Genomic DNA, 40,945 nt, shown 5'->3' with positions numbered 1-40,945 from the left:
CAGGGCCAGGGCGGGCCGCGCCGCGACGACCGTGACCGGGGTCCCCGCCGTGATGACCGGGGCGACCGCCCTGCCTTCCGCCGTGACGACGACCGTGGTGGCGACCGCGGTGGCTTCCGCGGTCGCGACGACAACCGTGGTGGCTTCCGCCGGGATGACCGCGGTGACCGTCCGGACCGTGGTGACCGTGGTGGGTTCCGTCCGCAGGATCGCCGTGACGACCGCCGTGACGACCGCCGCAGTGACGACCGTCCCGCCTTCCGCCGTGACGACGACCGTGGTGACCGCGGTGGCTTCCGCGGTCGCGACGACCGTGGTGGCTTCCGTCGGGATGACCGCGGTGACCGTCCGGACCGTGGTGACCGTGGTGGGTTCCGTCCGCAGGATCGCCGTGACGACCGCCGTGACGACCGCCGCCGTGACGACCGCCGCAGTGACGACCGCCCTGCCTTCCGCCGTGACGACGACCGCGGCGGCGACCGTGGCGGCTTCCGTGGCCGTGACGACCGTGGTGGCTTCCGCCGGGATGACCGCGGTGACCGCGGTCCCCGTCGTGACGACCGGGGCGCGCGTCCCGGTGGGTTCCGCGGGCGTGATGACCGTGGTGGCCGGGATGACCGCCGTGGCGGTGGGTACGACCGCCGTGACGACGACCGTGGCGGCTACCGCGGTCGCGACGACCGGGACCGGGAGCCGATCAAGCGGCTGCCGATCCCCGAGGACGTCACGGGCGACGAGATCGACAAGGACGTACGGCAGGAGCTGCAGAGCCTGCCGAAGACGCTTGCCGAGGATGTCGCCAAGAACCTGGTGATGGTCGCGCGGCTCATCGACGAGGACCCCGAGGGCGCGTACGGCTACTCCAAGGTGGCGCTGCGGCTCGCGTCGCGTGTCGCCGCCGTACGGGAGGCTGCCGGGTTCGCGGCGTACGCGAGTCAGAAGTACTCCGAGGCGCTCGCCGAGTTCCGGGCCGCGCGGCGGATGACCGGGACCGTGGACCTGTGGCCGCTCATGGCCGACTGCGAGCGTGGGCTCGGGCGGCCGGAGAAGGCGCTCGAGATGGCCGGGGCGCCCGAGGTGCACAAGCTGGACAAGGCCGGGCAGGTGGAGATGCGGCTCGTCGCGGCCGGCGCCCGGCGTGACCTGGGGCAGGTGGACGCGGCCATCGTGACGCTGCAGAGCCCGGAGCTGGCCTCCAACTCCGTACAGCCGTGGACCGCGCGGCTGCGGTACGCCTATGCCGACGCGCTGCTGGCGGCCGGGCGGGAGAGCGAGGCGCGGGAGTGGTTCGCGAAGGCCGTGGAGGCCGACAAGGACGGCAGCACCGATGCCTCGGACCGGCTCGCGGAGCTGGACGGAGTCGAGTTCGTCGACGCCCTCGGTGACGAGGACGAGACGCCGGACGCTTCCGACGACGAGGAGTAGGACGGACTGAGAAGGGGCGGATCCCAGCTTTGGGATCCGCCCCTTTCGTTTTCGGAGATTCTGTTTTCGGAGATCCAGCGTTCACCGGTCCTGCGTTCACAGGTCCAGTGCGCGCAGGACCAGGCCCGAGGCCGGTTTCGGGCCGAAGGACGTCGACTTGCGGGGCATGGTGACGCCCTGGCGGGCGAGATCGCGGACGACCTCCTCGCGGACCGGGTGCATCAGTACGGCCGTACCGCCGTCGTGTTCCGCCTTGCGGACGGTGGCCGCCGCGTCGTGGATGTAGGCGATGCGGGTGGGGTCGTCCTCGGGGATGTGCCAGACCTGGTCGAGGAGCGTGGCGTGCAGGACCGTCGCGTCCAGGGTGCGCCAGGCCGGCGGGTGGTCGGCGGGGACCGTGCGGGCCATGAGGGCGGGGTCGGGGCGGTCCACGAGGTGAAAGGCGCCGTCGCCGGCGAGCAGGAAGGCGTTGCCGTCGCGGGCCGCGTCGGCGAGGGCCGCCAGGGCGTCGGAGAGAGCGACCTCCAGGCGCTGGACGCGGAACAGGCCCTCCAGGGCCGCCACGGCGGCCGTCACCGGCAGGCCGTGCAGCAGGCGGTGGATGGCGCGGACGCGCAGGGGGTAGCGGGCGGTGTCGACGAGGAGGACGAGGCCGTAGTCCCAGGGGCTGGGGGAGGGGTGCTCGGCGCGCAGGCGGCGATAGGTCGCCCAGCGGTGGTGGCCGTCGGCGATCAGGGCCTGGTGGCGGGCCAGGTCGGACTGGATGCGGGCCACGTCGGCGGGGGCGGTGAGGGCCCACAGGCGGTGGCGGAAGCCGTCCTCGGTGGTGGTGGCGAGCAGCGGGGGCTGCTCGATGACGCGCTCGAGTACGGCGGAGGCGTCGGTGGCCGAGCCGTTGCCCCGGTAGGTGAGGAGGAGGGGTTCCAGGTTCGCCGAGGTGGCGCGCATCAGGGCCGCGCGGTCGGCCACCACATGCGGCATGACGTCCTCATGGGGCAGGACCACCTGTTCCGACGGCTCGGACAGGCGCAGGGCGCCGATGACGCCGCGCTGCAGCAGGCCGCTCTCGTCGCGCTGCTCGTAGACGTAGAGGCCGGGTTCGTCGTCGGTGGTCAGGACGCCCTCGGAGAGCCAGCGGCGCAGGGTCCTGGCCGCCTGTTCGTTGCGGGCGTCCGCGGTGCCGGCCTGGGGGAGGATCAGGCGGACGATGTTGTACGGGTCGGCCGACTGAAGGTGGTGCAGGCCGTCGGGGCGGACGACGACGTCGTACGGCGGGGACGTCACGGCGGCCAGACTGCCGACCCGGTCGGGGTCGTATCGAAGGCCTCGGAACGGGGTGAGTTCCAGGCCCCGGCGCGTCTTCGCTTCCGAGTGACCTGCTGAGTTCATCCCGGCATCGTACGTGTGTCAGTGGCATGCGGGATGATCGGGGGAAAGCCGTCGAACGAGGAGCGATGCGGAATGAGCCGGAGCGTCAGGACGAGGCCCGAGGGCAGTGGCCGGGCCCTGAGCGAGGCGTACGACACGGCGCTGCTCGACCTGGACGGCGTGGTGTACGCGGGCGGGAACGCGATCGTGCACGCGGTCGAGTCGCTGGCCACGGCCCGGGCGGGCGGGATGCATCTGGCGTACGTCACCAACAACGCCCTGCGGACCCCGGACGCCGTCGCGGAGCACCTGAGCGAGCTGGGCATACCGACGGGCGCGGACGATGTCATCACCTCGGCGCAGGCGGTCGCGCGGCTCATCAGCGAGCAGGTGCCGGCCGGTTCCCGGATCCTCGTCATCGGTGGTGAGGGGCTGCGGGTGGCGTTGCGTGAGCGGGGGCTCGTACCCGTGGAGTCGGCGGAGGACGAGCCGGCGGCGGTCGTGCAGGGGTACGGCGGGCCGGAGTTGGCGTGGGGGCGGTTCGCCGAGGCGTCGTACGCCATCGCGGGCGGGGTGCCGTGGTTCGCGTCCAACACCGACCTGACGATTCCCAGTGCGCGGGGGATCGCGCCGGGCAACGGCGCGGCGGTGCAGGTCGTCCGGATCGCGACCGGGGCCGAGCCGCAGGTGGCCGGCAAGCCGCTGCCTCCCATGCACCGGGAGACGATTCTGCGCACCGGCGCCGAGCGGCCGCTGGTGGTCGGGGACCGCCTGGACACGGACATCGAGGGGGCGTTCAACGGCGAGGTCGACTCCCTGCTGGTGCTCACCGGCGTCGCCGACGGCGCGCAGGTGCTCGCGGCGCCGCCGCAGCACCGGCCGACGTATGTGGACGCCGATCTGCGGGGGTTGCTCACCGGCCAGCCGGAGGTCACGGAGGAGGGTGACGGGTTCCGGTGCGGGGGCTGGACGGCCACGGCCGCTTCGGACCGGCTGGAGCTGGACGGTGACGGCGAGGCGCTGGACGGGCTGCGCGCGCTGTGTGCGGCGGCCTGGACGGCGGCGGGCGAGGGCGCGTGCACGCTGGATCCGGGTAAGGCGTTGGCCCGGCTGGGCTGGTGAGGCCTCGTTGACTGCCGACTCGACGTCGAGGCGGATTGCGAGGGTAGGCTAACCTAACCGCGTGTTGGTCGACAGTCCTCCAGAACAGCGCGCGGAGACCGCCCCCGCGCCCCCAAGCCGCCGGGCGATACGTTCCTTTGGGCTTCTCGGCTCCGTCGTGCTCCTGGTGCTCGTCGCGCTGGCGAGCATCGCGATCGGGGCGAAGGACCTCTCGATGGCGCAGGTCTGGCACGGCCTCTTCCAGGACACGGGGACGTACGGCGACGTCGTGGTCGACGAGCGGATCTCCCGGACCGTGCTGGGGCTGCTGGCCGGTGCCGCGCTCGGTCTGGCGGGGGCCGTCCTGCAGGCGCTCACCCGTAATCCGCTGGCCGATCCCGGACTGCTCGGCATCAACGCCGGTGCCTCCGCCGCCGTCGTCACCGCCATCGCGTTCCTCGGCGTCACCTCGATGAGCGGCTACATCTGGTTCGCCTTCTTCGGCGCGGCCGCGGTCGGGGCGCTGGTCTGGTTCCTCGGCGGCAGCCGGGGGGCCACGCCGGTGCGGCTCGCGCTGGCCGGTACCGCGATCAGCGCGGCGCTCTACGGGTACCTCCAGGCCGTGATGATCGCGGACAACGCGGCGCTCGGCCGGATGCGGTTCTGGACGGTGGGTTCGCTGTCCTCGGCGACCGGGTCGACCATCACGCAGGTCCTGCCGTTCCTGGTGACCGGCATGGTTCTCGCGCTCGCGCTGGCCCGGCCGCTGAACGCCATGTCCATGGGCGACGACACCGCCAAGGCGCTCGGCGCCCATCTCGGCCGCACCCGGGCGCTGTCCATGCTCGCGGCCACCGTGCTGTGCGGGGCCGCGACCGCCGCCTGCGGGCCGATCGTGTTCGTCGGCCTGATGGTGCCGCACGTGGTGCGCTCCTTCACCGGACCCGACCTGCGCTGGATCCTGCCGTACGCGGGCATCCTGTCGCCCGTGCTGCTGCTCGGCGCCGATGTGATCGGCCGGGTCATCGCCCGGCCCTCGGAGGTCCAGGTCGGCATCATCACCGCGATCATCGGGGGTCCGGTGTTCATCCTGCTCGTACGACGGCGGAGGACGGCGCAGCTGTGAAGACCAACCGTGCCGTGCGCACCCCCGGCGGCTTCTCCGCCCGGCTCGACGTCCGGGCCCTGACCGTCGTACTCCTGCTGCTGCTCGCCGCGTTCGCCGCGAGCGTGGTGCTGATCGGGACCGGGGACTTTCCCATCTCCGCGGGTGACGTGGTCAAGACGCTGGTGGGCAACGGCGATCCGGGGCAGGAGTTCATCGTCAACGAGCTGCGGCTGCCGCGGGTCCTGGTGGCCCTGCTGGTCGGGGCCTCGCTCGGGCTCGGCGGCGCGCTGTTCCAGGCCGTCTCCCGCAATCCGCTGGGCAGTCCGGACATCCTCGGCCTCGGGCAGGGCGCGACGGCCGGGGCGCTCACGATGATCGTGCTGTTCTCGGGGAGCGCGAGCCACGTCACGCTCGGTGCCCTGGTGGGCGGCCTGGTGACCGGTCTGGCCATCTATCTGCTCGCCTGGAAGCAGGGCGTGCACGGCTACCGGCTGGTCCTGGTCGGGATCGGCATGTCGGCGATCCTCACCGCCGTGAACGGCTATCTGCTGACCGTCTCCGACATCGTCGACGCGGCCCGCTCGGTCGTGTGGATGACCGGCTCCCTCAGCGGCCGGGACTGGGCGCAGGTCTGGCCGCTGCTCGCGCTGTGCGCCGTCCTGGTGCCGCTGGTGCTCGCCAACGCGCGGGGGCTGCGGATGATGGAGATGGGCGACGACGTCTCCAACGCGCTCGGGGTGCGGGTCGAGCGGGTACGGGCGCTGCTGATGATCTCCGCCGTGCTGCTCACCGCGGCCGCCACGGCCGCCGCGGGCCCCGTCAGCTTCGTCGCGCTCACCGCCCCGCAGCTGGCCCGGCGGCTGACCCGTTCGCCGGGACCGAACCTGCTGCCGTCCCTGTGCATGGGCGCCGCCCTGCTGGTCGTCGCCGACTGGGCCTCGCAGCGCGTCTTCGGGGCCGACCAGATGCCCGTGGGCGTGGTCACCGGAGTGGTCGGCGGCGTCTATCTGCTGTGGCTGCTGGTCACCGAGCGCAGGGCGGGCCGGATATGAGCGGCGCCGCGCACCAGAACATCCGAAGGAGCACCGTGAACCGCCTGTCCGCCGAGAACGTCACCCTGGCCTACGACCAGCGGGTCATCGCCGAGCAGCTGTCGGTGGAGATCCCCGACAACTCCTTCACCGTGATCGTCGGCCCGAACGCCTGCGGCAAGTCGACGCTCCTGCGGGCGCTGTCGCGGATGCTCAAGCCGAACCAGGGCCGGGTGCTGCTGGACGGGCAGGCCATCCAGTCGTTGCCGGCCAAGAAGGTCGCGCGGACGCTGGGGCTGCTGCCGCAGTCCTCCATCGCGCCCGACGGGATCACCGTCGCCGACCTGGTGGGCCGCGGCCGGTACCCGCACCAGGGGATCCTGCGCCAGTGGTCGACCGAGGACGAGCGGGTCGTCCAGGAGTCGATGCGGCAGACCGGGGTCGCCGAGCTCGCCGACCGGTACGTCGACGAACTCTCCGGCGGCCAGCGCCAGCGCGTGTGGATCGCGATGGCGCTCGCCCAGCAGACACCGCTGCTGCTGCTCGACGAGCCGACCACCTACCTCGACATCCAGCACCAGATCGACGTCCTCGACCTGTGCGCGGAGCTGCACGAGGAGCAGGGCCGCACGCTCGTCGCCGTGCTGCACGACCTCAACCACGCGGCCCGGTACGCCACCCACCTCATCGCCCTGAAGGGCGGCGAGGTCATCGCGGAGGGGGCGCCGAAGGAGATCGTCACGGCCGAACTGGTCGAGGAGGTCTTCGGGCTGCGCTGCCAGATCATCGACGACCCGGAGACGGGGACCCCGCTGGTGGTGCCGGCCGCGCGCAAGGCGCGCGCGGTGAAGACCCCGGCTTGAGAAGAAGGGAGCTAGAGCAGCTTCCTGAGGACGAGCAGGTCGCGCACGCCCGCGTGCAGCTTCACCCGGCCCGAACCCCAGGCCTTGGCGAAGTGCAGGTCGCCGTCGACCAGCGCGACCAGGTCGTCGCCGGTCATGGCCAGTCTGATCTGAGCCTTGTCCGGCGGTGGCCCCTGGACGGTGTCGTGCACCTGGATCCGGCCGCCTTGGAGGCGCCCGACGAAGGTGACGTCCAGGTCGGTGATGTGGCAGCTGACCGAGCGGTCCAGGGCGGCGGCGGTACGGACGTCCCCGTCGGCGTGCTGCATGGAGTCCGAGAGCTTCTCGAGTGCGGCGCGGCACTCTGCGATCGTGGCCATCGCGATCGACGGTACCGCAGCGCTTCGGGGTAGCGTCGGGGCATGAGCGACGCAGTCACGGAAACGGACACCTCCCCCGAGGCGGTGGAGCCGGAGTACGACCCCGCCGCCCCCGCCCCGCTGGGCGTCCCCCGTACCCCTACCGGTCACGCCGAGGCCGACGCGCAGCTGGAGCGTCTCGCCGACGCCGACCACCTCGCCACGGACGGACACGTCGAGGTGTACGAGGATGTACACCGGGGGCTGCGCGACGCGCTCACCGCGCTCGACGCCCGCCCGGGACCTCCGGCGCCCCCATCGGCGTATGGCAGTAGGAGCTGAACCGAACGTGGCAGGAGTCGCACGTCGCCGTCTCGACGCGGAGCTGGTCCGGCGGAAGCTCGCGCGCTCGCGCGAGCACGCCAGCCAGCTGATCGCCGCGGGGCGGGTCTCCGTCGGCAAGAACGTCGCGACCAAACCGGCCACACAGGTGGAGACGGCGGCCGCGATCGTCGTCTCCTCCGACGACAGCGATCCCGAGTACGTGTCGCGGGGCGGCCACAAGCTGGCCGGCGCGCTGGAGGTGTTCGTACCCCAGGGGCTGCTCGTCCAGGGGCGGCGGGCACTGGACGCGGGGGCGTCCACCGGCGGCTTCACGGACGTGCTGCTGCGGGCGGGGGCCGCGCACGTCGTCGCCGTCGACGTCGGATACGGACAGCTCGCCTGGGCCCTGCGGAGTGATGAACGCGTCACCGTCAAGGACCGTACGAACGTACGCGAGTTGACCCTCGACGCGATCGATGGGGAGCCGGTGGATCTTGTCGTGGGGGACCTGTCCTTCATCCCGCTCGGTCTGGTGCTGCCCGCCCTCGTGCGGTGTGTGAAACCGGACGCCGACCTGGTGATGATGGTCAAGCCGCAGTTCGAGGTGGGCAAGGAGCGGCTGGGCAGCGGGGGTGTGGTGCGCAGCCCGGAGCTGCGCGCCGAGGCGGTACGGGGTGTGGCGGGGCGGGCCTGGGAGCTGGGGCTCGGAGTGCGGGGGGTCACGGCGAGTCCGCTGCCGGGGCCGTCCGGGAATGTTGAGTACTTTCTGTGGCTGCGGTCCGGGGCACCGGCACTGGACCCGGCCGACGTTGACCGTGCAGTGGCGGAGGGGCCGCGTTGACACAGAACCGAGCTCGAACTGTTTTCCTGCTGGCCCACACCGGACGGCCCGCGGCGATCCGCAGCGCCGAGCTGGTGGTGAAGGGGCTGCTGCGGTCCGGCATCGGCGTACGGGTGCTGGCGGCGGAGGCCGCCGATCTGCCGCTGCCGCAGAGCGTGGAGCTGGTCGAGGAGGCGACTCCGCAGTGCCTCGACGGGTGCGAGCTGCTGATCGTGCTCGGCGGGGACGGGACGCTGCTGCGCGGCGCGGAGTTCGCACGGGCGTCCGGGGTGCCGATGCTCGGGGTGAACCTGGGGCGGGTCGGCTTCCTCGCGGAGGCCGAGCGGGACGATCTCGACAAGGTCGTCGACCGGGTGGTCACCAAGGCGTACGAGGTCGAGGAGCGGATGACGGTCGATGTCGTCGTCCACCGGAACGGCGACATCGTGCACACGGACTGGGCGCTGAACGAGGCGGCCGTGCAGAAGGCCGGTGCGGAGAAGCTGCTGGAGGTCGTCCTGGAGATCGACGGGCGGCCGGTCACCGGGTTCGGGTGCGACGGCATCGTGCTGTCCACGCCGACCGGGTCCACGGCGTACGCGTTCTCCGCGGGCGGGCCGGTGGTGTGGCCCGAGGTGGAGGCGCTGCTGATGGTGCCGATCTCCGCGCACGCGCTGTTCGCGAAGCCGCTGGTCACTTCGCCGGATTCCGTGTTGGCGGTGGAGGTGCTGCCTCATATTCCGCCGGGGGTTCTGTGGTGTGACGGGCGGCGGACGGTGGAGTTGCCGCCTGGGGCCCGAGTGGAGGTGCGGCGAGGAGCGGTGCCGGTGCGACTGGCCCGGCTGCATCATGCTTCGTTCACGGACCGGCTGGTGGCGAAGTTCGCGCTGCCGGTTTCCGGGTGGCGGGGAGCGCCTCACTAGCCACCTGTGGGGGTGGTTGCTTCTGTGCCGGCCGGTGCGGGTTCGTCGTGGTTGCTCGCGCAGTTCCCCGCGCCCCTTCAGCCGGACCACTCCCCCGGGTGACAGGGCGCCTCGCATTGCGGCGCCCCTACCTCGTATGGTCGTGTCCGTGCTGGAAGAGATGCGGATACGGTCGCTCGGAGTCATCGACGACGCCGTCGTCGAGCTGTCGCCCGGGTTCACCGCGGTCACGGGTGAGACGGGTGCGGGCAAGACCATGGTGGTCACCAGCCTCGGGCTGTTGCTCGGCGGGCGGGCGGACGCGGCGCTGGTGCGCATAGGGGCCGAGAAGGCGGTCGTCGAGGGGCGGGTCACCGTGCCCGCGGCCTCCTCGGCGGCCGTACGGGCCGAGGAGGCCGGGGCCGAGCTCGACGACGGGGCGCTGCTGATCAGCCGTACGGTTTCCGCCGAGGGGCGCTCACGGGCCCATCTCGGGGGACGCAGTGTGCCGGTCGGGCTGCTCGCCGAGCTGGCCGACGACCTGGTGGCCGTGCACGGGCAGACCGACCAGCAGGGGCTGCTGAAGCTGACGCGGCAGCGGCAGGCGCTGGACCGGTACGCGGGGGACGCCGTCGCGGTGCCGCTCGCCAAGTACGCCGAGGCGTACCGGCGGCTGCGGGCCGTCGCCGTCGAGCTCGACGAGATCGTCACGCGCGCGCGTGAGCGGGCCCAGGAAGCCGACCTGCTGCGCTTTGGTCTGGAGGAGATCTCCGGCGTCGAACCGCGCCCGGGTGAGGACGTGGAGCTGGCCGAGGAGGCGGAGCGGCTCGGGCACGCCGAGGCGCTGTCGTCCGCCGCCACGGCCGCGCACGCCGCGCTCGCGGGCAACCCCGAGGACCCCGAGGGCATCGACGCGACGACGCTCGTGGCGGGCGCGCAGCGGGCGCTGGACGCCGTACGGTCGCACGATCCCGCGCTGTCGGCGCTCGCCGACCGGATCGGCGAGATCGGGATCCTGCTGGGCGATGTGGCGGGGGAGCTGGCCGGGTACGCCGACGACCTCGACGCGGATCCGCTGCGGCTGGCCGCCGTCGAGGAGCGGCGGGCGGCGCTGACGGGCCTGACACGCAAGTACGGCGAGGATGTCGCCGCCGTGCTCGTCTGGGCCGAGGAGGGCGCCGCGCGGCTGACCGAGCTGGACGGCGACGACGAGCGGATCGACGAGCTGACCGCGGAACGGGACGCGCTCCGCGCCGAACTGGGCGGGCTCGCGCAGGCGCTGACCGACGCCCGGACGGAGGCCGCCGAGCGGTTCGCGGCCGCCGTGACCGCCGAGCTGGCCTCGCTGGCCATGCCGCACGCGCGCGTGTCCTTCGACATCCGGCAGAGCGAGGACCCCGAGGGCGTGGAGGTCGGCGGGCGCGCGGTCGCGTACGGGCCGTCCGGCGCGGACGAGGTCGAGCTGCTGCTCGCCCCCCATCCCGGGGCGCCGCCCCGCCCGATCGCCAAGGGGGCGTCCGGCGGTGAGCTGTCGCGCGTGATGCTGGCCGTGGAGGTCGTGTTCGCGGGGACGGATCCGGTGCCGACGTATCTCTTCGACGAGGTCGACGCCGGTGTCGGCGGCAAGGCGGCGGTCGAGATCGGGCGGCGGCTCGCACGGCTCGCGAAGACCGCGCAGGTGGTGGTGGTGACGCATCTTCCGCAGGTCGCGGCGTTCGCCGACCGGCAGTTGCTGGTGGAGAAGACCAACGACGGGTCGGTGACCCGGTCCGGGGTGAAGGTGCTGGAGGGCGAGGAACGGATCCGGGAACTGTCGCGGATGCTGGCGGGCCAGGAGGACTCGCAGACGGCTCGGGCCCACGCGGAGGAGCTGCTGGCCACGGCTCGGGGGGACGGGTAGGGGCGTGACGGGGGCGCCGGTACCCCGGCGCCCGACGGCTGCGGCTCGCGGACGTTCGTGCTGTTGCTCACCCGTGTGGGTGACTCCGGGGCCGCTCCCGCCCGTGTCGTCCGGAGCTGTCGGTCAGCTCGGCGGTGCCGGAACACCCGTACGTCCTGGCATCCTTGGCGGTACATGTCGTACGCGCAGGGATCCTCGCGGTTCACCCCCTCCGCCCGATCCTTCTGTACTTTCTTCGTGACCGCCCGACCCCGAACCAGGAGCCCGGCCACGTGACCCCCGTGAGCAGCCACTCACCGCACGGCCAGTCGCCGCTGCGCACCGTGCAGGTGCTGGGCGGAGGCAACGCAGGCAGCAGCGTGCACGTGCGATCGCTGGCCTCGGGACTGGTCGCGAGGGGCGTGCGGGTCACCGTCTGCGCCCCCGTCGAGGCCGATCACCTCTACGGCTTCACCGGGGTCGGCGCCGAACACGTGCACGTGCCCCGCAGCAGCGACCCCGGTTCCGTGGCCGCGCTCCGGGCGGTCTGCGCGGACGCCGATCTGGTGCACGCGCACGGGCTGCACGCCTCCTTCCGTGCCGTGCTCGCGCTCAGCGGACGGCGTACCCCCCTCGTCGTCACCTGGCACGACCGGGCGCACGCCGAGGGCGCCCGCGCCCATCTCGTACGCCTGCTGGAGCGGCGGGTGGCCAAGGCCGCCGCCGTGGTCCTCGGCACCACCTCGGCGCTCGTGGACCGGGCCCGCCGCACCGGCGCCCGGGACGCGCGGCTGGCCGCCGTGTCGCTGCCCGGAGCGCGCAGTGCCCCCGAGAGCGAGCAGGAGGAGGCCGAACGGCTGCGGCCCAAGGTGCGGGCCGAACTCGGCGCCACCGGACGGCCCTTGCTCATCGCGGTCGGCACCCTCGAACGGCATCGCGGCTACGACGTCCTGCTGGACGCCGCGCGCGCGTGGCGCCGGATGGACCCCTTGCCGCTCGTCGTCATCGCGGGCGAGGGGCCGCTGCGGGCCGGGCTGCAGAGCCGTATCGAGGACGAAGGGCTGCCCGTCCGGCTCATCGGACGCCGTGACGATGTGCGCGAACTGCTCACCGCCGCCGACCTCGCGCTGCTGACCAGCCGGTGGGAGGCGCGGTCCGTGCTCGCCCAGGAAGCCCTCCATGCGCGCGTGCCGCTCGTCGCGACCGAGGTCGGCGGAGTGCCCGAACTCGTCGGCGACGCGGCCGAACTGGTCCCGTACGGCGATCCGGGGGCGCTCGCCGAGGCCGTCACGCGTCTGCTCGGCGACCCCGAGCGCTGCGAGCTGCTCCGGGAGCGGGGTGTGCGGCAGGTGGGCACCTGGCCGACCGAGGACGAGACGGTCGCTCAAGTGCTGAGTGTCTACGACGAGCTGACCCAGCCCCGGCCGCTGATCTGAGGTTGCCGGGTCACGTCACGTGCCGGCGGGCCCGCAGGGCCAGGCTCAACGCCAGTACCGAGTGCGGGTCGTCCAGGTCGGTGCCCAGCAACTCGCCGATCCGGGCCAGCCGGTTGTACAGGGTCTGCCGGTTCAGATGCAGTTCACGGGCCGTCTCCGCCTTGCGGCCGGCGTGTGCGAGATAGGTCTGCAGCGTCGGCAGCAGCGGTGGCTTGGAGCGGGCGTCGTGCGCGCGCAGCGGGCCGATCGCGCGGTCCACGAAGGCCGCGAGGTCGGGATGGTCGCGCAGCCGCCACAGCAGCAGGTCGATGTCCAGGCGGCGGGCGTCGTACCAGGCGCGGTCGGTCAGGCCCTGCGCCGCCGTCGCCGTCTCCGCCGCGTGCCGCAGGCTCGCCGAGGCCGCCGCCCAGCCGCCCGCGACCCCCACCACGACGACCGGCGGCTGGGCCCCCGGCCGCTGCATCCCGGCCCGCTCCACCCCGGCCCGCAGCGCCGCCGCGACCCGGTCCGCGACCGCCGACCGCTCCGACTCCGAGCGCAGGCCGAGCAGCAGGGGCACCCGGCCCTCGACCGGCCGTACGCCCAGCAGCACCGGAACCCCCACCGACGCCAGCTCCTCGGCGACCGCGCGGGCCAGCACCGCCCAGCCGCCGCCCGGGGACAGCCCGTCGCCGAGCCGCATCACCACCGGCAGCAGCGGGCCGTCACCCGGCTTGAAGCCCAGCACGCGCGCCTGCGCGGGCGCGTCCTCCGCGGCGACGCGGCCCTCGGCCAGGTCGGTCAGGAAGTCGCCGCGGCCCCGGGCCGCCAGCTCCTCCTCCTGCCGCGCCTGCATCAGGACGACGGCGAGGATGCCGGCCGCCCGTTCCGCCGCGATCCGGTGCACGGGGGCGAGCGGAGCCCGTACCGGCAGCAGGACCAGACGGGCGCGGACCGAGCCCGTGCCCGGTCCGCCGCCCGGCACGTCCACCAGGACCGACCCCTCCGGCGGCGGGGCGTCCTTGTGCTGGCCGCGCAGTCCCTCCCACACCTGGAGCGGGTCGGCGTTCTCCGGGCCCGCCCCCGCGGCGTACAGGAGCTGGCCGTCGGTCGTCTCCAGGAACACCGGGTTGCCGCTGAAGCCGGCGAGGATGCCCAGCACCTGGGGGATGCCGCCGCCGCCCAGCAGGGCCTCGGTGCAGCGGCGGTGGACCTCCTCGGCGCGCTGGAGGAGCGCGTAGTGGCCGTTGACGATCTCGGTGTGGATCTCCTCGGTGACCGTCACGAACGGCACCTCGCGGTGCAGCTGGACCAGCGGCAGCCCGGCCGCCCGCGCGGTGTCGACGAGGGCCGCGGGCAGCCGGGTGAAGCGCGGGCCGAGCTCCACCACCAGGGCGGCGATCCCGCGTTCGGCCAGCGTGCGGACGAAGGCGCGCTGTTCGGCCGGACGGGTGCCGAGGCCGTATCCGGTGGTCAGCAGCAGCTCGCCGCCCTTGAGCAGCGAGGCGATGTTGGGCACCTCGCCCGCGTGCACCCAGCGCACGGTGCGCCCCAGGCGGTCGGCGCCCGCCAGGATCTCCGGGAGCCCGCCGCGCAGGCCGGGCAGCTCCAGCGCCCGCCGCACGGTGATTCCGGCGCCCTGAGTGTCGTATCCGCTGTCCATGGGCCGGACGCTACCCGCGCCGGTGCTTCCGGGACATCTCCGGGTGGTTACGGAGACGATCTTCCGGCCCCTGGGCACGACAATGCGTCGCGCCACGGCCGGATTTGTATGACCGCGTGTCTGTTGTGGCGCGCGTCACTCCGCCGCCACACTGGCGCATCCGACGCAGAAGCCCGGCTTCACCTTCGGATTTCGTTGTGGCAGTGCATTGAAAATGCTGAGAGGGGCGGGGAATGTCAGAAACACCCACGCGAGAGGTCCATCGGCTCAAGGCGAATTCCGTAGGTCTGGTGGGCGTCGTGTTCATGGCGGTGGCGACCGCCGCACCGATCACCGCGATGACGGGGAACCTGCCCATCGCGGTCGGTTTCGGCAACGGCACGGGCGCGCCCGCGGGCTATCTCTTCGCGACCCTGGTGCTGACGGTGTTCTCCGTCGGCTACGTCGCCATGGCCCGGCGGATCACCGCGGCCGGCGCCTTCTACGGCTACATCTCGCACGGCCTCGGCCGGATCGCGGGCATGGCCTCCGGCATGCTCGCCGTCCTGGCCTACATCGTCTTCGAGGCGTCCATCGTCGGAGTCTTCTCCTACTTCGCGAAGACCACCGTCCACGACCAGCTCGGCGTCGATCTGCCCTGGATCCTCTACGCCCTCGCGATGCTCGCCGTCACGGCCGTGCTGGCCTTCTTCGACATCAACCTCACCGCCAAGGCACTCGGCGTGATGCTCATCGCGGAGATCGCCGTCCTCTTCGCGGTCGCCACCGCCGTCCTGCTGAACGGCGGCGGCCCCGACGGCATCCCCATGGAGCCGATCAACCCGGTCAACGCCTTCACCGGCACCTCCGCCGGGCTGGGACTGTTCTTCGCCTTCTGGTCGTGGGTCGGCTTCGAGTCGACCGCGATGTACGGCGAGGAGTCCAAGGACCCCAAGCGGGTCATCCCGCGCGCGACCCTCATCTCCGTGATCGGGGTCGGCGTCTTCTACATCTACGTCTCCTGGATGACCATCGCCGGCAACGGCCTCGACGGTTCCGTCGAGCGCTCCTCCGGCACCAGCCCGCTGGACCTGTTCTTCGACCCCGCCCACTCCTTCCTCGGCGCCTGGGCGGTGGACACCTTCCAGTGGCTGCTGATCACCGGGTCGTTCGCCTGCGGCATGGCCTTCCACCAGTGCGCGGCGCGTTATCTGTACGCCATCGGCCGCGAGGGCTTCCTGCACCCGGCCCTCGGCCGCACCCACGCCAAGCACGGCTCGCCGCACATCGCGTCCTTCGTGCAGTCGGTCATCGCGGTCGCTCTGGTGGGCGCCTTCTGGCTCACCGGCCAGGACCCCTACATCCACCTGTACACCCTGCTCGCGATCCTCGGCACGATGGCGATCCTCATCGTGCAGACCCTGTGCTCCTTCGCCGTGATCGGCTACTTCCGCAAGAACCACCCCGAGGACCGCCACTGGTTCCGCACCCTGACCGCCCCCCTGCTCGGCGGCCTCGGCATGATCGCGGTGGTGGGGCTGCTGGTGGTCAACCTGGACACCGCGGCCGGTACGGCGGCCGACTCGCTCTTCTTCGAGGCCATCCCGTGGATCGTCGGGCTGGTCTTCTTCGGCGGGCTCGGCCTCGGGTTCTACCTCAAGGCCAAGCGGCCGGAGCGCTACGAGATCATCGGCCGGATCGTCCTGGAGGACGCGGCCGAGCGAACGGACAACCACCCCGTCAACGTCTGAGGAGCGGCACCGTGTCACGCACCCACTCGATGCACGTCCTGCGCACCCTCTTCGCCGATCACGCGGCCGCCGAGCGGCTCGGACTGCCCGTCGCGGAAGCCCGCGTCCGCCGCCGTACCGTCCTGAAGGGCGCGGTCGCCGCCACGGCGATGACCGCCGCCGCGGCCCCGGCCGCCGCCGCGTCCGCGCCGCGGATCGCCGTGGTGGGCGCCGGCATCGCCGGCCTCACCGCCGCCCTCACCCTGCATGACGCCGGGTACGCCTGCACGCTCTACGAGGCGGACCCGGCCCGGGTCGGCGGCCGCATGTACACCCAGCGCGACCACTGGGCGTACGGCCAGATATCCGAGATCGGCGGGGAGCTGATCGACACCGGCCACAAGAAGATGCTTCAGCTGTGCCGCCGGTTCGGGCTGCCCGTGGAGGACTTCCTGGGCGGCGGGCCGGTCGGCGCGGAGGAAGTCCTGTGGTTCAACGGCGAGTACTACCCGCGCCACCAGGCCGACGAGGACTTCAAGGCCGTCTATCAGGCCCTCCACCGGGACCTGCTGGACTCCGGTGAGGTGCGCTGGAACCGCACCACGCCGACCGGCACCGCGCTGGACACCATGTCCCTGTACGACTGGATCGACGCGCGCGTCCCGGGCGGCCACGCCTCACCGCTCGGCCGCTTCTTCGACGTCGCCTACAACGTCGAGTACGGCGCCGACACCACCGAGCAGTCGGCGCTCGCCCTGGTGCTGCTCATGGGCTACCAGACCAATCCCGGCAACTTCAACATCTGGGGACTGTCCAACGAGCGTTACCACATCACCGGCGGCAACGACCAACTCCCGCGCGCCATCGCCGACTTCCTGCCCGACGGCACGGTCCGGCACGGCTGGGCCCTGCAGGCGCTCAGGGCCAACGGCGACGGCACCCAGACCCTCACCTTCACGGAGGCGGGGGCCACCCGCACCGTCACCGCCGACCACACCATCCTGTGCGTCCCGCTACCGGTCCTGAAACAACTCGACCTCACCCGGGCCGGGTTCGACCCCCGGATGACCAACCTCCTGCGGGACGCCCGCATGGGCCACTGCACCAAGCTCAACATGCAGTTCTCCCGCCGCCCCTGGCGCGGCACCGGACCGTGGCCCGGCGTCTCGGCGGGCGACTGCTTCACCGACGCCGAGGTCCAGCAGACCTGGGACACCACCAAGGTCCAGCCCGGCACGGGCGGCATCCTCATCCAGTACAACGGCGGCAGCCTGGCCCGCGCCCTGACCCCGGCGGGGCCCTTCTCCGACGAGAGGGATCCGTACGTCACCCGTCTCGCGGCGAGGTACCTGAAGGGCATCGACGCCTTCTTCCCCGGCACCTCGACCGCCTGGACCGGCCGGGCCCAGCTCTCCGCCTGGCACCTCAACCCTTATACGCAGGGCGCCTATTCGTACTGGCCGGTGGGCTATGTCCACCGGTACGCGGGCTACGAGGGTGTGGCCCAGGGCAACGTCCACATCGGCGGCGAGCACTGCTCGTACGACTTCCAGGGCTTCATGGAGGGCGGGGCGACCGAGGGCGAGCGGGCGGCCGAGGAGGTGATCGCCGCCGTGCGGTAGGCCGGCGAGGGGCCGGGGCGCCCAGGACGCTCACCGGGGCCGGATGTTGTGGTTGAAGCGGAACACGTTGTCGGGGTCGTACGTCCGCTTGATCTCCTCCAGATGCCGGTAGTTCGTCGCACCCACGCCGGCGATCACGCGTTCCGGCCCCTCCGAGCCGATGAAGTTCAGGTAGACCGCCCCGGTGCTCCACGGCCGCGCGCCGTCGCGGGCGTCGTGGACCCACTCGATGCCCCGCTCGTCGTCCGCCGGGTCCTCCCACATGCCGAACGGGTGGGTGACCCAGGCGGCGTCCCGGTAGGGCACCGGGTACCGGCTCGGCCCGTCGGCGATGGCCCCGCCCTGCGGCATCAGCGCGTGGATGGTCCCGGTCGGCACGGGCATCGCCTCGGCGCCGGCGCAGAACACCTCCACGTAGTCGTCGGGCAGCCCCGAGAGGTACTCCGCCGACCAGTAGTTCCGGAACCCCGGCGGGTCGTCGATCATGCACTGCGCGTCGACGTACGGAATCGCCCCGACCAGCGCCGCCTCGTGCGGCAGCGCCAGCAGCGGCTCCGCCGCCTCGCGCAGGTCCGCCTCGCCGCCGGCCCAGGTCAGCAGCGCCGCGCACAGCAGGGTGCCCTGAAGGTGCGGCGGGCAGAACTCGCCGGGCGGGCCGGTGAGATACAGGACGCCGCCGCCCGCCTCGTTCGGGGCCACGGCAAACAGGTCGCGGAAGGCGCGGACGACTTCGCGGCCGTGCTCGGGGAGGTACAGCAGGAAGGCCATGGCGAACTCGGGCAGCTCGTGCAGCTTCAGGGTGAGGGAGGTCGCCACGCCGAAGTTGCCGCCGCCGCCGTGCAGCGCCCAGAACAGCTCGGGGTTCTCGTCGGCGCTGGCCCGGATCCGGCGGGCGTCGGCGGTGACCAGCTCGACGGCGAGCAGATTGTCGACGGCCAGTCCGCTCCAGCGGTCCAGCCAGCCGGTGCCGCCGCCGAGGACGAAGCCGCCGACGCCGGTGGTGGAGACCCGGCCGCCGGTGGTGGCCAGCCCGTACGCCTGGGTCGCGTGGTCCAGGTCGCTCATCGTGGCGCCGCCAGCGACCCGTACCGCCTCGGACGCGGGATCGACGCCGACCGCGCGCAGATGGCGCAGGTCGATGACCAGGCCCCCGTCGTTCAGCGCCATGCCCGCCACGCTGTGGCCGCCGCCGCGCACCGCGATGTTGAGGTCCAGATCCCGGGCGAAGCGCACCGAACGTACGACGTCGTCCTCGTTCACGCACTGCGCGATCACCGCGGGACGGCGGTCGATCATCGCGTTGAAGACGACGCGGGCCTCGTCGTAGCCCACGTCCTGCGGGGCGAACACATCGCCGCTGAGATCCTCGCGCAGCGCGGCGAGGGCCGCGCCCGCTTTCGAGAGGGGAGCCATGGCCGCCCCCGTTCCGCGTGGGGGATTCGTTCGCTTCCAGCCTAGGCGGGCCCTGCCCCGGCTGCCCGTCGGCCTACCAGGCACGCATCGGTTCCCCCGCCACCAGTCGTGAGACGAACCCGCTCGGCCCCTGCGCCGGCTCTCCGAGGACGGTGACCCGGTGCATGACACGCTCGACGTCGAGGTGCGCGAAGTCGGTGGGCGCGAGGTGGCAGGTGCTGCGGTTGTCCCACAGGGCGAGGGAGCCGGGCTCCCAGCGGAAGCGGACGGTGTACTCGGCGCTGGTCAGATGCTGGAAGAGCAGCTCCAGCAGATGGCGGCTCTCCAGCTCGGACAGCCCGGTGACGCGGGTGGTCGAGCCCGGGCTGACGAACAGCGCCTTCTCGCCGGTCTCGGGGTGGACCCGCACCACCGGGTGGACGGCGGCCTGCGGGTCCGCGCAGTACATCCGCAGGATCTCGCGGTCCCGTTCGTCGGAGTGGCGCAGGTGGACGGCGGTGAAGAAGGCGTGCTCGGCCGTCAGCCCGTCCACGAACTCCCGCAGTGGCGCCGACAGGCCCTCGTAGGCGGCGACGGTGTTCATCCACTGGGTGTCGCCGCCGAAGGCCGGGGTCTTCTCGGCGCGCAGGACGGACAGGCTCGGCGGGTTGACGGCCTGGGTGAGATCGCTGTGCCAGCCGGCCAGCGGGGAGGTCCACTTGCGGCGGTAGTGCTCCTCGAAGTCGGCGCCGTAACGCTCGGTGTCGCGCCGGGGGTCGACGGTGAGGATCTCCGGGTGTCCCTCGGGGTGGACGCCGTGCTGCTTGCCGGGGCGCCGGGTCAGCGGGCCGAAGCGGCGGCCGAAGGCGATGTGCTGGGCGTGGGTGATGTCCTGGTCGCGGAAGAACACGACGCGGTGCGTCAGCACGGCCCGGCGGATCTCCGCCACCGTGGCCTCGTCGAGCTCGGCACGGAGGTCCACGCCCGATATCTCGGCGCCGATGCGGCCGGCGACCTGCTGGACGGTGATCCGGGTGAGCTGGGCGGCCCGGGTCACGGAACTGCCTTCCTCGAACGGTTCGACGGGAGGTGCGCTCAGGTCACCCGCGCCGCCCACTGCGTCCACAGCGGGAGCAGCAGCAGGGCGACGAGGGAGCTCTTGACGACGAGGGCGGCGGACAGGTCGACCCCGACGTCGTAGCGCTGGGCGAAGATGAACAGGTTCTGCGGCGCGGGCATGGCCGCGATCAGGACGAGATAGCCGAGCCACTCGCCCTCGACACCGAAGAGGTGGCGGCACACCCCGTAGGTGATCAGCGGAAGGGCGACGCACTTGAAGGCGATGAGCCACATCTCCTCCCGGGTGGTGCCGCGCACCGACAGACCGCTGCCGCCGAGGTACAGCCCGAGGGCGAACAACGCCACGGGAGAGGCGCTGTCGCCGACGAACGCGAAGCTGTCGAGCACCACCCCCGGCACCGTCACGGGCAGCAGGTTGAGCAGGATGCCGGCGTTGCAGGCGATGACCACCGGGGTCATCAGCGAGGCGGTGACGGCCGAGCCGAGCCGCCGGGCCGGGCTGCCCACCCGGTCCGGGCGCCCCAGCTCCATGATCGAGAGGATCACCAGCGACAGCACGCAGACCTGGAACAGCAGCACCGGGAAGATCGGTGCCGCGTTCCCGAACAGCATGATGAACACCGGCACGGCGAAGTAGGCGGTGTTCACCTGGACGGCCGCCATGATGCGCAGCGCCACACCCCGCGGATCGCGCACCCCGGTGGCCCGGGCCAATACCCCGGTGAGCACGGCCGCGACGCCCGCCGCGGTCGCGTACCCGGTCAGGGCTCGCCAGTCGAACAGCGCGCCCAGATCGCTGCGGTAGATGTTCCCGAACAGGAAGCAGGGCACCGCGAAGAGGAAGGCGTAGTCCGCGAAGGCCTTCGAGCTCTCGGCCGGCACCACCTTCCGCCGCGCGAGGACGACCCCGCATCCGAAGGCCAGCACCACCGGTACCAGCTTCTCCAGCGCCTCTATCGCACCCATGCACGCGCCCTTGCTCGTCCAGCAGGCCCACTCGGGGACACGCACCTCGGCGCGTGCCTCAGCGCGCAGGCCCTGGTGAGGAACAGGGGCGCCCCGGTCGCCTCGACGAAGTGGGAGCTCCCCGGCGGCCACCGTCCAGCTCGTCGGCGCCGTACGAGAGGGTGATTCCCCCATGGATGCGAGGCCGGGACGGTCGGCCTCGCGGGATCTGTCGCAACGGGGTTTCAGCCGCCGTAAGCCCCCGAAGCCGTCAGACGCAGAGCGGTGTCGATCAGCGGGACGTGGCTGAATGCCTGCGGGAAGTTGCCCACCTGGCGCTGGAGGCGCGGGTCCCACTCCTCGGCCAGCAGGCCCAGGTCGTTGCGGAGCGACAGCAGCTTCTCGAAGAGCCTGCGGGCCTCGTCCACGCGGCCGATCATCGCCAGGTCGTCCGCCATCCAGAACGAGCAGGCGAGGAAGGCGCCCTCGTCGCCCGGCAGCCCGTCGACGCCCTCGGCCTCGCCCTGCGTCGGATAGCGCAGGATGAAGCCGTCCGGCGTGGACAGCTCGCGCTGGATCGCCTCGATGGTCCCGATGACCCGCTTGTCGTCCGGCGGCAGGAAGCCCATCTGCGGGATCAGCAGCAGCGAGGCGTCCAGCTCCTTGGAACCGTACGACTGCGTGAAGGTGTTGCGCTCCTTGTCGTAACCCTTCTCGCACACGTCCCGGTGGATGTCGTCGCGCAGTTCGCGCCAGCGCTCCAGCGGGCCGTCCGCGTCACCGGACTCGATGAGCTTGATGGTGCGGTCGACGGCGACCCAGGCCATCACCTTGGAGTGCACGAAGTGGCGGCGCGGGCCGCGCACCTCCCAGATGCCCTCGTCCGGCTCGTCCCAGTGGTCCTCCAGGTAGCGGATCAGCTTGAGCTGGAGGAGGGAGGCGTAGTCGTTGCGGGCGAGCCCCGTCATATGGCCCAGGTGCAGGGCCTCGGTGACCTCGCCGTACACATCCAGCTGCAGCTGGTGGGCGGCGCCGTTGCCGACCCGGACCGGCGCGGAGTTCTCGTAGCCGGGCAGCCAGTCCAGCTCCGCCTCGCCGAGCTCGCGCTCGCCGGCGATGCCGTACATGATCTGCAGGTTCTCCGGGTCGCCCGCGACCGCGCGCAGGAGCCACTCGCGCCAGGCGCGGGCCTCCTCGCGGTAGCCGGTGCGCAGCAGCGAGGACAGGGTGATCGCCGCGTCCCGCAGCCAGGTGTAGCGGTAGTCCCAGTTGCGGACGCCGCCGATCTCCTCGGGCAGCGAGGTGGTGGGCGCGGCGACGATGCCGCCGGTCGGGGCGTACGTCAGCGCCTTCAGCGTGATCAGCGAGCGGATCACGGCCTCGCGGTAGGGGCCGTGGTACGTGCAGTGCTCGACCCAGTCGCGCCAGAAGTCCTCGGTGGCCGCCAGGGACTGCTCCGGCTCCGGCAGCGGCGGCGGCTGGTGGTGCGAGGGCTGCCAGGAGATGGTGAAGGCGATCCGGTCGCCCGGGGCGACGGTGAAGTCGGAGTACGTCGTCAGCGCCTTGCCGTAGGTCTCGCACTCGGTGTCGAACCACACCGAGTCCGGGCCCGCGACGGCCACCGTACGGCCCTCGTGCTTGTGGACCCAGGGCACGACCCGGCCGTAGGAGAACCGCATCCGCAGGGCCGAGCGCATCCGGACCCGGCCGGAGACGCCCTCCACGATCCGGATCAGCTGCGGGGCGCCGTCGCGCGGGGGCATGAAATCGGTCACCCGGACCGTGCCGCGCGGGGTGTCCCACTCGGATTCCAGGACCAGCGAGTCCCCGCGGTAGCTGCGCCGGGCCGCGGTCGGCGGCTCGGCGTCCGCCGCGTGGGCCGGCCCGAGCCGCCAGAAACCGTGCTCCTCGGTGCCCAGCAGACCGGCGAAGATGGCGTGCGAGTCGAAGCGGGGCAGGCACAGCCAGTCCACTGTGCCGTCCCGGCAGACCAGTGCCGCGGTCTGCATGTCTCCGATGAGTGCGTAGTCTTCGATGCGCCCGGCCACGTGCAACTCCAGTCGAACGGCCACGTCACCCCCTGGGAAAAAGGGGGCGGTCGCTGATGCGGTCAAGGGGTCGTTGTAATGCGTCGTTGAGCGGTGAAGCAAAGCAGCCGCTCCGCCGTGAGGCAAAACGCCATCTGTTGCTCAACGAACTGACGAGTCCGTGATGTTCCGGTGGTACGGGCGGGGGTGGTGCCGTCTGGTCCGGTCCGGCTCGGCAGTGAGTGTCCGAGCAGGATACGACGCACGTAGATGATCTGCGTGCCGCTCCGGACAACGCGGGTGGGCCGAACGGGTGAGCAACGGGTGAGAAACCGGTGCACCCGCATGGCCCCGTGTCGGTACGTGCGCGGAGCGTGGCCGGAAGCCATCGCCCCGAGGCGCTGATACCCTGGTAGCCCGTGGACCGGTGGGAGAAAAACCCCCGAACCGCAGCGACGGCGACTCCGGAATCCCCGGTGGGAACGCCGGACCGCACCCCAGACCGCGACCACGGGAGCCCCGCCTTGGCCATGACGCCCAATTCCACGACGACCAAGCACATCTTCGTCACCGGGGGTGTCGCCTCCTCGCTCGGCAAGGGCCTCACCGCCTCCAGCCTGGGCATGCTGCTCAAGGCGCGGGGCCTGCGCGTCGTCATGCAGAAGCTCGACCCGTATCTGAACGTCGACCCCGGGACGATGAACCCCTTCCAGCACGGTGAGGTTTTCGTCACCAACGACGGCGCCGAGACGGACCTGGACATTGGACACTACGAGCGCTTCCTCGACCGTGACTTGGACGGCTCCGCCAATGTCACTACAGGACAGATCTACTCGACGGTGATCGCCAAGGAGCGGCGTGGCGAGTACCTGGGCGACACCGTGCAGGTCATCCCGCACATCACCAACGAGATCAAGCACCGCATCCGCCGCATGGCGACCGACGAGGTGGACGTCGTCATCACGGAGGTCGGCGGCACGGTCGGTGACATCGAGTCGCTGCCGTTCCTGGAGACCGTCCGCCAGGTCCGGCACGAGGTCGGCCGCGACAACGTCTTCGTCGTCCACATCTCGCTCCTGCCGTACATCGGCCCGTCGGGCGAGCTGAAGACGAAGCCGACCCAGCACTCGGTCGCGGCCCTTCGGAACATCGGTATCCAGCCGGACGCCATCGTGCTGCGCTGCGACCGCGAGGTGCCGACCGCGATCAAGCGCAAGATCTCGCTGATGTGCGACGTCGACGAGGCCGCCGTGGTCGCCTGCCCCGACGCCCGCTCGATCTACGACATCCCCAAGACCGTGCACGGCGAGGGCCTGGACGCCTACGTCGTCCGCAAGCTGGACCTGCCGTTCCGCGACGTGGACTGGACGACCTGGGACGACCTGCTGGACCGCGTCCACAACCCCGACCACGAGATCACCCTCGCCCTGGTCGGCAAGTACATCGACCTGCCCGACGCCTACCTCTCGGTCACCGAGGCGCTGCGCGCGGGCGGCTTCGCGAACAAGGCCCGCGTGAAGATCAAGTGGGTCACCTCCGACGACTGCAAGACCCCGGCCGGCGCCAAGGCGCAGCTCGGCGACGTCGACGCCATCTGCATCCCCGGCGGCTTCGGCGACCGCGGTGTGCTCGGCAAGGTCGGCGCGATCAAGTTCGCCCGCGAGAACAAGATCCCGCTGCTCGGCCTCTGCCTGGGCCTGCAGTGCATCGTGATCGAGGCGGCCCGCAACCTCGCCGACATCTCCGACGCCAATTCCACCGAGTTCGACCCCGCCACCGGCCACCCGGTCATCTCCACGATGGCCGAGCAGCTGGACATCGTGGCCGGCGAGGGCGACATGGGCGGAACGATGCGCCTGGGCATGTACCCGGCGAAGCTGGCCGAGGGCTCCATCGTGCGCGAGGTCTACGACGGCAAGGAGTACGTCGAGGAGCGGCACCGCCACCGCTACGAGGTGAACAACGCCTACCGCGCGGAGCTGGAGAAGAGGGCGGGCATCCTGTTCTCCGGCACGTCCCCCGACGGCAAGCTCGTGGAGTACGTCGAGTACCCGCGGGACGTCCACCCCTACCTGGTGGCGACGCAGGCGCACCCCGAGCTGCGCTCGCGCCCGACCCGCCCGCACCCGCTCTTCGCGGGCCTGGTGAAGGCGGCTGTCGAGCGGAAGATCTCCCAGTAGCCGAGAGTTGTACGGTGGCCGGGGTGCACACCTTTCCCAGGTGGGCACCCCGGTTTTTCTTCGGGCACGTGGAAGGGCAGGCATGACGATCAAGGACACCCCGCAGGAGTGGGAGATCCGGGCCACGGACACCCCCTTCGTGGGCAACAAGACCTCCGTCCGCACCGACGACGTGGTCATGCCCGACGGCAGTGTGGTCCGCCGCGACTACCAGGTGCACCCGGGCTCGGTCGCCGTCCTCGCCGTCGACGACGAGGACCGGGTGCTGCTCATCAAGCAGTACCGGCACCCCGTACGGCACAAGCTGTGGGAGATCCCGGCCGGGCTGCTCGACGTCCCCGGCGAGAACCCGCTGCACGCCGCCCAGCGCGAGCTGTACGAGGAGGCGCACGTCAAGGCCGAGGACTGGCGGGTGCTGACCGACGTCTACACCACGGCGGGCGGCTGCGACGAGGCCGTACGGATCTTCCTGGCCCGCGATCTGTCGGAGGCCGACGGGGAGCGCTTCGAGGTCGAGGACGAGGAGGCCGACCTGGAGCACGCGCGCGTACCGCTCGCGGAGCTGGTCCGGGGGGTGCTCGCGGGGGAGCTGCACAACAACTGTCTCGTGGTCGGCGTGCTGTCCCTGGTCGCCGCGCGGGCCTCCGGCGGCCTGGACGCGTTGCGGCCGGCGGACGCGGAGTGGCCGGCGCGGCCGTTCGTGGCGTAGGCGGAGGGCATCGCGCGCCCCTGCCGAGCCCTTGGTCCTACGATCTGTTGATCCGATCGGGGGAGTCTTGGCTCCCACCCGCCGCGCTCCACACAGCCCGTAGCAGAGCGTGAACTAGGCTCTGAAACACGCCCGTACCGGAATCCCGGCGGGCTTGCGCGTGCGGTGTGGGACGGGAGTGTGGCCCGTGACGGATCAGGCGGTGGACACCGGCGGCGTCGAGCTGTCGACCGGTCAATTCCTGGGCCGGACGCGGGAGTTGAAGGAACTCCTCGTCGACATCGAGCGGGCGGGCCTGGACACCCTCTCCGGGAAGAAGGCCCCCCGCGCGCGCGTGCTGCTGATCGCCGGTCGCCCCGGCTCCGGCCGCACCGCGCTCGCCGAGGAGCTGGTGCGGCAGGTCGCCGACCGGTACGGCGACGGCGTGCTGCGCGCCCGGCTCAGCGAGCCCGACGGCACCCCCGTCCCGGTCGACGCCGTCGCCCGCGATCTGCTCACCGCCCTGGATCTGCCGAGCCCGGCCGGTGCCGCCGAGGACGACCTCACCGCGGCGCTGCGGGAAGCCCTCGCCGATCGCAAGGTCCTGCTACTGCTCGATGACGCGGCCACCGCCGAACAGGTCGACGCCCTGCTCCCGGACACCCCGGACTGCCTGGCCGTCGCCGTCTCCGCGGGGCCGCTGACCGGGATCGCCGACGTCCGCCCCTGCACCCTCGGCGGGCTCGACACCAAGTCGGCCGTGGAACTGCTGTCCCGGCACGCGGGATCGGTGCGGATCACCGTCGACCCCCGGGCCGCCGAGGGACTGGTCGAGGAGTGCCAGGCGCACCCGGCCGCGCTGATGCTGGCCGGCGGCTGGCTCGCCGCCCGCCCCAAGTCCGCCGTCGCCGACCTCGCCAAGCAGTTGCACGCCGAGCCCGACGAGGACACCGCCGGCAGCCCCCTCGCCCGTATCTTCCGGCTCTCCTACGCCACCCTGCCCGCCACCGCCGCCCGGATACTGCGACTGCTCAGCCTCGCCCCGGCCGGACTGGTCGACCCGCACACCGCCTCCGCGCTGGCCGGCTGCTCGGTCAGCGGCGCCCGCACCACCCTGGACGACTTCGTCGCCCTCGGCCTGCTGCGCGCCGTCGACTCCCCGCTGCCGCAGTACGAGGTCCCCGGCTGTCTGCACCCCCTGCTCAGGGCGCTCACCGAGACCCAGGACCGGGGCGCCGAGCTGCAGCTGGCCCGCGCCCGCATGCTGGAGCGGACCGTGCGGCTGCTCCAGTCGTGCCGGGCGATCACCGAGACCGACAGCCCGCAGGCGCGGGAGAAGCTGCTCGGCATGCCGCGCTCCCTGCGCTTTCCCAGCCCCCGGGCGGCGGCCGACTGGCTGCGCATCCGCCGGCCCGCCCTGCTGGCCGCGGCCCGGCTCGCCGTCGCCGACGGGGAGCTGGACACCCTGGCCCGGCGGCTGATGTCCCAGCTGGTGCGCGCCATGGTCGCCCACTTCGGCACCCAGGCCGCGGCCGGTGACCTCTACGGCATCCACGGATTGGTGCTGGACGTGGCCGAACGCCGGAACCTGCCCCGTGAGCGGGCCGCCGCCCTGCTGAACCTCGGAGACCTGGACGCGCGGACCGGACGGACCCGGGAGGCGCTGGTGCGGTACCGGGCCGCGCTGGACGCCGGACGCGAGGCGAACGATCCGTATGCGACCGCCCGCGCGATGGAATCCGTAGGCGGCGCTCATCTGGAGCTCGGGGACTACGACCGGGCCGCCGACTGGTTCGGCCGCGCGCTCGCCCAGCGGCTGGCCCGGGACGAGCGCGCGGAGGCGGCCCGGGTGTACGGCCGGATCGGCGCCGCGCACACCTTCGCGGGGCGTTACGGCGAGGCGCAGCGCAGCTGGCGGGCCGCGGTCGCCGGGTACCGCAAGAGCGGCGATGTCGCCGCCCAGGCGCGGGCGTTGAGCGAGCTGGCCCGGGTCCAGGAGTACGCGGGCCGGCCCGCGGAGTCGCTGCGCACCTGCCAGGAGGCGGTGGACTGGGCGCGCCGTGCCGAGGACGTACGGCTCCAGGCGGCGCTGCATGTGCGGCTCGCCGACACCTTGGACCGCCTCGGGGACTCCGCCGCCGCTCGACTGCACCGCGGGGCGGCCGAGCGCATGCTGGGTGAAGAGCTCCCGGAGGGGGAGCCAGAGCCGGAAAGAGGCGCTACAAGCAGCTAACGCCTGCGAAATCCGTAGTACACCCGCTGAAGATTAATGCAATGAAAGGCTAGACAGCGGGAACACCTTCATTAGACTGGCTCTGCCGCACCTTCTCCTGCGGTGTCTCCCGGTGTGCCCTTGCATGCCTGGGTATGTCTTGCAATGCCCCACACCCCCTGAGCCAAGGACCGTGATCGACGTGAAGGTCGGCATCCCCCGCGAGGTCAAGAACAACGAGTTCCGGGTGGCCATCACCCCCGCCGGTGTGCACGAGCTGGTGCGCAACGGCCACCAGGTCGTCATCGAGCGTGGCGCCGGCGTCGGCTCCTCGATCCCCGACGCCGAGTACGTGGCCGCGGGTGCCCGGATCCTGGACACCGCCGACGAGGTGTGGGCCACCGCTGACCTGCTGCTGAAGGTCAAGGAGCCCATTGCCGAGGAGTACCACCGCCTCCGCAAGGACCAGACGCTCTTCACCTACCTGCACCTGGCCGCCTCCAAGGAGTGCACGGACGCCCTGATCGAGTCCGGTACCACCGCCATCGCCTACGAGACGGTCGAGCTGCCCTCCCGCGCGCTGCCGCTGCTCGCCCCGATGTCCGAGGTCGCGGGCCGGCTCGCCCCGCAGGTCGGCGCCTACCACCTGATGCGCTCGGCCGGCGGCCGCGGTGTGCTGCCCGGTGGCGTCCCCGGCACCCAGCCCGCCAAGGCCGTGGTCATCGGCGGCGGCGTCTCCGGCTGGAACGCCACCCAGATCGCCGTCGGCATGGGCTTCCACGTCACGCTGCTCGACCGTGACATCAACAAGCTGCGCGAGGCCGACAAGGTCTTCGGCACCAAGGTGCGGGCGATCATGTCCAACTCCTTCGAGCTGGAGAAGGCCGTCCTCGACGCCGACCTCGTCATCGGCGCCGTGCTGATCCCGGGTGCCAAGGCCCCGAAGCTGGTCACCAACGAGCTCGTCTCGCGCATGAAGCCGGGAAGTGTCCTTGTCGACATCGCGATCGACCAGGGCGGCTGCTTCGAGGACTCGCACCCGACCACGCACGCCGAGCCGACCTTCCAGGTCCACGACTCGGTCTTCTACTGCGTCGCCAACATGCCCGGCGCGGTGCCCAACACCTCCACCTACGCGCTGACCAACGCCACGCTGCCGTACATCGTGGAGCTGGCCAACCGGGGCTGGGTGGAGGCGCTGCGCCGTGACCCGGCGCTCGCCAAGGGCCTCAACACCCATGACGGCAAGGTCGTTTACCGCGAGGTCGCCGAGGCGCACGACCTGGAGCACGTGGAGCTGGCGACGCTGCTCGGCTGAGCCCGCCGACGCCGGTGAACTGCTAAGTCACCTTTTCGTAAAGGCGATACGTCAACACGCGTCGTCAACGTCGCACACCCGGCCGGACCTTGCCGACAAGGTCCGGCCGGATGTGTGTATGGTCACTTTGCGAGGCTCGGTCAACTCGCCTCGAACGTAACCCTTCGACCGATTCGCACACCGGTGAAACCTACCGTGCGACGGCCGTACGCCCTTGACAGAGGGATGTTTCATTGCCGACACATCCTGCCGGGTCCGGCGGATTGTGTTGCTGCGGACCGCCGACACGCCATAGAGTCGCCAACCGTCGGCATGGTGCCACGCTGACCTTGTCTAGAAGTTTCCTGGTCCCCAAGGAGGTAAGACGACTTGTGAATGAGTCGACATTTTCTCCCGGGGGTGGTCAACCAGGAAGCCCTGCGCGGGGCCAGGCTCCTGCGGAGTACGAGGCTGTCGGCTCCGTGGCGGTGCGCACCTTCGCAGCCCACCAGAGTCACCAGATGACAGGGACGACTCTGTCAGCACACCAGAGCATGGATGGCCATCACGTGAACGCCATGGCCGGCGACGGAAGTGGCGCGCCCCACAACCACTTCGCCGACTACGACGAACTGCCCGAGGGGCACTTCTACGATCCCGACGCGGAGTACGAGCCCGACCCCGAGTACGCGGCCACGCTCGCGCCCGACGCTGCCCGTCAGCGTCGCGAGCGCATCGGCCCGACGGGCCGGCCGCTGCCGTACTTCCCGATCCCGGGGCCGCTGACCGATCACGGCCCGGCGAAGATCATCGCGATGTGCAACCAGAAGGGCGGCGTCGGCAAGACGACGTCGACCATCAACCTGGGTGCCGCGCTCGCGGAGTACGGACGCCGGGTCCTGCTCGTGGACTTCGACCCGCAGGGCGCGCTGTCGGTCGGACTCGGTGTCAACCCGATGGAGCTCGACCTCACCGTCTACAACCTGCTCATGGAGCGGGGCATGGCGGCCGACGAGGTCCTGCTGAAGACCGCGGTCCCCAACATGGACCTGCTGCCGAGCAATATCGACTTGTCGGCGGCGGAGGTCCAGCTGGTCTCCGAGGTCGCGCGCGAGTCGACGCTCCAGCGCGCGCTGAAGCCGCTCATGGCCGACTACGACTACATCGTGATCGACTGTCAGCCCTCGCTCGGCCTGCTCACGGTCAACGCCCTGACGGCCGCGCACAAGGTGATCGTCCCGCTGGAGTGCGAGTTCTTCGCCCTCCGTGGTGTGGCGCTGCTGACGGAGACCATCGAGAAGGTCCAGGAGCGGCTCAACCCGGAGCTGGAGCTCGACGGGATCCTCGCCACGATGTACGACTCGCGCACCGTGCACAGCCGTGAGGTGCTCGCGCGCGTCGTCGAGGCGTTCGACGACCACGTCTACCACACGGTCATCGGGCGCACGGTCCGCTTCCCGGAGACCACGGTCGCCGGTGAGCCGATCACCACCTACGCCTCCAACTCCGTCGGCGCCGCCGCCTACCGCCAGCTCGCCAGGGAGGTGCTCGCCCGGTGTCACGCCGAGTGAGTCTGCCGGGGGCCGACGAACTGTTCCGTACGACAGGGGGGATGGCGCTCCAGGCGTCCACTCCCCGCCGGGGGGCCAACGGCGAGGCCCGGGTGCCCGCTCCCGCGGGGGAGAGCGACAGCGCCGCCGCGGAGGACGCCCCGCAGTCGGTTCCCGCACAGGGCGGCGAGGGCGCGGAGCATGTCGCGGCGGACGCGGAGCCGGCGGAGTCCGGCGAGTCCCGGAGCCGGGGCGCCGCCGCGGAGCGGTCCGGACGGCGGCCGGCGGTGCAGGAAGGTTCTGGCGACGCCTCGGCGCCGCGCACCAAGCGCGGACGGGCCGCCTCGCGGCGGCCGAGCGGGCGTGAACGGCACGACGAGAAGATCACCGTGTACGTCTCGGCCGAGGAGCTGATGGATCTGGAGCACGCGCGTCTGGTGCTCCGGGGCGAGCACGGCCTCGCCGTGGACCGCGGGCGGATCGTCCGCGAGGCGGTGGCCGTGGTGCTCGCGGATCTGGAGAGCCGCGGGGACGCCAGCATCCTCGTACGACGGCTTCGCGGGCGGTAGCGGTAGCCTGCGAGGGCTATGACCTCGAACGACGTCCCCGTCCCCGGCACCGGTGCCTCCGGCGGCCGGCGGCGTGCGCTCGGCCGGGGGCCGGGAGCCGTCCGGCCGGCCGAGCCGGAGCCGGAGGCGCTGCCGGGCGAAGGTGAGCGAGAGGCCGAGGCGGATGCCGCCGAGCCGGAGCCCGAGGTGCCGCTGGTCGAGCCTGAGCCGGTGCCCGAGGCCGTTGCCGCTGAGTCCGCGGTCGCCGGGCCCGAGTCCGAGCCGGCGGCGGCCGATGACGGTGTCTTCAAGGTCCGGCTCGCCAACTTCGAGGGCCCCTTCGACCTGCTCCTCCAGCTGATCTCCAAGCACAAGCTGGACGTCACCGAGGTCGCCCTGTCCAAGGTGACCGACGAGTTCATGGCGTACATCCGGGCCCTCGGGCCGGACTGGGACCTGGACGAGACGACCGAGTTCCTCGTGGTCGCCGCCACCCTGCTGGACCTCAAGGCGGCCCGGCTGCTGCCCGCCGCCGAGGTCGAGGACGAGGCCGATCTCGCCCTCCTCGAAGCGCGGGACCTGCTCTTCGCGCGGCTGCTGCAGTACCGCGCGTACAAGCAGATCGCCGACATCTTCAACCGCCGGCTCGACGAGGAGGCCCGGCGCTACCCCCGTACCGTCGGCCTCGAACCGCACCACGCCGAGCTGCTGCCCGAGGTGGTCATCAGCATCGGCCCGGAAGGGTTCGCGAAGCTCGCCGTGAAGGCGATGCAGCCCAAGCCCAAGCCGCAGGTGTACGTCGACCACATCCACGCCCCGCTGGTCAGCGTCCAGGAGCAGGCCGGGATCGTCGTCGCGCGGCTGAAGGAGCTCGGCGAGGCCAGCTTCCGCGCGCTCGTCGCGGACACCGACGACACCCTGACCGTCGTGGCGCGGTTCCTGGCGCTGCTGGAGCTGTACCGGGAGAAGGCCGTCGCCCTCGACCAGGAGACCGCCCTCGGCGACCTGATCGTGCGGTGGACCGGCGCGGAGGGCGACGGCCGCCCGATGGTGACCGACGAGTTCGACCGGCCGCCCGAGCCGCCCAAGGAGGAGAAGACGTGAGCGAGGAGATCAGCGAGCCGCCCGCCGGGCAGCGGGCCACGGCCGACCTCGAGCTCAAGCCGGCCCTGGAGGCCGTCCTCATGGTCGTCGACGAGCCCGCGACCGAGGAGCACCTCGCCAAGATCCTCCAGCGGCCCCGGCGGCAGATCGCGGACGCGTTGCGCGAGCTGGCCGACGAGTACACCGTCCAGGGCCGCGGGTTCGAGCTCCGGCTGATCGCCGGCGGCTGGCGCTTCTACTCGCGTCCCGAGTACGCGGCGGCCGTCGAGGGCTTCGTCCTGGACGGCCAGCAGGCCCGGCTCACCCAGGCCGCGCTGGAGACACTGGCGGTGGTGGCGTACCGGCAGCCGGTCAGCCGCAGCCGGGTCTCGGCGGTGCGCGGAGTCAACTGCGACGGCGTCATGCGCACCCTCCTGCAGCGGGGTCTCGTCGAGGAGGCGGGCACGGAACCCGAAACAGGTGCGATCCTGTACAGGACGACGAACTACTTCCTGGAGCGGATGGGCCTGCGCGGCCTGGACGAGCTTCCGGAGCTCGCGCCCTTCCTCCCCGAGGCGGAGGCGATCGAGGCCGAGACCCTGGAAGGGGTTCCGTCGTTCGATCCGGACGCACCCGATGTGCCGGGTTCCGACGACGCAGACGACCAGACGGAATTTTGATGCGAAGCAGCAGCGGCAGGAACAGCAGCGGAAACAACGGCGGGAGCCGTGGTGGCAACAGCGGCGGCCGCGGCGGGAGTGGCGGTGGCCGCGGTAACTTCCGCGGTGCCGGCAACAACCGCGACGACAAGCAGGGCAGCGGCCGTCCGAACAAGCCGCGCCCGGAGGAGCGGCGCTACGACGTCGGCCCCAGCGCCACGCACGACGGCCCGAAGTCGGGCCGCGGCCCCTCGGCCCGCGGTGGCGCCAAGGGCGGCCCCAAGCAGGGCCAGCGCTCCGGCGGCCGGACGGCTCCGGCGCGCTCCCGCGAGTACGAGACGCGCGCGGAGGAGCGCAACCGCGACCGGTACGCCGGCAAGCCGGAGATCAAGCTCCCCAAGACCTTCCCCGGCGCCGAGCAGGAGGGCGAGCGGCTGCAGAAGGTCCTCGCGCGCGCGGGCTACGGCTCCCGCCGGGCCTGCGAGGAGCTGATCGAGCAGGCACGGGTCGAGGTCAACGGCGAGATCGTGCTGGAGCAGGGCAAGCGGGTCGACCCGGAGAAGGACGAGGTCAAGGTCGACGGCCTGACCGTGGCGACGCAGTCGTACCAGTTCTTCTCGCTGAACAAGCCCGCCGGTGTCGTCTCCACCATGGAGGACCCCGACGGGCGCCAGTGCCTCGGCGACTACGTCACCAACCGGGAGACGCGGCTCTTCCACGTCGGGCGGCTCGACACCGAGACCGAGGGCGTCATCCTGCTCACCAACCACGGCGAGCTGGCGCACCGGCTGACCCACCCCAAGTACGGCGTGAAGAAGACCTACCTCGCCGCCATCGTCGGCCCCATCCCGCGCGACCTGGGCAAGCGGCTCAAGGACGGCATCCAGCTGGAGGACGGGTACGCCAAGGCGGACCACTTCCGCGTCGTGGAGCAGACCGGCAAGAACTACCTCGTCGAGGTCACCCTGCACGAGGGCCGCAAGCACATCGTGCGCCGGATGCTGGCCGAGGCCGGCTTCCCCGTCGAGAAGCTGGTGCGCACCTCCTTCGGGCCGATCACGCTGGGCGACCAGAAGTCGGGCTGGCTGCGCCGCCTGTCGAACACCGAGGTCGGCATGCTGCTGAAGGAAGTCGACCTCTAGGCGATGCCTTTTCGCCCTCTCGCCGGTCTGTACCCCTGACCGGGTTCATGACCGGCGAGAGGGAGGGCCATCGTGGCGACGACGGACCGCGAGGAATTCGTACGGCTGACGGACCCCTACCGGCGGGAGCTGCTCGCGCACTGCTACCGGATGCTGGGCTCGGTCGACGAGGCCGAGGACCTGGTGCAGGAGACCTATCTGCGGGCCTGGCGGTCCTACGACGGCTACGCGGGCCGTGCGTCCCTGCGGACCTGGCTGCACCGGATCGCCACCAACACGTGTCTGACGGCGCTGGAGGGCCGTGCGCGGCGTCCGCTGCCCACCGGGCTCGGTGAGCCCTCCCAGGCGCCCGAGGAGCCGCTGAGCGGCCCTGTGACGGACGTTCCCTGGCTCCAGCCGCTGCCCGACGCGCTCGTCGACCCCGCCTCGGTGGTGGCCGCCCGGGGCAGTCTGCGGCTCGCCCTGGTCGCCGCGCTCCAGCATCTGCCCGCGCGTCAGCGCGCGGTGCTCATCCTGCGGGACGTGCTGGCCTGGCGGGCGCCGGAGGTCGCCTCCCTGCTCGGGACGTCGACGGGGGCCGTCAAGAGCACCCTGCAGCGCGCGCGTGCCCGGCTGGAGGAGGTGGCGCCCGAGGAGGACCTTGTGACGGAGCCGTCCGGCGCCGCCGACCGCGAGGTGCTCGACCGGTACGTGGCCGCCTTCGAGAACGCCGACATGGACGCCCTGCTCGCCCTGTTGCGGGACGGCGTGGAGCTGGAGATGCCGCCCTTCCGGGAGTGGTTCCGCGGCGCCAAGGAGGTGCACCGCTTCCTGGTGGCCCGGCTGCACGACAAGGGCACCCTGCGAATGCTGCCCACACGCGCGAACGGGCAGCCGGCGGCGGCCATGTACGTGCGCGGGGCGGACGGCGTCCTGCGCCCGCACTCCTTGCAGGTGCTCACCGTCGAGGAGGGCGCGGTCGGCCGGGTCACCGCCTTCCTGGACGGCGACGTCTTCGGCCGGTTCGGGCTGCCCGGGGAACTGCGATGAACCCCGGGGAGCTGCTGGAGCGTTCGCTCGCCTACGCCCTCGGGAGCGTGGCCGAGGTCCGGGCCGGGAGCCTCGCGCGGGGCACGCCGTGCGCGCGGTGGGACCTGGCGGAACTGCTCGGGCATCTGGACGACTCCATGGACGCGCTGTACGAGGGGCTGACCGGCGGACGGATCGGACCGGTCCCGCGGGACGACCGGGCGTGCCGCTTCCGCACGCGCGCGTGCGCGGTGCTTGGTGCCTGGGCCGCGGGGCCGCCGGACCGGGTACGGATCGGCGAACGGCCGCTGGAGGCGGGGGTGCTGGCCGCGGTGGGCGCCGTGGAGATCGCCGTGCACGGCTGGGACGTGGCGCAGGCCGGTGGGCGGCCCCGGCCCCTGCCGGTCGCCCTCGCGGCCGATCTGCTGCCCGTGGCGCGGTGCGTGGTGGCGGGGGAGGACCGGGGGGTGCGGTTCGCCGCGCCGCTCGTCGTGCCGAAGGACGCGCGGCCGGATATCCGGCTGCTGGCCTTCCTGGGGCGGCGCGATTCCTTTCCGGGGTGAGGCGGGTCTGCCTTCCGTGAGTGACCTCAAGACCTCACGGAAGGCACAGACATGACCGAGACGGCCAAGGCTCCCCTCAGTACCTCGCGCCCCGACCGGGCGTCACCACCACGCGGCTGGACGGTGATCCTCGCCGGGGTCGGCGCGCTGCTGTGCTCGCTCGACGTGGTGGTCGTCGCCACCGCGCTGCCCGCCCTGCGCGCCGACTTCGGGGCGAGCCTGTCCGAGCTGGAATGGACGATCAGCGCCTACAACCTGGCCTTCGCCTGTCTCACCCTGACCGGCGCCGCGCTCGGCGACCGGTTCGGACGGCGGCGCATGTACGTCGTCGGCCTCGCCGTGTTCACCCTAGCCTCCGCCGCCGCGGCCCTCGCGGGCAGCTCGGACCAGCTCATCGGGGCGCGTCTGCTGCAGGGCGCCGGGGCCGCCGTACTGCTGCCGCTCACGCTGACCCTCATCAGCGAGGCGTTCCCGGCGGAGAAGCGGGGCGTGGCGATCGGGGTGTGGGGTGGGGTGACCGGCCTCGGAGTGGCGGCCGGGCCGGTGCTGGGCGGGGCCGTGACCGAGGGCCTGTCCTGGCAGTGGATCTTCTGGCTGAACGTGCCGGTCGGGCTCGCGATGCTGCCCCTGGCCGCCCGCAAGCTCCAGGAGAGCTACGGGACGCGGCCCCAACTGGACATCATCGGCCTGGTCCTGGTGGCCGTCGGGCTGACCGGACTGGCCTGGGCGCCGGTGCGGGCGCCGGAGGCGGGCTGGGGGAGCGCCGAGGTGCTGACCGCGCTGGCCGTCGGAATCGTGTTCACGGCCGCCTTCCTGGACTGGGAGAGGCGGGGCGCCCGGCATCCGATGCTCCCGCTCGGCCACTTCCGCAGGCGCGGCTTCTCCACCGCCAACGCGGCGGGGTTCCTGCTCTTCGCCTCGCTGCTGGGCTCGCTGTTCACGATCACCCAGCTGTTCCAGTTCGGGCTCGGCTACTCGCCGCTGGAGGCGGGGGTGCGGATCCTCGTCTGGAACGCCATGCCGCTGCTGGTCGCGCCGGTCGCGGGCGCGCTCGCTGACCGGTACGGCACCCGGCCGTTCATGCTCGGCGGCCTCGCCCTCCAGGGCCTCGGCCTCGGCCTGCTGGCCTGGCAGGTGGAGCCGGGCGTGGGCTACGGCAGCCTCGTCGTCCCGCTGATCATCGCGGGCGTCGGCATCTCCCTGGTGTTCCCGAGCGTCGCCAACGCCGTGACCTCCTCGGTGCCGCTGACCGAGGCGGGCATCGCGGCCGGCGTCCACAACGCGCTGCGTCAACTCGGCGGTGTCTTCGGCGTGGCGGCCGCCGCGGCGGTCTTCACGGTCTACGGCGGCTATGCCTCCCCGGCCGACTTCCTGGACGGGGCCGCGCCCGCGCTGTGGGTGTCGGCGGGCGTCGCCGCGGCGGGGGCGGCGGTATCGGTGTTCGCGCCCGCACGCCGGTCCTAGCCGGGGGGTTGTCACCTCACGCCCGCCTCTTTATAGTCGTACTGACCATTAAGGAGGCGGTCGTGGAGTACGACAAGCACGCCTATGAACCGTTCGCCGTCACCGTCGACCTGGCCGTCCTCACGCTCCGGGCCGGTGCCCTGCATGTGCTGCTCGTCGAGCGCGGCCAGGAGCCGTACGCCGGACGATGGGCGCTGCCCGGCGGCTTCGTGCAGCCGGACGAGTCCGCGGAGACGGCGGCCCGGCGGGAACTCGCCGAGGAGACCGGCCTGTCCGACGTCTCCGGACTGCACCTGGAACAGCTGCGGACCTACAGCGAGCCGGACCGCGACCCCCGGATGCGGGTCGTCTCGGTCGCCTTCGCCGCCCTGCTGCCCCACGCGCCCGAGGTGCAGGGCGGCAGCGACGCGGCGCAGGCCCGCTGGATGCCGTACGACGAGGCCGGGGCGCTCGCCTTCGACCACGACCGGATCCTGGCCGACGCCCATGACCGCGTCGGCGCCAAGCTGGAGTACACCTGCCTGGCCACCGCCTTCTGCCCGCCCGAATTCACCCTCGGCGAGCTCCAGCAGGTCTACGAGGCCGTGTGGGGCACGGGCCTGGACCGGCCGAACTTCCGGCGCAAGGTGCTGGCCACACCCGGCTTCGTCGAGCCGGTTCCCGGCGCCTCCCGCCTCACCGGCGGCCGCGGCAAGCCGGCCGCGTTGTACCGCGCGGGTGCTGCCACCGCACTCCACCCACCGCTGCTGCGGCCGACCCCGGAAGGACCTTCCGCATGACGAAGCGTGCCGCCACTGGATCCCTGCTGGGCCTCGCCCTCGGGGACGCGATGGGCTTCCCGACCGAGTTCAACGACGTGCCGTCGATCCTGGCCAAGTGCGGGCCGTGGCGGGAGATGGAGCTGCCAACCCCGGCGATCGTCACCGACGACACCCAGATGACGCTGGCGCTGGGCAAGGGGCTGCGGGTGGCCATGGACCGGGGTGTGCTCGCGCCCAAGCGGCTGGAGCGGCCGGTGCGGGAGGAGTTCGTCGACTGGTACCAGTCGCCCGAGAACAACCGCGCGCCGGGCCGGACCTGCCTCGTCGCCTGCGATCTCCTGAAGGCCGAGGGACGCCTCTGGCAGGACGCCAGCCAGATCCACTCCAAGGGCTGCGGCGCCAACATGCGCGTCGCGCCGATCGGCCTCGCCCCCGGGCTGAGCGACGAACAGCGCGCGGGCGCGGCCCAGTTGCAGTCCGCGCTCACCCACGGCCACCCCACGGCGCTCGCCGCCTCCGACCTCACCGCGCACGCCGTACGGCTGCTCGCCCAGGGCGCCGAGCCGACCGGACTGGTCGGCCTGCTGCGGTCGTACGCCTACGAGAACCGCTCCCGCTACCACCACACCTGGCTCGGTGACCTGTGGACCCGCAGCCAGGACCCGACGCCCGAGCACTTCATCGCGCGCGGGTGGGACGAGTGCCTGGGCGTGCTGGAGCGGCTCCAGGGGGCCGTGCGCGCGGGGTCGGCCGAGACCGACCCGTGCCTCGCCACCGGCGCCGGATGGATCGCCGAGGAGGCGCTGGCGACCGGGCTGCTGTGCTTCCTGCTCTTCGTCGACGAACCGGTGACCGCCCTCCGGCGCGCCGCCTGTTCCTCCGGGGACTCGGACTCCATCGCCTGCCTGACGGGCGCCTTCGCGGGGGCCTACCTCGGGGCCGACGCATGGCCCCGCGCGTGGGCGGACCGGATCGAGTACCGGGGCGACCTGCTCGCCCTCGGCGCGCTCTGGGACGCTTAGCGGATGATCGACGCCCTGGACATCGACCTCGCGCCCGTCGTCGCGGAGCAGCCCGACCCGGTGCTCTTCGCGACCGTCTCCGGCGCCCATCTGTACGGCTTCCCGTCCCGCGACTCGGACGTGGACCTGCGCGGGGTGCACCTGCTGTCCGCCGCCGAGCTGCTCGGGCTGCGTGAACCGCACGAGACCCGGTCCAGGATGTGGGACCGGGACGGCGTGGAGATGGACCTGGTCACCCATGACCTGCGCAAGTTCGTCCGGCTGATGCTCCGCCGCAACGGCTATGTCCTGGAACAGCTGCTCTCCCCGCTCGTCGTGCACACCACCGACGCGCACCGCGAGCTGGTCGCGCTCGCCCCCGGAACCGTCACCCGCCACCACGCCCACCACTACCGGGGCTTCGCGAACACCCAGTGGCGGCTCCACTCCAAGACCGGGGAGCTCAAGCCGCTGCTCTACACCTTCCGGGTCCTGCTCACCGGCATCCATCTGATGCGTACCGGTGAGGTGCAGGCCCATCTGCCGACCCTGCTCGGCGAGGTGAGCGAGGCGCCCGGGTATCTGCCCGAGCTGATCGCGGCCAAGGCGGAGCGGGAACACGGGCCGGCCGAGGTGGACCACGCGCGCGTGGCGGCCGACGTGGAGCGGCTGCACCTCCTGCTGGACGAGGCGCAGGCCGCCTCAGCCCTGCCCGAGGCGGCGACCGTCCACGACGCCCTGCACGACCTCGTCGTACGGATCCGGCTGGAGCGCTGAGGCACGGCGGACGCGCACCAGGAAGTCCTCCACGCGCCGCCGGTCCGGCTCGGCCGGCAGCGGACTGCGCCGGGAAGCGGCCTCCGCCTCCTGCGCAAGCCGGGTCATCCACGCCTCCACCTCCGGCCAGGAAAGCTCGCCGCGCTTGACCGCGAGCAGCGGTTCGCGCTGATCACCGACGTCGATCCGCAGTTCGCCGGTGCGCAGCAGATCGCGGGCGCTCATCAGCAGCCGCAGCAGGTGCATCGCGTGCTTCCAGCGCGGGGCGCCGTGGTTGCGGACGTCCGCCTCCAGCTTCTTGCGCTGGCCGACGGCGTACCGCGCGAAGGTGGTGTGGGCCTGGCGGGACAGGAACGCCGCGCGCAGGCCGAGCAGTTCGCGGCCGGTGTCGCCGGCGTGCTCCACGAGCGGGGAGTGCAGACACTCCAGGATGTTGGGGTTCGCGCGCAGCGCCAGCTCGCAGAAGCGCTCCAGCTCCCAGCTGAACCGCTCCTCGCCGGGACCCTCGACGTGCGTCGGCGGCTTGTCGAAGCGCCAGAACAGGGGAGTGGGGGCGAGGAAGACGCCCCGCCGGTCGGTGTCGCTGCCGTCCGTCGCCAGACCGAAGGCGCGCGAACCCATCACGCAGGCGTAGATCGTGTGGTCGCGTACCAGGGCCTCGGGGTGCATGGCCCGGAGCGTACGCGGCGCCTCACGCCAGGCGGATCGAATTTCCCTCCACCGTGATCTTCTTCTCCGGCAGCGGCCGCGTCGCCGGCGGGTTGGCCACCGCGCCGTCGGTGATGCTGAACCGGCTGCCGTGGCAGGAGCAGTTGATCGTGCCGTCCGAGACGCCGGCGACCGTGCACCGCTGGTGGGTGCAGATGGCGGAGAAGGCCTTGAACTCGCCGTCCTCCGGCTGGACCACCACGACCTCCTGGTCCTTGAAGACCTTGCCGCCGCCGACCGGGATGGCGTCCGTCGTGGTCAGCTCCTCGCCCCCGGCCTCGGGCGCGCCCGA

Annotated in this window: 35 protein-coding genes and 1 pseudogene (1 of these 36 only partly in view); 27 read left to right on the top strand and 9 right to left on the bottom strand. The window is 72.1% G+C overall.

The window, feature by feature from the left end:
• Positions 1-705 precede the first annotated feature (705 nt).
• Entirely contained in the window at positions 706-1,425 is a 720-nt protein-coding gene (locus ACWD11_RS14100; RefSeq protein ID WP_451283138.1) for a hypothetical protein, read from the top strand.
• Positions 1,426-1,521: 96 nt separating this feature from the next.
• On the opposite strand, the gene ACWD11_RS14095 is transcribed toward ACWD11_RS14100, so the two are convergent.
• Complete coding sequence (locus ACWD11_RS14095) at positions 1,522-2,814, bottom strand: DUF1015 domain-containing protein (protein ID WP_451283123.1); 1,293 nt, start codon at positions 2,812-2,814, stop codon at positions 1,522-1,524.
• 72 nt (positions 2,815-2,886) lie between these two features.
• On the opposite strand from ACWD11_RS14095, the gene ACWD11_RS14090 reads away from it, so the two are divergent.
• From ACWD11_RS14090 to ACWD11_RS14075, 4 genes are all read left to right on the top strand, one after another.
• The gene (locus ACWD11_RS14090; protein ID WP_389419520.1) at positions 2,887-3,915 is read left to right on the top strand and encodes an HAD hydrolase-like protein; all 1,029 of its coding nucleotides are present in this window, start codon (positions 2,887-2,889) and stop codon (positions 3,913-3,915) included.
• A 61-nt stretch (positions 3,916-3,976) separates the two neighbouring features.
• A complete protein-coding gene (locus ACWD11_RS14085) occupies positions 3,977-5,020 on the top strand; it encodes a FecCD family ABC transporter permease (RefSeq protein WP_451283121.1) in 1,044 nt (347 codons plus the stop codon).
• Positions 5,017-6,054: a FecCD family ABC transporter permease gene (locus ACWD11_RS14080; protein WP_451283119.1), complete on the top strand. Its 1,038-nt coding sequence runs from the start codon at positions 5,017-5,019 to the stop codon at positions 6,052-6,054. The genes ACWD11_RS14085 and ACWD11_RS14080 overlap by 4 nt, the downstream gene beginning before the upstream one ends.
• A complete protein-coding gene (locus ACWD11_RS14075; RefSeq protein WP_389419517.1) occupies positions 6,051-6,896 on the top strand; it encodes an ABC transporter ATP-binding protein in 846 nt (281 codons plus the stop codon). Before ACWD11_RS14080 ends, ACWD11_RS14075 begins: the two co-directional genes overlap by 4 nt.
• An 11-nt stretch (positions 6,897-6,907) precedes the next feature.
• Here ACWD11_RS14075 and ACWD11_RS14070 read toward each other — a convergent pair whose 3' ends face one another.
• Positions 6,908-7,255 (bottom strand): SCP2 sterol-binding domain-containing protein, encoded by a 348-nt coding sequence (locus ACWD11_RS14070; RefSeq protein ID WP_389419516.1) that lies wholly within the window; start codon positions 7,253-7,255, stop codon positions 6,908-6,910.
• 42 nt (positions 7,256-7,297) lie between these two features.
• On the opposite strand from ACWD11_RS14070, the gene ACWD11_RS14065 reads away from it, so the two are divergent.
• The 5 genes from ACWD11_RS14065 (at position 7,298) to ACWD11_RS14045 (ending at position 12,595) form a co-directional block, all read left to right on the top strand.
• Positions 7,298-7,576 carry a hypothetical protein gene (locus ACWD11_RS14065; RefSeq protein ID WP_451283116.1) on the top strand — a complete coding sequence of 93 codons (279 nt, stop codon included), beginning with the start codon at positions 7,298-7,300 and terminating at the stop codon, positions 7,574-7,576.
• 7 nt (positions 7,577-7,583) lie between these two features.
• The gene (locus ACWD11_RS14060) at positions 7,584-8,399 is read left to right on the top strand and encodes a TlyA family RNA methyltransferase (RefSeq protein ID WP_451283114.1); all 816 of its coding nucleotides are present in this window, start codon (positions 7,584-7,586) and stop codon (positions 8,397-8,399) included.
• On the top strand, positions 8,396-9,301 hold the full coding sequence (locus ACWD11_RS14055) for an NAD kinase (RefSeq protein WP_389419513.1): 906 nt from the start codon (positions 8,396-8,398) through the stop codon (positions 9,299-9,301). The genes ACWD11_RS14060 and ACWD11_RS14055 overlap by 4 nt, the downstream gene beginning before the upstream one ends.
• A 136-nt stretch (positions 9,302-9,437) precedes the next feature.
• Positions 9,438-11,180: a DNA repair protein RecN gene (gene recN, locus ACWD11_RS14050; protein WP_451283113.1), complete on the top strand. Its 1,743-nt coding sequence runs from the start codon at positions 9,438-9,440 to the stop codon at positions 11,178-11,180.
• A gap of 272 nt (positions 11,181-11,452) precedes the next feature.
• The gene (locus ACWD11_RS14045; RefSeq protein WP_389419511.1) at positions 11,453-12,595 is read left to right on the top strand and encodes a glycosyltransferase family 4 protein; all 1,143 of its coding nucleotides are present in this window, start codon (positions 11,453-11,455) and stop codon (positions 12,593-12,595) included.
• A gap of 10 nt (positions 12,596-12,605) precedes the next feature.
• On the opposite strand, the gene ACWD11_RS14040 is transcribed toward ACWD11_RS14045, so the two are convergent.
• Positions 12,606-14,237, bottom strand: coding sequence for a PucR family transcriptional regulator (locus ACWD11_RS14040; protein ID WP_389419510.1), 1,632 nt, complete (start codon positions 14,235-14,237; stop codon positions 12,606-12,608).
• Between the two features lie 233 nt (positions 14,238-14,470).
• Here ACWD11_RS14040 and ACWD11_RS14035 point away from each other — a divergent pair, with 233 nt between their 5' ends.
• Both ACWD11_RS14035 and ACWD11_RS14030 read left to right on the top strand, forming a co-directional pair.
• Positions 14,471-15,967, top strand: a complete 1,497-nt coding sequence (locus ACWD11_RS14035; protein WP_389419509.1) for an APC family permease — start codon at positions 14,471-14,473, stop codon at positions 15,965-15,967.
• An 11-nt stretch (positions 15,968-15,978) separates the two neighbouring features.
• Complete coding sequence (locus ACWD11_RS14030) at positions 15,979-17,568, top strand: flavin monoamine oxidase family protein (protein WP_389419508.1); 1,590 nt, start codon at positions 15,979-15,981, stop codon at positions 17,566-17,568.
• A 30-nt stretch (positions 17,569-17,598) separates the two neighbouring features.
• Here ACWD11_RS14030 and ACWD11_RS14025 read toward each other — a convergent pair whose 3' ends face one another.
• From ACWD11_RS14025 to ACWD11_RS14010, 4 genes are all read right to left on the bottom strand, one after another.
• Positions 17,599-18,981, bottom strand: coding sequence for an FAD-binding oxidoreductase (locus ACWD11_RS14025; protein WP_451283110.1), 1,383 nt, complete (start codon positions 18,979-18,981; stop codon positions 17,599-17,601).
• A 73-nt stretch (positions 18,982-19,054) separates the two neighbouring features.
• Entirely contained in the window at positions 19,055-20,017 is a 963-nt protein-coding gene (locus ACWD11_RS14020; RefSeq protein ID WP_451283108.1) for a TauD/TfdA dioxygenase family protein, read from the bottom strand.
• 38 nt (positions 20,018-20,055) lie between these two features.
• Positions 20,056-21,006 carry an AEC family transporter gene (locus ACWD11_RS14015; protein ID WP_389419505.1) on the bottom strand — a complete coding sequence of 317 codons (951 nt, stop codon included), beginning with the start codon at positions 21,004-21,006 and terminating at the stop codon, positions 20,056-20,058.
• 224 nt (positions 21,007-21,230) lie between these two features.
• Positions 21,231-23,033: a glycoside hydrolase family 15 protein gene (locus ACWD11_RS14010; protein ID WP_389419534.1), complete on the bottom strand. Its 1,803-nt coding sequence runs from the start codon at positions 23,031-23,033 to the stop codon at positions 21,231-21,233.
• A gap of 509 nt (positions 23,034-23,542) precedes the next feature.
• Between ACWD11_RS14010 and ACWD11_RS14005 the strand changes: the two genes are divergently transcribed.
• From ACWD11_RS14005 to ACWD11_RS13935, 15 genes and pseudogenes are all read left to right on the top strand, one after another.
• Positions 23,543-25,192, top strand: a complete 1,650-nt coding sequence (locus ACWD11_RS14005) for a CTP synthase (protein WP_389419504.1) — start codon at positions 23,543-23,545, stop codon at positions 25,190-25,192.
• 82 nt (positions 25,193-25,274) lie between these two features.
• The gene (locus tag ACWD11_RS14000) at positions 25,275-25,901 is read left to right on the top strand and encodes an NUDIX domain-containing protein (RefSeq protein WP_451283105.1); all 627 of its coding nucleotides are present in this window, start codon (positions 25,275-25,277) and stop codon (positions 25,899-25,901) included.
• A 187-nt stretch (positions 25,902-26,088) separates the two neighbouring features.
• Positions 26,089-28,150, top strand: a pseudogene (locus tag ACWD11_RS13995) (tetratricopeptide repeat protein).
• Between the two features lie 135 nt (positions 28,151-28,285).
• Positions 28,286-29,410 carry an alanine dehydrogenase gene (gene ald, locus ACWD11_RS13990; protein WP_389419502.1) on the top strand — a complete coding sequence of 375 codons (1,125 nt, stop codon included), beginning with the start codon at positions 28,286-28,288 and terminating at the stop codon, positions 29,408-29,410.
• Positions 29,411-29,781: 371 nt separating this feature from the next.
• Positions 29,782-30,960 (top strand): ParA family protein, encoded by a 1,179-nt coding sequence (locus ACWD11_RS13985; protein WP_250076661.1) that lies wholly within the window; start codon positions 29,782-29,784, stop codon positions 30,958-30,960.
• Complete coding sequence (locus ACWD11_RS13980) at positions 30,945-31,508, top strand: hypothetical protein (RefSeq protein WP_389419501.1); 564 nt, start codon at positions 30,945-30,947, stop codon at positions 31,506-31,508. Before ACWD11_RS13985 ends, ACWD11_RS13980 begins: the two co-directional genes overlap by 16 nt.
• A gap of 18 nt (positions 31,509-31,526) precedes the next feature.
• The gene (locus ACWD11_RS13975) at positions 31,527-32,591 is read left to right on the top strand and encodes a segregation and condensation protein A (RefSeq protein ID WP_389419500.1); all 1,065 of its coding nucleotides are present in this window, start codon (positions 31,527-31,529) and stop codon (positions 32,589-32,591) included.
• A complete protein-coding gene (scpB, locus tag ACWD11_RS13970; RefSeq protein ID WP_389419499.1) occupies positions 32,588-33,250 on the top strand; it encodes an SMC-Scp complex subunit ScpB in 663 nt (220 codons plus the stop codon). The genes ACWD11_RS13975 and scpB overlap by 4 nt, the downstream gene beginning before the upstream one ends.
• Positions 33,250-34,371, top strand: coding sequence for a pseudouridine synthase (locus ACWD11_RS13965; RefSeq protein ID WP_389419498.1), 1,122 nt, complete (start codon positions 33,250-33,252; stop codon positions 34,369-34,371). Before scpB ends, ACWD11_RS13965 begins: the two co-directional genes overlap by 1 nt.
• Positions 34,372-34,440: 69 nt before the next feature.
• Positions 34,441-35,400 carry a sigma-70 family RNA polymerase sigma factor gene (locus ACWD11_RS13960; RefSeq protein WP_389419533.1) on the top strand — a complete coding sequence of 320 codons (960 nt, stop codon included), beginning with the start codon at positions 34,441-34,443 and terminating at the stop codon, positions 35,398-35,400.
• Complete coding sequence (locus ACWD11_RS13955; RefSeq protein WP_451283102.1) at positions 35,397-35,942, top strand: TIGR03086 family metal-binding protein; 546 nt, start codon at positions 35,397-35,399, stop codon at positions 35,940-35,942. Before ACWD11_RS13960 ends, ACWD11_RS13955 begins: the two co-directional genes overlap by 4 nt.
• A 51-nt stretch (positions 35,943-35,993) precedes the next feature.
• Positions 35,994-37,406, top strand: a complete 1,413-nt coding sequence (locus tag ACWD11_RS13950; RefSeq protein WP_451283100.1) for a DHA2 family efflux MFS transporter permease subunit — start codon at positions 35,994-35,996, stop codon at positions 37,404-37,406.
• A 62-nt stretch (positions 37,407-37,468) separates the two neighbouring features.
• Positions 37,469-38,185, top strand: a complete 717-nt coding sequence (locus ACWD11_RS13945; RefSeq protein ID WP_389419495.1) for an NUDIX hydrolase — start codon at positions 37,469-37,471, stop codon at positions 38,183-38,185.
• Entirely contained in the window at positions 38,182-39,189 is a 1,008-nt protein-coding gene (locus ACWD11_RS13940; RefSeq protein ID WP_389419494.1) for an ADP-ribosylglycohydrolase family protein, read from the top strand. The genes ACWD11_RS13945 and ACWD11_RS13940 overlap by 4 nt, the downstream gene beginning before the upstream one ends.
• Positions 39,190-39,192: 3 nt before the next feature.
• Positions 39,193-39,945: a nucleotidyltransferase domain-containing protein gene (locus tag ACWD11_RS13935; protein WP_389419493.1), complete on the top strand. Its 753-nt coding sequence runs from the start codon at positions 39,193-39,195 to the stop codon at positions 39,943-39,945.
• On the opposite strand, the gene ACWD11_RS13930 is transcribed toward ACWD11_RS13935, so the two are convergent.
• Positions 39,871-40,614: a nucleotidyltransferase domain-containing protein gene (locus ACWD11_RS13930; RefSeq protein WP_451283097.1), complete on the bottom strand. Its 744-nt coding sequence runs from the start codon at positions 40,612-40,614 to the stop codon at positions 39,871-39,873. The two genes, ACWD11_RS13935 and ACWD11_RS13930, sit on opposite strands and share 75 nt — an antisense overlap.
• A gap of 22 nt (positions 40,615-40,636) precedes the next feature.
• Positions 40,637-40,945 carry the 3' portion of a Rieske (2Fe-2S) protein gene (locus tag ACWD11_RS13925; RefSeq protein WP_451283095.1) on the bottom strand. The gene runs 135 nt beyond the window's last position, so only the last 309 of its 444 coding nucleotides appear in the window; its start codon lies off the right edge, out of view — the gene reads right to left on this strand; the stop codon is at positions 40,637-40,639.

Source organism: Streptomyces sp. NPDC002776 (assembly GCF_053592195.1).
The sequence above is the reverse complement of the archived record's forward strand: the minus strand, read 5'-3'. Positions and strand labels throughout refer to the sequence as shown.

Excerpts from the sequence above, each read along its gene's own strand:
- ACWD11_RS14095 (WP_451283123.1), bottom strand. The coding sequence starts at position 2,814 with ATGAACTCAGCAGGTCACTCGGAAGCGAAGACGCGCCGGGGCCTGGAA.
- ACWD11_RS14090 (WP_389419520.1), top strand. The coding sequence starts at position 2,887 with ATGAGCCGGAGCGTCAGGACGAGGCCCGAGGGCAGTGGCCGGGCCCTG.
- ACWD11_RS14075 (WP_389419517.1), top strand. The coding sequence starts at position 6,051 with ATGAGCGGCGCCGCGCACCAGAACATCCGAAGGAGCACCGTGAACCGC.
- ACWD11_RS14070 (WP_389419516.1), bottom strand. The coding sequence starts at position 7,255 with ATGGCCACGATCGCAGAGTGCCGCGCCGCACTCGAGAAGCTCTCGGAC.
- ACWD11_RS14065 (WP_451283116.1), top strand. The coding sequence starts at position 7,298 with ATGAGCGACGCAGTCACGGAAACGGACACCTCCCCCGAGGCGGTGGAG.
- recN (WP_451283113.1), top strand. The coding sequence starts at position 9,438 with ATGGTCGTGTCCGTGCTGGAAGAGATGCGGATACGGTCGCTCGGAGTC.
- ACWD11_RS14040 (WP_389419510.1), bottom strand. The coding sequence starts at position 14,237 with ATGGACAGCGGATACGACACTCAGGGCGCCGGAATCACCGTGCGGCGG.
- ACWD11_RS14035 (WP_389419509.1), top strand. The coding sequence starts at position 14,471 with ATGTCAGAAACACCCACGCGAGAGGTCCATCGGCTCAAGGCGAATTCC.
- ACWD11_RS14025 (WP_451283110.1), bottom strand. The coding sequence starts at position 18,981 with ATGGCTCCCCTCTCGAAAGCGGGCGCGGCCCTCGCCGCGCTGCGCGAG.
- ACWD11_RS14015 (WP_389419505.1), bottom strand. The coding sequence starts at position 21,006 with ATGGGTGCGATAGAGGCGCTGGAGAAGCTGGTACCGGTGGTGCTGGCC.
- ACWD11_RS14005 (WP_389419504.1), top strand. The coding sequence starts at position 23,543 with ATGACGCCCAATTCCACGACGACCAAGCACATCTTCGTCACCGGGGGT.
- ACWD11_RS14000 (WP_451283105.1), top strand. The coding sequence starts at position 25,275 with ATGACGATCAAGGACACCCCGCAGGAGTGGGAGATCCGGGCCACGGAC.
- ACWD11_RS13975 (WP_389419500.1), top strand. The coding sequence starts at position 31,527 with ATGACCTCGAACGACGTCCCCGTCCCCGGCACCGGTGCCTCCGGCGGC.
- ACWD11_RS13965 (WP_389419498.1), top strand. The coding sequence starts at position 33,250 with ATGCGAAGCAGCAGCGGCAGGAACAGCAGCGGAAACAACGGCGGGAGC.
- ACWD11_RS13955 (WP_451283102.1), top strand. The coding sequence starts at position 35,397 with ATGAACCCCGGGGAGCTGCTGGAGCGTTCGCTCGCCTACGCCCTCGGG.
- ACWD11_RS13950 (WP_451283100.1), top strand. The coding sequence starts at position 35,994 with ATGACCGAGACGGCCAAGGCTCCCCTCAGTACCTCGCGCCCCGACCGG.
- ACWD11_RS13940 (WP_389419494.1), top strand. The coding sequence starts at position 38,182 with ATGACGAAGCGTGCCGCCACTGGATCCCTGCTGGGCCTCGCCCTCGGG.
- ACWD11_RS13935 (WP_389419493.1), top strand. The coding sequence starts at position 39,193 with ATGATCGACGCCCTGGACATCGACCTCGCGCCCGTCGTCGCGGAGCAG.
- ACWD11_RS13930 (WP_451283097.1), bottom strand. The coding sequence starts at position 40,614 with ATGCACCCCGAGGCCCTGGTACGCGACCACACGATCTACGCCTGCGTG.